This window comes from Thermophagus sp. OGC60D27 (assembly GCF_052400625.1).
Taxonomy (GTDB): domain Bacteria; phylum Bacteroidota; class Bacteroidia; order Bacteroidales; family Marinilabiliaceae; genus Thermophagus.
The window spans coordinates 139,033-180,442 of the sequence record NZ_JBQTGH010000011.1; the positions used below are offsets into that span (position 1 = coordinate 139,033).

Sequence of the window (41,410 nt, forward strand, 5' to 3'; positions counted from 1 at the left end):
AAATGTTGGAGTCGTATCCGAAAGTGAGTGGCGGTGAGGCCTACCTGAGTAGGGATGCCAACAACTCATTACAACAGGCCATTCATTTTACCAACGAGATGGGCGATCAATTTACGGGCATCGAACATCTGATCATGGGAATTTTGAGAAGTGGCGGTCAGGTTTCAACAATGTTGAAAGATGCCGGTATTTCAGAAAAAGGGTTGAAACAAGCAATTCTGGAATTACGAAAAGGTCGAAAAGTAGAAAGTCAGACGGCCGAAGAATCCTACAACTCTTTGGGACGTTTCGCCATCGATCTTAATGAAATGGCCCGGACAGGAAAATTAGATCCTGTGATAGGGCGGGACGAGGAAATTAGAAGGATTTTGCAAATTCTGTCGCGGCGAACCAAAAACAATCCGATATTGATAGGAGAACCTGGTGTTGGTAAGACGGCCATTGCAGAAGGGTTGGCTCATCGAATTATCAATGGAGATGTTCCCGAAAATTTGAAAAGCAAGCGTATCTACTCTCTTGATATGGGGGCTTTGATTGCCGGTGCCAAATATAAAGGAGAGTTTGAAGAACGTTTGAAATCGGTGGTGAAAGAGGTGGTGGATAGTGACGGTGAAGTTATTCTGTTTATCGATGAGATTCATACGCTTGTGGGGGCCGGAAAGAGTGAGGGGGCGATGGATGCCGCCAATATTCTTAAGCCTGCACTGGCGCGTGGGGAATTAAGAGCCATTGGTGCGACCACATTGGCAGAGTATCAGAAATATTTTGAAAAGGATAAAGCCCTGGAACGTCGTTTCCAAATTGTAATGGTTGACGAACCTGATGTCGCCTCCGCCATTTCAATTCTTCGAGGATTGAAGGAACGGTATGAAAACCATCATAAAGTACGGATTCGGGATGAAGCCATTCTTGGCGCAGTGGAGTTATCTAAACGATATATCACGGATCGTTTTTTGCCGGATAAAGCCATTGATTTAATTGATGAGGCAGCTTCCAAGCTGCGCCTGGAAATGAATTCGGTGCCGGAAGAAATTGACGAAATAGAACGTAAAATAAAACAGTTAGAGATAGAACGAGAAGCCATCCGTCGCGAAGGTGATCAGAAGAAGGTCGACGATTTAAGTAAAGAAATATCTGACCTGAAAGGGGAAAGAAATTCTTTGCGTGCTCGATGGGAGGAAGAAAGGGGGATTATCGAACAGATTCAAAAAAATAAAGAGCAAATTGAGCAATATAGCTTAGAGGCTAAGCAGGCTGAACGCGAAGGGCTGTATGAAAAGGTCGCAGAGTTGCGTTATGGCAGGATAAAAGAAGCCAATGCATCGATCGAAGCACTTAAGAAAAAGCTGGCAGACCGCCAGGGCGAAAATCCTATGATTAAGCAGGAAGTTGATGCAGAGGATGTCGCTCAAGTTGTAAGCCGATGGACCGGTATTCCTGTGACCCGCATGTTGCAAAGTGAACGCCAGAAATTGTTGAGACTGGAAGATGAATTGCATAAACGGGTGATTGGACAGGAAGAAGCCATCGCTGCAGTGGCAGATGCTGTTCGGAGAAGTAGAGCTGGATTGCAGGATGCCAAACGGCCAATCGGTTCGTTTATTTTTCTGGGGATGACCGGTGTGGGTAAAACTGAGCTGGCACGTGCCTTGGCAGAGTTCCTCTTTAATGATGAGGATTTAATGACGCGGATCGATATGTCTGAATATCAGGAACGACATTCTGTTTCCCGATTGATTGGGGCGCCTCCCGGATATGTGGGATATGATGAGGGTGGCCAATTAACAGAAGCGGTTCGCAGGAAGCCTTACTCTGTGGTTCTGCTTGATGAAATCGAGAAAGCCCATCCCGATGTTTTCAATATTTTGCTGCAGGTGTTGGATGAAGGACGGTTGACCGACAACAAGGGACGTCACGCCGATTTTAAAAATACGATTATTATTATGACCTCCAATGTGGGCTCGCAACTGATACAAAAAAGTTTTGAGCAATCAGGTGCCGAAGGATTTAGTGAAAAAGTTGCCGAAAAAACACGCAATGATGTGATGACACTGTTAAAGCAAACAATCCGTCCTGAATTCTTAAATCGTATTGATGATATAATAATGTTTAAACCGTTGACTCGCGATGAGATTAGTGAGATCGTTAAGTTGCAGTTCGCATTAATTGCAAAACAATTAAAAATGCAGGGAATAAAAATTGAAATGAGTGATTTGGCTGTGAAATTTTTGGCTGATGTTGGTTTTGATCCTTTGTTTGGGGCCAGACCTATTAAGAGGGCCATGCAAAGGTTGGTCCTGAATCATCTGGCAAAAAAAATACTGGCCAACGAGGTGAACCGTGAGAAACCGATATTAGTTGACTTTGACGGCAAACAACTGTTCTTTAAAAATTAATTTATGAGATGAATGGTTTGACGGAAACAGGAATTAAATGGGTGCTTATACTTTTGATAGGACTATCTCCCGGTAATCGTAACGGATCGCGGTAGCCCCATAAAAATAGTAAAGGGATAGACTCCAACCATTTTGGATCTATCCCTTTGCCATGAAATAAAACTTTGTCTGTTAATGAGACAGTGAAATTGGCCAAAAAGACAGTGAATAAAGTGACTGTCTATTCTTTATAGAAATCAAAAACTTTATCCAACTTCATTAACGTTAAAAGGTCCATGACCTCTTTTTGAATATTTGAGAGATAAAAATTGCGATTGTTCTGTCGTGCTGTTTTAAGGGCAGAGATTAAAACTCCAAAGCCCGTACTGTCAATGAATTTAATATTTGAGAGATCCAGAACAAAATTCAAATCTGTTTGGTTAAGTTGTTTGTTTAAAAGTGATTTAACATCCGGGGCAATGGTTGCATTCAAACGATCAGAATGCTGTATGGTGCCAATGAGAATGTTCGCTTTTCGGGTTACTGCAAGTTTTGTCTCCATTATTTCCCAATTTCTAATTTAAGTTCTTCTTCAGCTTTTATTAGTACGTCCTTGAATGTGTTAATGATGACAGCCACGGTGTCAGTGGTTGCATGCGATTTTACCCACAGTTGTCGTTCTTCCTCGTATTCCTGAAGATTTTTTTTTAGTTGATTGGCTGTCTCAACTTCTTTTGTGGTCGGGTTGCTTTTATTTTCAATGTCTCTGACAAATAGTTCTTTGGCAACTAACTCAAGGTTTTTTAGATCACGATTTCCTAATTCTTCCATGCCTAAAGAGAGGACGGATGACTTGGCTTTATGAGCAAGTGCTGCAACATCGAGCCATCGTTTTTCTGAAAATGCCTGATCAAACCCTTTCGTAAATTCAGGTATCTGATCCAAAAAAATAGTTATTAGTTCTGTTATGATGCTTCTGTCACCTTCGGCAATGCTGTCAAGGTAGCTTAAGTTAATACATTCATATTGCTTATGCATAAAAAAATCTTTTTCGGGCTTGAACGGTCAAATTTAATAAAAAAATGAATGAGAATGGAAAATGATAATTACCGTAAATAGGGTAAAATTACAAATAATTATCATTTTTTTGCCTTCTTTTTTATCCTTTATTTGCATAGATGCTGATTCAACAGGAAGCAGGAAGTCTGTTTTTTTGATTTTAGGGCAATGGGATTAACTTTGTGAAAAAAATTTTAAAAAAATGCAGAAAACAGTTTTGAATGAAATACATAAGCAGTTAGGTGCCAGAATGGTGCCTTTTGCCGGCTTTGAAATGCCAGTGGAATACTCAGGAATAACCCATGAACACATGGCTGTTCGGGAAGCAGCCGGTCTGTTCGATGTCTCTCACATGGGGGAGTTTTTAGTTGCGGGGCCTCATGCTTTTGATTTTGTTCAATTCGTTACTTCCAACAATGTGGCGGATCTGCCCGTTGGAAAAGCCCAGTATTCATGTATGCCCAATAATGATGGCGGCATTGTGGATGATCTGATTGTTTATCACCTGGAAGAAGATAAGTATATGTTGGTTGTTAATGCCGCAAATATGGACAAAGACTGGGATTGGTGTATGAAGAACAATCACGTGGGGGCGGAATTGGAAAATAGGAGTCATCAAATTTCTTTATTGGCGGTTCAGGGGCCTAAAGCACTTGAAATCATGCAGCCACTGACCTCCGTCGATCTTTCCCGGATTGCCTTTTATTCCTTTACAACGGGGGATTTTGCCGGCGTTGATAATGTCATCATTTCCAATACAGGCTATACCGGTTCCGGAGGATTCGAGCTTTATATCAGCAATGATGCTGCTGTTAAAGTGTGGGAAATCTTGATGAAAGAAGGAGGTGACAAAGGACTGGTACCGGCCGGACTGGGGGCTAGGGATACCCTGCGATTAGAAGCCGGCTTTGCTTTGTATGGAAATGATCTTAATGATAGGACCACGCCAATAGAAGCCGGTTTGAGTTGGATTACTAAGCTGGTGGAGGGAAACGATTTTATTTCCCGACCAATTTTGGAGAAGCAAAAAAATGAAGGGGTCGAAAAAAGATTGAAAGGATTTGTGCTTGAAGATCGGGGAATCCCTCGTAAGGGCTATGAAATAGTGGATGCTTCCGGTAACCTTATTGGAGAAGTAACTTCCGGAACGATGTCGCCCATTTTGAAAAAAGGAATTGGAATGGGATATTTGAACAAAGGATTTTGGGCCATTGATACAGAAATCTTTATCAGGATTCGGAATCGTGATTTGAAAGCCAGAGTCGTTAAGCCTCCTTTTGTTAAATTGAAATAGCTTTCTCACACCTTGTTGATTTTTGAGTTGGCGGCCTAAGTGAATTCCTGAATTCAGAAAATCTTTTAGGTCGCTGAAGGACTCATGTATGTGCTTATTTTCAGGTTTATATCACACTTAAATTGATGCCCGAATCGTAGATTGAGTGGCAGTATCTCAAATAATTTTAAGGATGAAGTGTAATTTGGAAGTTTGTTTTTCTCCCGCCTTATATGATTTATACCACCATCCCCGATCAATAGTTGTTGTTATCGATGTATTGAGGGCAACCTCCGCCATTTGTACGGCGTTTATGAATGGGGCCCAGCATGTTATTCCGGTTGGGGATTTGGAAGAAGCCAAAGAATGGAAAGCCAAAGGCCATTTAGTGGCTGCCGAACGCGATGGTTTGGTGCTCGATTTCGCAGATTTCGGAAATTCACCTTTTAATTTCACCCCGGAACGGGTTCAACACCATGATATCGTATACAGTACCACGAATGGTACACGTGCCATTCATAAAGCGGCCGGGGCAGATGCGGTTGCCATCGGATCTTATCTGAATTTGTCCGCTCTTTCTTACTGGTTGCAAAAGCAGAACAAAGATGTAGTTTTGTTGTGTGCGGCATGGAAAAATAAATTCAGTCTGGAAGATGCCCTCTTTGCAGGGGCTTTATCGAAGAAATTGCTGGATTCCGGTTTGTTTACGACCATTTGTGATTCGGTACATGCCGCTTTGGATCTCTGGAGTTCTGCCCAACCGGATATTTATAAATATATTATGAAGGCTGCTCAGAAACAGAGACTCGCCAAAAATGGATTGGATGATGTTATTGAGTTTTGTCATACCCCCGATCAGACGACCATTGTGCCTGTTCTAAAAGGCGACCGTTTGATCGGCGAAACTGTCGGGAAGATTTGTTATCTTTGACAAAAACAATCAACAATGCCATTCATTTCTTTTGTTATACCAGTGTATAATCGTCCCCAAGAGATTGACGAATTGCTGGAATCATTTTCTCATCAAACATCCAAAGATTTTGAAATTATCGTTGTTGAAGATGGTTCCTCTTTGTCGTCACAGGATATCGTGGACGAATGGGCAAAGTCTTTATCTGTCCGTTACATTTTTCAAAAGAATGCCGGCCCGGGGCCAGCCAGAAATTACGGTGCCAGCGAAGCCGTAGGCCAATGGCTGATTTTTCTGGATTCCGATTGTTTATTGCCGCACGATTATACGGAAAAAGTCATGGCTCTGATTAAAGAGGCGGCTTTTGATTGCTTTGGAGGTCCTGACCGGCCGCATGAAGATTTTAATGCCACTCAAAAAGCGATCGGACATACCATGAGTAGCTTCCTTACAACGGGTGGAATTCGTGGCGGTAAGGAAAAAGCCGATCGATTCTATCCACGAAGCTTTAATCTTGGGGTCAAAAATAATGTCTTTCATGCCGTCAACGGGTTTACCACTATGCGGTTTGGTGAAGATATTGACTTTAGCATGCGACTTTTGGAAGCAGGTTATAAAACGATGTTGCTTTCTGATGCATGGATCTGGCATAAGCGACGCAATAATTTTCGCTCATTTTTTAAACAGGTATTTAATTCCGGAGTGGCGCGCATTAATCTGGAAACACGCCATCCGGGAACCACCAAGATGGTTCATCTGCTGCCCAGTTGCTTCGCGGTGGCTTATCCTTTGGCAATTATTCTCGCCTTTTTCTTTCCTGTCTTTTTTGTTTTTTTGGTGATTCCGCCGTTAGTTGTTTTTTTTGATGCACTGATTACTCTTAAACAATTAAAACCGGCCATACTAGCCATCCCCGCATTTTTTACTCAAATGTTCGGATATGGGACGGGCTATTTGTATGCATGGGTTAAACGGAAGATCTTTAAAGAACGAGAATTTAATGCCTTTGAGGATAGTTTTTATAAATAATTGATCGGGTGTGGTGGCCCATTGACAAGGGCAGGGAGTGTTCATCAAACTGTGTCCTGATTCTTTTTTTTCTAAAGACACAGTTCCGTGAATATTCTCAATATTCTCCTTCTGGAAGCCATTACATCGCTGCATGAAGGTTTCAAATCGTTCTGGAAGCCATTACAACGCTGCATGAAGGTTTCAAATCGTTCTGGAAGCCATTACAACGCTGCATGAAGGTTTCCAATCGTTCTGGAAGCCATTACATCGCTGCATGAAGGTTTCAAATCGTTCTGGAAGCCATTACATCGCTGCATGAAGGTTTCAAATCACTCTGGAAGCCATTGCAACGCTGCATGAAGGTTTCAAATCGTTCTGGAAGCCATTGCATCGCTGCATGAAGGTTTCCAATCGTTCTGGAAGCCATTACATCGCTGCATGAAGGTTTCGAATCGGTGCGGAAGCCATTACATCACTGCATGAAGGTTTCGGCAGATGCCTGACCATTTCGGTTCTACAATAAAACTTTTTTGAACTTCAGCATGCTTTCCCGGTGTGGTACTTTTGGATTGGAAATGGCTTTAACAGCCTGGCCGAAGCAGATGCGCGCCATTCATGCATATGTTTTTCTGATTTATTAAAGAACTTTTTATTTTTTAATGGGTATTGATATTCAGCGAGATAAGGGGTGGTGGCATCACGTTGCCATCGCGTGTTTCTCCATAATTTTTGTATTTTTACGTCCAATTAAACATTGGCTTGAATGATAAGTTTGTTTTTTTTATATGCCTCGAAAAAAACTCTTTTCGGGGCATTTTTAAAGCTTTAATGTTTAATTGTCAGAGGAATAAACGGATATTTAACGATTAAAGTAAACTTAAAAAAATGTTACACACTTGGTTTGAGTGCAAGGTCAAATATGTCAAAGTGGATGAAAATTCAGGTAAGGAAAAGAAAGTGACGGAGCCATATCTGGTGGATGCTGTGTCGTTTACTGAGGCAGAGAAGAGGATCTATGAAGAGATGCAAACAATGATACGAGGCGACTTTCAGGTTACCAATATACGGAAATCCGATTATGCGGATTTATTTCCAAATTTTCCGGGTGACAGATGGTATAAGTGCAAGGTGAGCCATTTGTCCATCGATGAGAGCGCTCAAAAAGAAAAAAAAGTTACCAGCCACATGTTGGTGATGGCCGACAATGTGCGAGATGCTTATGATCATCTGATGGAAGGTCTGTCGGATATGGTTGTCGACTTTCAGGTGGTGAGTATAACAGAGAGTCCGCTGATGGATGTTTTTCCTTATGAGGCGGATGGCGCCTTCGTGGAAAAGAATGATGCCGAAAAGGAAGATGCCGAGCTTTGATCATCGGCCTTTATGCCGTACCTTTTGATGTGGGAGGGTTGTGCTTCAACGGTTACAGACATTTGGCCTTGGGTTGAATATTATAATTGTCTTTAGAAATTGCCACATTGGACAAACTTCTTTTTGTTTATTTTGTTAAATATGTTGTGCTGATTCAAAAGAAGCTTTATTCATCCGTATATGATCAAACGAAAACAAAAAGAACTCTTTCCGGTTAAAGTTGTAAGCAACAGTGAAATAGCGCTCGGTTTTTTTTCCTTGGAGACAGAGCGGAAATTTGATTTTGTTCCCGGGCAGGTGGTGGCAGTGGCCTTAAATAATCATGAAGAGCCACGGTTGTATAGTATTGCCAGTGGCAACGGAAAAGAATACCTCAGGCTGCTGTTCGACGTCAATCCTGAGGGGTTGTTAACGCCCAGGATGGCTCGCCTTTCAAAGGGAGATGAATTATTCATGTCTGAGCCTTTTGGGCGTTTTCTGGGTTCCAGTGATCCTGCCTGGTGGATAGCCACCGGCACCGGCATAGCACCTTTTATCAGCATGGCCGAGTCGGGTATGGCGATTAATAAAAAACTCATCCATGGTGCCAAGACACCCGGTGAATTTTTGTTCGCAGATATGTTTATCCGGAAAATGGGAGATAATTATCTTCGGTTTGCCACTCGGGAAAGCGGTCCGGGGATCTATCGTGGCCGCTTGACTCATTGGTTGAAGGAAGCAACCAATTTACCGAAAGAGATTAAATATTTCCTTTGTGGGAATGCGAATATGGTGGTTGAAGTTCGGGATATTTTGGTCAGAAAGGGTGTTGAAATAGACCATGTGATCGCCGAAATCTATTTTTGAGTTTTTCTGATGAACCGGATAGGAATTTCATATTCAACGTGAACAATGATGGGGGGTGTGAGCTTTTGTGCGAGGGCGCGTTGTCGGAGGTTGGCGTTTGGGAAATTATAAATTAAATTATTTTAATTTTGAGGAGGTGGCAAGTATTGAATTATTTCCCGCAAAGCCTTATATTTTCGAAGATAAAAAAACAAAATAACAATGTTATGGATCTGAAAAAATCATTCGGAATTTCGGACAGCGGGACCAATGTGACGCCTAAGCCCAAACGACTCATCGAATATATCAACCTCAAACTGGCTGCAATGGGGCAGCCCGGTTATCGTTCCGACTCCAAAATGGGGTTTCTGGAACTGGCCAATGATCTGATAAAAAATTATAAAGAGAAGAGCCGATTATTAACCTCCTATCTTTGTCCTGCCGATCAACGCATTCAGGATTTTTTAGATCAATATCTGGCGGAATATAAGAACGATTTAAATTTCCGCTTACCCGTTGATACTTTTATTGTGGATTACCATGGTGTGGCGCGAGCGTTGTCTCTGCCGCCGGATCAACCTTCTTTTAAGTCAGATATTATCCAAAGTTATCGTCTGAAACAGGGGATCCTTAATAATCCGAAGAGCGACAGAAGAACGACCAAAGGGGTTTTTCATGTGGTAGAGGGGGGGTTGCCTATCCCGTATGATAAAAAGGCAGTGCCCAAAATCACTTTTGCAAAGCTATTACAAGAGGCTCTGAACCCGCCACACGAATTGATGCAGCTACCTTTTACCGCCACGCAGCCGGAGAAAGCGGCTGCTTTTGTTTCCCTTCTTCTAAAACCAGTGGTGGAACCGTGTATCGGCGGGTGTAAAGAACGAAGAATGGAAATCCGTTTCTTTGCGCCCGGAAACCTGGTGAGTAATTTGGATTTTGTTGAGTCGATCTTTGGGAATGCGGGAGATCCTTATTTGCCGGAAAATGATTCTGCTTTGGATGTCGATGGATGGACCGGCCATACCGGTTGTGTAATCCTGGCGCCTCATCTTACTTCTTTGAAAAAGAAAGATCTGGGGCTTCTTCATATCAGCCAGGCAACCGAAAAACAAAAGAGTGATGGCATGTGCTGGGAAGATGAAAATGAATTGTATAATGATGGTGGCGCCTTTAAAGTAACTGCCCGTACCTCTGATGGGGTTATCGTAACCCTGATAGCAGACAATTATTACGGTTATTCAAAGAAAGAAGTAAAGACTCAGATCAGCTATGCGGCCAATCTTCTTGGCAATGTAGAGGAAGAACATGCCGGAGGGGCAATAGCTTTTCCAGCCTATAATCTGGGCGATGAGTTCTCTGATCGCAGTCAGTTTGAAGGCAATGATCTTTCCTTTGATGAAATGGTAAAGACCTACCGTGAGATCATGGAGGTTAAGCCGGAAGGGTATGCCATCGATAAAAAATATCCTGATATTATTTATGTTCCTGAAAATGCCGCTTTCAGCCTTATTGATCAGAGAGTAACATGGATTAAAGATAATAAGGAACAGAGCATTCGGCTCAATCCGAAATATACCTATATGCTTCCGGCCGGATACAAAGTGAGGATGAATAAAAATCCGTATGTGCCTTCCTGGCGACTGATAGGCTCGGTGGCCGAAGGGACTTTTTGTCATAAACCCTGCACCGTATCGGGTGGTGGAAAATCGGAGATCTCCAAATCCATTGAAGATGCCATCATTTATGGTCCTTTCTTTACCGCGGATTTTGAAAATGATTTCAAAAAAGTGGAAGAGATTATCAATAAGGATTATTCCGGCGTTTATCTGGAGCATATAAAAACCGATCGTAACAGACCACTATTAAGTCCCAAACGCTCATTAGGTTCTGTTATTAAGCTGTTGACGCCGGCCGAAAATCGCTATCAACCCGAGTATAATGAATGGTTGAGACAAATCCCTCATCATATTAAGGGGTTGGTCTACATCGTGAAACGGTTTTATAAGCCGGAATGGGGGAATAACTGGAAGAAATTTTTCTCGGTAGATATTATTGATGGGCGGTACGGGAATGAACTGAAATTCAAAAACCGAAAACTTGTGGCCAGTTACCTTAGAGTGGGTCTCACCGGCGACGGCGCCTGGAGAACCTTTAAACTAAGGCAGGACTTTATTGCTTCCGATAAATTACAAATGGAAGATGACATAACGACGTCAACAGTCATTCCAAGATCAAAATTGCAGTATCTTTCACCCAACTTCTTTCACCCGGCCGCCAAGTTCACTTATAATTGTGAATATCGTTTTTTCCAGAGGCCGGATGAGGCGATTCATAGAGGATATGATAAACAGGCGGAAAAGGATCTGGCGACCCCATTTACCTTTATTTCCAATTTTGAACCGCTAACGATTGAGGATGCTAAGGAGATAATGGATAATGCCATTGAATTTGACAGGTATACCAATCCGATGAAAGATTTAATCCGGGAGGTGGTCAAAGAGAAAGACTTTACCTATTTTGTATCCTCATCGCATCCCCGTATTGTAGATGGAAAACCGTCGGCCAATGTTCGCTATCTCCAAAATCGACCCGATCTCACCAAACAGCGGGAAAAGTATATTGCGGAAATGGGAACCCGATTGTATCGGAAAATTCCGCTTGAGAAGCCGGTATTGTACCCGGTAAATGCCGTTTTGGCCGGAAGAAGAAATAACCCCTCTCAACCGGGGATTCGTCCTCTGGCGGTGTATAATCCCATTCATTATCAGGAATTGCCGGAATTGTTCATGGATTTTATTTGCAGTCTTACCGGTAAATCACCGTCTACGACAGGTGCCGGATCGGAAGGTGCCCTTACAAAAGCGCCATTTAATGCGTTGAGTCCCATCACCGATCTAAATAATGCGTTGGTCTCATTTATTCTGACGGGATATCCGGGTTTTACCACCGCCGCCGGTTATATCGGCCCGAAATATCGGGTCGACCATGACATAAGTCTTTTGGTGCCGGAAATTTGGAGTCGTCTGTATCCGGAAGAGGCACAACCGGATTTCCTTTTGGAGCATGGATATCTGGAGAAGATGGAGGATTTTCAACATAAAGGACAGCAGGTGCTTGCTTCCCGACTGGGCTATCGAATTACCGCCAAATTTGCCAGAACCTTTTTAGGCCGTATCTTTGAAAATCCCGATTCGGTTTTTAATGAGGAATTGTTGAAGCCTGAAATACAGGATTTGGATGCCTTTGTTGATGGGGTTAATAATATTGTAGAAGCGCATCAACGAATTGCTGAAAGTTATTTTAAGGATGGTAGTATAGAAGGGGCTGTTCCGCCTCTGAAGGCTATCCTGCATATTATGGCTCATGGAAACTATAACGGAAAAGGGATTAATGATCCCGAAATCCGCAAAATGTTTGATCGGGACCATATGATGAGCAGTGATTGGTATCATGCACGTTTAAAAAATAAACAACAAGGAGATGTGGAATTGTGGAAGAGACATTTAAAATATTTGAAGGCATATCTGATCCAAAGACCCAATATTGAGCCGCCGGTCCTTGAGAAGGTTAAAGCCAGTATCCATCTGGCAGAAAAAAATATGGCCAAATTTAAAACTGCGGATTATCTGAAATCGCTGGAAGGTTATATTGGACTCGATTCTTTTGTGAAATAGATCCTCTTTTTTGTAAGTGCTGACTTACAGCTATTAAAGGAAAATAGCCAAACGTGCTGTTTGGATGGTGTTGGTCGTCAGAATAGACCATAACCTTTCCGGAACATGGCACGCGATTTTTAAAATTATCATTTGGAGAAGGATGAACCCAAGACGATTGAGTTTATTCGTTGTCCATATAAAAATAGATTGATGGAAGCATTATTGGGAAAGACATTAGGCGAATTAAAAGTGGTGGCAGCGGAGAACAAAATGCCCGGTTTTACGGCCAAGGAAATGGCACGATGGTTATATCAGAAAAAGATTACCGATATAGACCAGATGACCAATATTTCTAAGGAGGCGAGAAATAGGTTGAAGGAAAAATATGAAATAGGAAGGTTTGAACCTTCCAAAGTACAAGTTTCCAAAGATGGTACTAAGAAATATCTGTTCCCGGCCTCCGGAGGTTTATTTATTGAAGCCGCCTATATCCCCGAAAAGGATCGTCACACCCTTTGCATCTCGTCGCAGGTAGGGTGCAAAATGGGATGTCTTTTTTGCATGACCGGTAAGCAAGGTTTTCAGGGCCAGTTGTCGGCACGAGAAATTGTCAATCAGGTGTTGAGTTTGCCCGAAAGTGATTCGTTGACCAATGTGGTATTCATGGGCATGGGAGAACCCATGGATAATATTGATAATGTTTTGAAAAGTCTGGAAATTTTCACCTCGGAGTGGGGAATGGGCTGGAGTCCACGAAGAATAAATGTTTCAACCATTGGCGTTGAGCCTGCTATGCGTCGATTTATTGATGAAAGCGACGCTCATTTGGCCATCAGTCTTCACTCTCCATTCAACGAGGAGCGGCGCCGGTTGATGCCCATTGAGCAGGTGTATCCGGTGGAAACCGTCATTGAGGCTTTGCGGGAATATGATTTCGGGCGACAACGTCGTATTTCATTTGAATATATTATGTTTCAAGGGGTGAATGATACGATGGCCCATGTTAAAGGTTTGACGAAACTTCTCAATGGCCTTCGATGTCGCATTAATCTTATTCGTTTTCATCCCATACCCGAAACACCACTGCGAGGTACATCCGAGGATAAAATGAGATGGTTTGCCGATGAATTGAATAAGAAAGGATTGATCATCACCATCCGAAGGTCAAGGGGCGAGGATATTTTCGCCGCCTGTGGCTTGCTTTCCACTAAAAATATGATAAAAGAGAAAGAGAACATCGATTTGGATTTCTAAGCGAAAAAAAAACAGATTATCCAAATCGTGGAGGAGGCGATCAAACGGTGATGGATGCTATTCTTGCTCACATTTCTGGTGGAGGAGCGACTTTAATTTTTTCAGGAATTCTTCGTTGGGCCCGGTCAATGTCTCCCTAAGTTTGGATTCAGGAATTTTTAATAGCAGATTTTGAATGAATAAGCTCTTCAAAATAATATAATCTAAATCGGTTGGCGTAAAATTGTTCATGCGATAATGTTTTTGATTCCTGAATAATTATCGGTCTGTCGGGGGCTTTTGAGGGTTAATGGGGATGTAAGGGAAGGTTTTTGTTTAATATGGCGAATAAGTTAAATTTTCCTCTTGTTGGCTTTTCATGGTTTTCGGTTGAATGTTTATAATGTGTTGTAAGACTGCTTTGTGTTGTTGTTTGTTATGTAATTAGCAGTGTTTCAACGTTGTGTGTGTTCAGATCCCCTTTGTCGAAATGATGAAAAACCGCTTATTTGCCCGGTCAAAGGTGTCTAATCATAAGTAAAACGATAGAGAAACGAAAAAATTATATTCGTACAATTCAAATTAAATTAAAAACAACAAGAGATTAGTTCCTGAAATTTTCCCATTTTTGTAGGGTCAAAGAATCTGATCAGATGTTGTATGCTTAAAAATAAATTATCGCTTTTTAAGTCGAATGGCTCCATCAGTCAGAAAGTACTTGGCGGATACCTAATCAATCTTATTTTGTTGATATTCGTTGCAGGTGCAAGTTTGCTGGGGACATACCATTTGAAAGTTTGGGTGAAGAGTACCGAAAAGGTAGATCAACTTCTTGATCAGATCTATATTTCCCGTATTCAGGCTGAACGGTTGACATTGAAAAATGATACCACCACCAAATTGGTGGTTGACAGCCTTACCCGGCAAATCGAACTGCTTCTTCAGGACGCTCGTCGAAGTCCAATAAATCTAAAAAGTCGCGAGGAACTTTCATCCATATACAGCTGGTTGGAGAAATACAAGCAATATTGGCTGTTGGTAATTGAACTTAAAAGGCAACGCAGGGATGCGGAGCACCAAATGGATTCTCTTTTTCAGGATGTTTTTGCTGCAGCAAGGGAACCTTTTCCACGAAGGTTAAGCTGGGACGACAATACTTCTCTTAATGCCAGAGAAGAATCAGAACTTTATAATGACTTGATTTTTCAGTTGCTTCATCTCAAGGAGATTGAAAAGCAGCTTTGGAATTATCCCTCTGAAAAGGTGACCAGTGAATCTGTCGATGCCGTTTTTCGAAGAATTTTAAGTCTTATTCCTCCGGAAGGGGTTGTCCCTCCCGCATCCTCTTCCTACAAACCACTCATGAGGATGCGTCGCGGATTGGCGGCCTATCAGAGTCGAATGTTGGAATTGGTTCAGGCAATTGATGATATCGACAAGGGGCAGAAACTGATGGAGGAGAGTTCCAGAAGCATCCAATATTCCGGAGAGCAGGCCAACTATTTTCAGAATCTGGCCATGGAAAGATGGTTGTTGACAAGTTTTGTGGTGCTTTCTGTTTTTATGTCTTTGGCCATCATACTGGGGATTTGGTTGGCGGTTATTTTTTATCGTAAAATCAGGCGGGATGAAGAGAATCGGGAGCATGCCAGAAGGCAATTACAGATTAATCGCCAATTGCTCAATGATATTATTAATAATAGTTCATCGCTGATCTATGTCAAGGATTTGGAAGGACGATATACCTTGATCAATCAGCCAATGGAAGAAACCCTTGGCCTGGAAGCCCACCGGATTATAGGCCGGACCGACTATGAAATATTCCCCCATGATGTGGCAAGCCTGCATAAACAAAATGATGATCAGGTGATAAAAGTGGGGCGATCGATTCAAAAGGAAGAGTTTTTCCCGGCAGGAAAAGTTAAAAGGGTGTTCCTTTCCAATAAATTTCCCATTAAAGATCGGGATGGGAAGATAACTTCCGTATGTGGGGTTTCGACCGATATCACGCAATTGCGTCAGGCATTGCATGACCTGGAGCGAAGTCGTGAGAACTACCGTAATATTGTTACCAATGTTCCGGGAATCGTTTACCATTGCCGTAATGACAATAAGCGCACCATGTTGTTTATTAGTGGTGGCGTGGAAAAGGTCATCGGGCTCGGTATTAATGCGTTTATTCAGGAGGGACAGTCCATTGTTCCCTTCGTGGAGAAAGAGGATCTTCCCAAAGTCATGAAGACGATGGAAAAAGCCCTTCGCAGACAACGGCCCTTTGAAATGGAATACCGAATTCGGGATTTGTTTGGAAATCGCAAATGGCTTTATGAGAAGGGATTGCCGGTAAAAGACAGAGTGACCGGAGAGACTACTTTTCAGGGGGTAATTATTGACACCACAGCACAAAAGGAGGCCATGAATGAGATCATGGTTCGGGATCGTTTGTTGGAAGGTGTGTCGGAAGCATTGAAAGAATTAATTGCCAGTGCCAATTTTAAGGAAGCCCTCCAGAGAGCCCTCCGTGTATTAGGCGAAGGGGCAGGAGTAGGATGTGCCTTTGCGTTCAGAAATTATAGAAATGAACCGGGCAAACTATTGTTTAAGCACTTTGTGGAGTGGGAACAATCGTCGGTAGAACCAGTTCGTCGGAAAGACATGGTTGATCTCTCCTATGAAAATATTAATCCTGCCTGGTATTTCCGATTAAGTGATCAAAAAGAACTGGTTATTAATATCAATACCGCCACGGTTCGGGAGCAATCCTTCCTTCGCAAAATGGGGGCGGTCTCAATGCTGATTGTGCCTGTTTTTGTTCACGATTCATTTTGGGGATTTATCGGTTTTGCGAAAGAGTATAAAGCCGATGAATGGAGTGAGTCACAGAAGACGCTTTTTAAGGCCTTTGCCGTAACCATGGGGCTGATGATTGCCAGATATGAAAGTGGACGGGAACTGCAAAAAGCAAAAGAAGCCGCAGAAGCGGCTACCCGTGCCAAAGGTGATTTTCTGGCACGGATGAGCCACGAAATTCGGACGCCCCTAAATGCCATCATCGGATGGACGCATCTGGCGCTGGAAAAGCCGGCCATACAGGGACAAAATGATTATTTGAAGCGTATTCAATCCTCATCCCGCTCTCTGTTGGGGATTATCAACGACATTCTGGATTTTTCCAAAATTGAAGCCGGTCGTCTGGAATTGGAATACATTGATTTCGATCTTGAGCAGGTTCTTCAAAACCTGGCAGATATGGTGCTCTTTAGGGCCAATGAAAAAAAACTCGAGCTGGTTTTTGATATTGCCGCGGATGTACCTTTAAGTTTGGTTGGAGATCCTTTGCGCCTAGAACAGATCCTGGTTAACCTGGTGAATAATGCTGTTAAATTCACCGACAAGGGTTTTGTTAATGTAAAAATCAGGGTCAAGTCTGTGAACAATGAAAAAACGGAACTGTTATTCGCCGTCGAGGATACCGGTATCGGACTGAAAGAGGAACAGAAGAATAATCTCTTCAAAGCCTTTTCGCAGGCCGATGTTTCTACAACGCGTAAATATGGCGGTTCAGGTCTGGGATTGGCCATTTGCAAACGGCTTACCCATATGATGGACGGTGAAATTTGGGTGGATAGCGAGTATGGCAAAGGAAGTACCTTTTTCTTTACCGTTTCTATCGACAGGCAACTTATCCAAAAAAAGGATCAAATGCGTCATGCCTTTGAAGTGGCAGGCGATGATGCTATGATTGCTTGCCATAATGAAAAAACGGCCTTGAGTGTCAAAGGCATGCTCAGTGATTTTGGCTTTAAAGTGATTCGAACCTGTTCTTATCAAACGCTAATAGACCGGCTTCGGGAGATCAACCCCGATGGGCCCTTGTGGCTTCTTTTTGTGGATTGGCTGCTTGTGGCGCATAATAGAGAACAGGCACTTGAAGATCTTAAAAAATATAGTGATCGTTTTGATCATTTGGTGATTATGTCGTCACCGTTTCATGAATCTGACTTTCGGCAACGATGGAAGGAGGCCGGTCTTTCGTTTGTGGTGATGCACAAACCGGTTAATTATTCGATTCTTTTTGATGGGTTAATGGATGCGATGGGAGGTAGTGAAACATTAGATCTGGAATCTCAACAAAAAGGAAAAAATTACCGCGACTATTTGACTCAGCAGCGGCCATTGAAGCTGTTGATGGTGGAAGATAATGAGACCAATCGTCAGTTGACGGTGGAGTTGCTGGCTATGGCCAATATCTCTACCGATTTGGCGGTTAACGGTCAAGAGGCCCTTGAATTGGCGAACCAGCATAAAAGTAAATGTCCATATGATTTAATATTAATGGATATTCATATGCCGGGGATGAATGGCTATACGGCAACCCGAAGGATAAAGAGAATTGAAGGATGGAAAGAGGTGCCGGTGGTGGCTATGACCGCTGAAGCATTAGGCGATGTGGAAGCACAATGTTTGCAGGCAGGAATGGCCGGATTAGTAGGTAAACCGATCGATCCGGATGATCTGTTCAGGGTGATCTATCGATTGGTTTTTGGTGAGCCGGACAATTTTGGGAAGGCCTTAAACCATTCGGAAAAAGGGAGGGAATACAAATTTCCTAAAATAGAAGGGATCGATGTTCAAGCCGGGATCCGGCGTATGGGAGGCCGGTCGGATTTGTACAGCAGGTTGCTGAAAGGCTTCTGTCATGATTATGCTGATTTCCGGGAAAGAATTCATCAATTGACGGAAAAGAATGAGCAAGAGGAATTGGCTCGGGTATTCCATTCTCTTAAAGGGATCGTGGGCACGATGGAAGCTTCCGGCTTGTATGAGCTGGCCAAAAAAACCGAAAAAGCCTTTAAAGAACAAGAGGAAAACTACAATCAACTAAAGGAAAAGCTCATAAAAGAGATTGGCAGACAAATCAAACATATCAACAAAAGAATCAATCAAAATTAGAGTTTGAAATATCTTGAGGAGCTCCGTTAAAACGCTGCTTTTACCTTAGTTTTGAAGAGCCAAGGCATTTTGAAAAAATGATTGAGGTTTGGAGAATTGTTTATTTTTTTGTTATTTCGTTTCGATTTAAGTGAAAAATTATTTATTAACCTTCAAATTAAAAGCCTATTGAACATTTTTACAAGCTAATTCTAAACTATTGATTATGACAGATCTGAAATTGCTGTCTGATGAAGAGCTTGTAAAAAAGTTTATCTCAGGCGATGCCAGATGTATTGATTTACTGATTGAGCGTCACCATCAGCAAATATATTCATTTATTTTTTTGATGGTTCGACAACGTGATCTGGCAGAGGATATTTTCCAGGATGTTTTTGTTAAGGTGATTCATTCCCTCCGATCGGGCAAATATGCTGAAAACGGACGGTTTTTATCTTGGGTTATGCGCATAGCGCACAATCTTGTGATCGATTATTTCCGAAAGAAGAAAAGCCAGAAAGTAGTATCGAATGATCAGTATTCATTTGATATTTTCAACAATCCTATGTTTTCGGATTATACTATTGAAGACAAACTGGTCTACGAGCAGATGCTTTCGGAAGTGGCTTCACTGGTGGAAATGCTTCCTAATTCCCAAAAGGAAGTGGTAAAACTACGACATTACTTTGGCCTTTCTTTTAAAGAAATTGCTGAAGAAACAAATGTTAGTATTAATACTGCCTTGGGACGAATGCGTTATGCTTTGATTAACATTCGTAAGATGATGGAAGAGCGCAACATGAGTTTGTCTGTTTAAAAAAAGTTGAGGTTTTTATACGTGTATCCTTCTTTTGCATTGTCATATAGATAAACCATCTTAAAATGAGTGTAGGATTATGAATGCAAAAGAAATAAGACGTAACCTTTACAAGGTTTTCAGGCAAACTGGTATTCCTCGTGAAGTCATTGACGAGAAGGCTTCTTTAAAAGAAGATTTGTTTATGGATGAGATTGATATGACCTGCTTCCTGTTCTATCTGGAAACACGTTTTAAGGTTGAGGTTAAAAATGAAGAACTGCCCAAGTTGGATTCTGTGGGGTCAACGATCAACTATCTGCAGCAACATTGTGCCTGAATAGATAATTTGGTTTTAAAACAACAATCGTCGAAACTGGCCGGTAAACTTTTATTCAAGAGTTTTCCGGCTGGGTTTGTTATTTGTTGGCATTGATATCGTCAGCGTTTTCTTGAAATATTTTTTTGATGGATTCATCCGGACGGATGATGTTGTACTTTGACCAGAAGTTGGGATCGTAGATTTCGATTTGGTCAGATAAAATATAATTCTCCTTGAAAGACTCGGACCACCTGAGGTCTTTTTTTTGTCCGGGTTGCAGGTCGGTAATCAACATTTCCGATACCGTATTAAAAACGGTTTTTACTCGCTTTTTTCGATCAATAATCTTCATGCTCAGTTCCCCTCTGATACTGTTCAAAATCCATTTGTCTTTCCAGGGTCTGTAGTCGATATGGTAGCGCGCGAAGTAGGGTCTTGCTCTGTATCTCCGGCTGTCCTTGCGGATTAAGTACTCTCTGCTTTTACGAATGGTTTTTCGGGTCATTTCAAAGTTGGCACTTATGACTGCGAAAGTTTTTTCATCTATCCTTATTTCCCCCTGGTATAGTAATTCTCCATTATCATTAATCGGTTCAAAAGCTACGACAAAGACATTGCGACCCTGTTCATAATCCATGCCTTGGAAAAAATATCGATATTTGGAATTGCCTTCCTGATGTGGCAAAAAACCTCCCTGACGGACGATATCCACTCTGCTGAAGAGGTAAGGGCCCCCCTGTAGTTTAAAGTCAATCATTTTCATAAGGCTTTCCGATTCTCCTTTTCGGCCTTTAATAAATCGTACCCGTTCCAGATCAAAGTCGTGGTCGTAAGGGGGTTTGTAGATCTCTATTACTGCTTCTGTAACATCTACATAGGCGTTGTCTTGCTGTATGCTTTCGCGGAAAAAGGCCGATAGCAGTAGTGGCGTTGTGGGGTAATTGACCTTTTTTTGTCGGGAAACCTCTTCCATGATCCGGTCCGGATTAATAAATCTCACCAGCACCTCAGGAAGACGAATCGAAGTTTCGTGAAGGGTAATTTGTACCAGAGTATCACCGGCTGGTATGGGGATGGACTTTTGAAGATATCCCAGATTCGAAAAGACAAGTTTTTCTCCGATGTATTGGCGGGGGAGGCGCACGCTGAAACGTCCTTCACGGTTGGTGGCCGTACCTATAGTTTTTCCTTGTATACCAATGTTGACCATTTCCATGGGGTGGTTATGTCGTCCATCCCTCACGGTGCCTTCGATGTGAATCGTCTCGTCCGGCAGTCTAAAAGGATCATAGGAGAGTATCACTTGACGTTCTCGAAGATGTAGACGGATCTGATCATTTTTCAGGCAGTTCAACAGCCATTCATCCAAACGTACGGATTTGGCGTCGGCAAAAATAAGACTGTCGCCTTTTATGACTGAGGCATCATAGGAAAAGGATAGGCCAAAATTGACAGAAAGAGAGTCAAAAAATGCGGATACGGGTATCGTGCCATAGGAGAAGGAATACCTTCGGTCCAGAACATTTTCTTTCTCCTGGGAATAGCTATAATATTTCCCGCCCACCAATATTAAAAATAATGAAAAAAAGGTTCTAAACAGAATCGACCTGTATGAATTGGCGGTATGTACGGAATGGTATTTAATCATATTATTACCATCTTCGTAAAAAACTGAGTCCATTAACCGGGGGATAAAAGATCCTCCGGCTGGTTTTGTTTTTTGCAGGTTGCATTCTTTATAATTCCATTTTAGGAATGAATCCGATTAATTATTGTTAGAATTCCTTCTCGGATAAAAATATGGTATTTCCTTCTTTTTTAAAGTTTAGATTAAATGTAACACAAACCACATCAAGAACAAAATCCAGTGAATTGTTGCTGAAGCGTGCCGTAAGTTTCTCATCATATAGTGTGGTATCCGAGATTTGGATGGTGACGTTATAAATTCGTTCCAATGTTTTAGCAACTTCCGACAATGGGGTTTCATAAAAACTTATTTTGCCGGTCAACCATGCCAGTATATTGGGATCGGTGGTTGACTCAATTTTTAATTCCCCGGTAATTTTATCGAAGAGTGCCGTTTGTCCGGCCTTTAATTGTTGGGCGGGGGTGTCCCTGTCCGCTGAAACTTCTACGGTTCCTGCTATTACAGCCACTTCCGTGATGTTCAGGTTGGGATAAGCCCGTACATTAAATCGGGTTCCCGTAACTTTAATTGTGACTTCGCCGGCGTGGATTATGAATGGCCATTCCCTATTGCCTTTAATTTGGAAATAACCTTCGCCATCCAACTCAACCACCCTTTGATCTTTCTTAAACGGTTGATCACAGATGAATTTAGAACCGGTATTTAGTGTGACCCTACTGCCATCATTTAAGATCATCTCTTCACGAGGACTGTTGGACACGATGAGTGAAGACGTTGTCTTATGATCCGGCAGCCACCACCAGATAAGCCCCAAAAGCAATGCTATCGACGCAGCAATGGGGAGCCATTTTTTTGCGGAGACTGCTGAGTGGTGTTTGGGGGAAGTTGGTGTCTTGAGGGTAAAGCCTTGAACACGATGCCAGGCGGTGGATGTGTCAATGGATTTTAGGATCAATGATTCATTGCCCAATTTCCAGCTGTCCTTTATTTTACGCCATTCTTCACGGTTGGCTGACGATTCATTTAGCCATTTTTCAAACAAGCCATGATCAATTTCATCCGCTTCCCCGCCAAGGATCTTTGCCGCCAATTCCCAGTCAATATTTTGTCTGTTTTCTGTCATTATTTCCGTCTGTTTTTCTTTTGTTTGGTTAAATCTTGACAATCACTCTAAACAAAATCTATTCCCGATCCAATAGCTTGGTTGTTGGTTTAAACGCTTCACGAAGCGTTTTTAGTGCTTTCCCCATTTGGGCTTCCACCGTTTTATGGGAGATACCCAGGGTTTCTGCTATTTCTTTGTATTTCATGCCTTCGAGTCGACTCATTTTGAATATTTTTTGACGTTGAGGCGGCATGGCATTTATGGTCGTATAGATTTTCTCCAGCAACTCTTCGTCTCTTTCTGCTTCATGATCATCAATGATAGGTAATTGAAAAAGATCATCCACCGATAAATGATTTCGGAATCTTCTTAGTTCATTCAGACACTGGTTACGAACGACCATCATTAAATAAGCGTTGAGCGACTCAATTTTTAGTTCTTTTCGTTTTTCCCATAACTTGATAAACACCATTTGAACGATGTTTTCTGCTTCCATCCGATCAGGAATGAACCGCATGGCAAACACAACCAAACGGGCATACTGCGAACGAAACAGCTGTTCGAAAACCTGTTCGTCACCTCTTGCGATGCGCCTGAAAATTTCTTTTCCCGTTGGTGCTTTTTTCATGCAATTCAAGATTTCTGTCTAAAGCGTTCTTCCTCTTTCCTTAAAGTTACTATCAATCATTAATATGACACATTTATTTCAATAAACCCCTATTCCCGCTCTTAATTTATGTGGTTTTGTTGATAAATTCCAATAGACCTATAACATGCAAAGAATTCTGAAGCTGAAAGATATATTGAAATATTGAGGCATGGACAAAAGCGGCTGAGAATGCGAAACTTCTGCCGGCCTAAGTATAATCGTTCAAAAATGGTTAATTTTGCTTCAACTTTCAAAACTAAGAATCCGATGACATTTAATATTAGAGCATGGATCGTTTCATTGCGATTGAGAACCTTGCCCTTGGCATTATCCACTATCTTTATGGGCTCTCTCCTGGCGTCAGGACAGGGATGTTTTAAACTGTCTGTGTTGGTGTGGGCTTCCCTAACCACTCTATTTCTTCAAATTCTCTCCAATTTGGCCAACGATTACGGGGATGCCGTGTCGGGTGCCGATAACGCCGAAAGACAAGGGCCGCAACGGATGATTCAACAAGGCGTAATTACCCTTAGGCAAATGAAACGGGCGATTATTTTCACGTCTGTTTTGGCACTCATTTCCGGTGTGACGCTTATCTTTAATGCTTTGAAGGATCAGCTGATGGTTTTATTGCTTTTCTTTTTCTTGGGGATATCGGCCTTGGTTGCAGCGATAAGATACACGGTAGGAAAAAACCCTTATGGATATCGGGGCTTAGGTGATTTTTTTGTTTTTGTTTTTTTCGGACTGTTGGGAGTCGGCGGGACCTATTATTTGCATGCCGGGATCTGGAATTGGTCTGTCTTGCTACCTGCCTTTTCTATTGGTGCTTTTAGTACGGGGGTGCTTAACCTCAACAATATTCGGGATATTCAAAGTGATGACAAGTCAGGGAAAAAGACATTGCCGGTGATGATGGGCCGAAAAATGGCTGCCTTTTATCATTTAGCGCTGTTGCTGTTGGGATGGGGCGCATTTATTGTGTGGCTTCTCAATTATGAACAGGCCAATACGGGTGCTTGGTTGGTCATTTTAGCGTTTCCCTTGTTCGTTTTTAATGCCATTGCAGTTTTTCGTTTTAAAGCACCTTTGGCCGGTCTGGATAAGCAGTTGCGTAATCTCTCTTTGGGTACTCTGCTTATGGTAGTTCTTTATGGGATAGGGTCTTTTCTTATTTAAATAGTTATGCTAAAAGCTGAGTTGAAACCCTATAAGTTGATTTTCAAAAAGCCGGGAGGGACCTCCCGAGGTGTTCTTACCGAAAAACCTAGCTGGTTTATTACGGTTTATGATAGTTCTTTGCCGGCGGTGAAAGGGGTTGGTGAATGTTCTCTTATCCCTAATCTTAGTCCCGATGACTTACCGGGGATCGAAGAGAAAATAGCTTTTGTTTGCGAAAATATTGACACTTTACAAGAAGATTATCATGAGACGTTAATCCGCTGGCCTGCACTGAGATTTTCTGTTGAAACCGCCCTGATGGATCTGAAGACCGGAGGCAAGCGTCTGCTCTACCCCTCATCCTTCACGCGGGGAGAGGTCGGCATTCCGATCAATGGCCTAATTTGGATGGGTGGGGTTGAGGATATGTTGCGTCAAATAGAGGATAAATTGAGTTCTGGTTTTTCCTGTCTGAAGCTGAAAATAGGTGCATTGGATTTTGAAGCGGAGTTTACCGTTCTTCAACAACTTAGAAATCGTTTTTCAAAAGATTATTTGGAATTGCGTGTCGATGCCAATGGGGCATTTTCGCCGTCGCAGGCCCCAAATGTTTTGGAACGGTTGGCACGGCTGGATGTTCATTCCATTGAACAACCCATAAAGGCTGGGCAATGGCAGGAGATGGCTCGTTTATGTGAGTCGACACCAATACCCATTGCGCTTGATGAGGAACTTATTGGAGTTAATACCCTTGAGGAAAAGAAAAAACTTGCGGCGACCATTAGGCCTCAGTATTTAATTCTTAAGCCCAGTCTGACAGGTGGGTTTAAAGCCTCCCGGGAGTGGATCGAGGTGGCTGAGAAAAATAATATCGGGTGGTGGGTCACCTCTGCGCTTGAAAGTAATATTGGTCTGAATGCTATTGCACAGTGGACCTTTACCCTCAACAATCCCATGCCGCAAGGGTTGGGGACCGGCCAGGTTTTTTCCAACAATGTCTCAGCTCCTTTATTTATTAAAAACGGGTATTTGTGGAGGTCGGCAAGATGAGGTCTTTAAATTTCCGAAAATTCAGGCAACTTACATTGAATGGCCAGACCTATGAGGCCGAGCAATTGATGCTGTTGTGTCGGGAAAAGCTGATTGACAGCCATATTGAACATTGGGAGAGAGCCATGTATCAATTTATTATAGAATGGCTGAATGACCAAGATTCGGTCATTGTTCAAACATCGGGTTCCACCGGGACTCCCAAACAGATGCGGGTCAAAAAGAACGCTATGCTGCAATCGGCATTTAATACCATTGAGTTTTTCGGACTGCACAACGGAATGTCGGCACTACTTTGTCTGCCTGCCGAATTCATTGCAGGCAAAATGATGATTGTACGTGCTTTTGCCGGGAGGTTAAATCTGTTACCCATTCCTGTTTGTGGTAAACCCTTGGTTCACCTCACAAAATCAGCCGATTTTTCAGCTATGACCCCCATGCAAATGATGAATGAACTTTCTGATGATAAGTCACCGCTGCATTTGCTGAAAAAGGTCATCCTGGGGGGGAGTGGAGTCGGACAGGATCTGGTTCGGAGGCTGAAACATCAACCTTTTAGGGCTTGGGAAACCTATGGAATGACCGAAACATTATCGCACATAGCCTTAAAGCTTTTGAATGGGACTGTGGTAGAAGACTTTTTTACACCGCTCAAAAATGTTGCAGTATCAACGGATGAGCGCAACTGTTTGGTGGTCAATGTCAGAGGGATTACCCGTAGACCTCTTGTAACCAATGATCTTGCGGAAGTGAGAGCGGATGGTACGTTTAGAATTATTGGGAGAATAGATAATTTGATTAACACCGGAGGTATAAAAGTCTCTCCGGAAGAGATAGAAAAACGTCTTTCGGAAATAATTGATCGGCCATTTTATATCTCTTCCCGTCCACATCCATCGTTAGGGCAGGAAATAATTCTGGTGGTTGAAAAAAAACCGGATAATATTCCTGATCTATTAAATCGCATCAAATCGGTTCTGCCCCCTTATCATGCCCCCAGAGACATTGTTGCAAAAGGACCTTTTGCAATGACCGGTAGTGGGAAAATCAGAAGAGAATAATGTAATTACTCTCATCTTTTGGTATCTTTGCTGGTCAATTTTGATCGAAAGACAATGGGTAAAACAAAAGTCAATACTTCCAAATATATCTCTATAAAAGGAGCTCGTGTTCACAATTTAAAAAACATATCTCTTGATATTCCGCGCAATAAATTTGTTATCATAACAGGTGTTTCAGGCTCAGGAAAAAGTTCACTTGCTTTTGACACTTTGTATGCCGAAGGGCAGCGACGCTATGTTGAGAGTCTGAGTTCCTATGCTCGTCAGTTTCTTGGGCGACTCGACAAACCGGAAGTGGATTACATTAAGGGTATTCCACCGGCCATCGCCATTGAGCAAAAGGTGAATACCAGAAATCCCAGGTCCACAGTAGGGACCTCTACAGAGATTTATGACTACCTTAAACTCTTATTCGCAAGGATTGGTAAGACCTTTTCTCCTGTTTCCGGTAAGGAAGTAAAGAAACATCATACCGGTGATGTCCTTGATTTTATAAATAGTTATGAGGATGGGACTAAGATGGCGATTATGGCACGTGTCGCATTGCCGGAAAGCCGAACCTGCCGGGAACATCTGCAAGTATTGTTGCAGCAAGGATTTAGTAGAGTCGAGTCGGACGGTCAGTTTATTCGTATTGAAGACCTTTTAAAGGATGATGACGCACTGGATCATTGTAAGGAGCTTAACTTGGTGATTGACCGGGTTAGTGTCAATAAAAAGGATGAGGATACCAATTCCAGGGTAGCGGATTCCGTTCAAACAGCCTTTTATGAGGGAAGAGGTGAGTGTTTAATAAAAGTCTTTGAAGGAAGTGAGATTAAGGCATTTTCATTTTCCAACCGCTTTGAGGCAGATGGAATAACCTTTGAAGAACCTACCGAACATACTTTTTCGTTCAACAATCCCATGGGGGCCTGTCCAACCTGTGAAGGCTTTGGCAATGTAATAGGCATTGATGAAGACCTGGTTATCCCGAATAAGAACCTATCGGTTTACGATGACGCCATCGCGTGCTGGCGAGGTGAAAAAATGGGTGAATGGAAAAAATTATTGATACGAAATGCTCATAAATTCGACTTTCCCGTTCACAAACCCTACTACCAGCTGACGCCGGAGCAGAGACGGCTGTTATGGACAGGGAATCCCTATTTTCATGGTTTGGATGAGTTTTTTAAGCATCTTGAATCCAAGCAATATAAGATTCAGTACCGAGTGATGCTTTCCCGATATCGTGGAAAAACGGTTTGTAGGGATTGTAATGGCACACGGTTGAAAAAGGAAGCAATGTATGTTAAGGTTGGAGGAAAAAGCATTCACGAGCTGGTATTGATGCCGGTTACAGAGCTTGCGGAGTTTTTTGAGAATCTTACATTAAACAACCATGAAAAGAAGGTGGCACAAAGGCTCCTGACAGAAATTAATTCACGATTACATTTTCTGAATAATGTCGGGCTGGGGTATCTTACCTTGAACCGACTCTCATCTACTCTATCGGGCGGAGAAAGCCAGCGAATCAACCTGGCAACATCGTTGGGGAGTAGTTTGGTGGGATCCTTATATATATTGGATGAGCCCAGTATCGGCCTTCATCCCCGGGATACCAATCTTCTGATAAATGTGCTTAAACATCTGAAAGCCCTTGGCAACACTGTTGTGGTGGTAGAACATGATGAAGAACTTATTCGGGCAGGAGATGAGATTATAGATATAGGTCCCGGTGCCGGGCAACATGGGGGAGAAGTGGTTTTTCAAGGCGATTTCAGAGCGTTGAAGCAGTCGCCGGATAGTTTAACCACGCAATACCTCACAGGGATACGAAAGATAGAGGTACCCACCTCCAGGCGGTCATGGAACCTGTCGCTTGAGGTTTTGGGGGCACGGGAAAACAATCTCAAAAATATTAATGTCAAATTTCCGCTTAATGTTTTGCATGTTATCACAGGAGTCAGTGGCTCAGGTAAGTCTTCTTTGGTCCGGAAAATCTTGTATCCTGCCTTGAAAAAAATTAAAGGCGGATATGCTGACAAAACGGGTGATTTTGATCTGCTGACAGGGGATACCCAAGCTATTGCCGACGTGGAATTTGTGGATCAAAATCCTATAGGCAAGTCTTCAAGGTCGAATCCTGCCACTTATCTGAAAGCATATGATGAAATCCGAAAGCTCATGGCCGATCAGCAGGCAGCCAAGATTAACGGTTTTAAACCTGCTCATTTTTCGTTTAATGTGGATGGCGGACGATGTGAAGAGTGCCAGGGAGAAGGTACCATCAAAATAGAGATGCAGTTTATGGCAGATATTGTTCTTTCTTGTGAAAGTTGCCATGGTAAACGTTTCAAGCCGGAAATTCTTGAGGTTACCTATCGGGGTAAAAATATATACGACATTCTGGAGATGACCGTTGATCAAAGTATCAAATTCTTTTCGGAAGGAGCCGGAAACACCGAAAAAAGAATTGTCCATAAGCTCCAACCATTATCGGATGTGGGACTTGGGTATGTTCGTTTAGGCCAGTCGTCGAGTACGTTGAGTGGGGGAGAAAGTCAACGAGTTAAGCTTGCGTCATTTTTGGCACTGGAGAAAACAGAACCAACACTGTTTATTTTTGACGAGCCCACCACCGGGCTTCACTTTCATGACATAAAGAAACTTTTGAAAGCATTTCAGGCATTAATAGAAAAGGGACATTCCATTATTGTGGTGGAACACAACATGGATATTATTAAATCAGCCGATTGGATTACAGATCTTGGCCCGGAAGGCGGCAACAATGGTGGAAACATTGTTTTTGCGGGTAAGCCGGAAGAAATGGTGAAAAATGACGATGGATACACCGCCCGATACCTTGCGCCCTACTTGTCAGTTGGGGTCGATGCCAATTAATACTGCCACGCAGCCACCTTTTAATGTATCCGGATCATCATCTTCCTGAATGGTTACCTCAACAGAAATGGTGCGGGTTACTTCTGCTGTAAAGTCCCATTTCGAGGCAAAATCATGGTTTGCATTATCAAACAATTCCTGGTCTAGATATAGGACTCTGAATCTAATTGGAGGCAAATCAGGAACGCCTTTTACTAGCAGCCGGTATTTTTGTCCTTTAAAGACGGTTTTTCTTAAAATGATGGTTTCTCCCTCTCCCAGAATGGTTGCGTTTAAATTACCGTCGTGAATATATGGCGACAATTCAGGTTTGGAAACGGCACGAGCAAAACCGGAGCATTGGGCGTTGGCAATAGACGGAAACAACAAAATGAACCCAATCGCTATGACTATTGCGCCCCGACAGATGCGTGGCGATACTTTTTGGCATGGTTTGTAAGTCGTTTTTCCGGACATTTTCAGGATACAAAATCGGATCTCATTTCTTCAATTTTCTTACATAGAAGCGCAAAATCATTGGGATTAATATCGATTTCGCTGCCGGCGCGGATGATGGTCATTCTGCGTAATGTATCGGTCTCTGCTTCTATCGGAGAGGTATTCACAATGGTTACTTTGTTGAATACCTCTTTCAGATCTTCGAATTGAGCTATTAATTTCGCCACATCGGGGTGTGTAGCGTAGGTGTCCAGCATGCTTAGCAACGTTTCCAGTGAGAGTTTTTGGTAAAGGATGCGTTCTACCAGGTTTTTGTTTTCTTCCACGGAACCATTGGTGAGGGAAGTCGCCAGATAGAGTCCCTCAATCCATCCACCGGCAAGGACCATCACCGAGACTGCTGCTCTGTTGTTGTCCGAGAGGTAGGCATTAGCATTCATATAAGATTCGGAAATAATATCCATGACAACTTCCCGGTTGTTCATATTCTCCTCCAGCTTCTTAATGGTTTCCTCATCAACTGCGCCTAAAATGCCTAATTCGTCGGCCAATTTTCGAGCAACACCCATATATTCGATGGTGGTTTCAGATTGGTCAAACAGCGTGGCATAACTAAGGTCGGCACTATAAATACCCAGATTTAGGGCCATTTTATAATTGGTTTGGTATTTCGAAAGGTTTTCCGGTGGGTTCAATAGTGTTACATTAAAATCGGCTCCGGCTTTTTTGATAAGCATGGAGGTTTCTAACGGAGAGGGCAGAGAATAAAAAATAAGTTTGGATTTTTGGAAACCATCTTCCAGCTGTTTTTGAATGGCAGCTGTTTCAATGATTTCCTTCTCTGAATTATTGGATTCTTTTTTCTCTTTTCCCGAATGACAAGCAAAGGAGAATATTAAAAGTATCAGTGTTAGTATTCTGCTACTTAACGACCATCTAAATTGGTAATAATGCTTCATGTGTATGAAATTATCTTAATTTGGCATCCGAACATCAGTGATTGCATGCTGTTGTTTAATGGGTCAGTTTAAACAAACGGGATGCATTTTTATTCCCTTATATTTCGGACTTTTTTGACAATTATTCCTGTGCCCAATGGGAAGATTTTCTATTGCAGAAGACGATTTCGCCCTAAGCAATTCTTTTATTCCTTGCGGCAGTCAGGATGTTACAATATAAAACAAATAACTCTGAATTTCAAACCTTAATGGCTCATCAGATGTGTAATGTCCGGAAAATGCCCTAAGATAACCTTCTCGGTTGCATGTTCAAAAAAGGAACTTCATTCAAAGTTTGAAAAATACTTCATGAATTGTGCGCGTTCATACAAGACAGGATTCTTTATGTTGCCATAGTTCATTTTGCCTCTGAAAGCATCAATGGTGTCAAAATTTTTGTCATTCATCCATTTCTCCACAAATTCGATGATTCGGCTAATTACCGATGGGCCGTTTTTGTATATGGCCGAACAAACCTGAACGGCTTGCGCACCAGCCAATATCTGTTTAATGGCGGCGGACCCGTCGTGGATGCCTGTTGATGCTGCAATGTCTATATTTTTGATTTTGGAACTGGTGATGGCAACCCATCTCAACGATTGGCGAATGTCGGCAGGCGTGCTAAATACTTCGGCCGATTTGAGTTGTAGGGTATTGATGTCTATATCCGGTTCGTAAAAGCGGTTAAAAAGAACTACTCCTTTTATTCCTGAAACGGATATTCGGTTGACGACCCCAACCAGATTGGAAAAATAGGGTCCAATTTTCATGGCTACAGGGATGGTTACTACCTTGCTGACGTTTTCAGCGATATGGTAATAAAGCTGTTCGTAGTCGGCCGACTCGCTGTTTTTATCCGTATTGATACGAAATACATTCAATTCCAGGGCATCTGCACCGGCATTTTGGATCTCTTGCGCAAAATTAACCCATTCATCGGCTGAAAAACAATTGATGCTGGCAATAACGGGAATCTTAACAGCCGCCTTTGCATCCCTGATCAGTTGCAAATAGGCGCTTACGGAATGTTCCCGACTGTACTCCCGAATGTAATCCATGGCTTCGGGATAGTCAAAACCATGGCCACTGCTGATCTGGTGATTGATTTCATGATTGATTTGCTCTTCAAACAATGATTTCAATACCACTGCACCGGCACCTGCTTCCTCCAAGTGTTTTATTTTTTCAATACTATTGGTTAGTCCTGAACTACTGACAATAATCGGGTTTTTTAGTTCCAAGCCCAGATAAGTGGTCTTTAAATTTGCCATGGAATTAATGTTATTTATTTTATGAATAATCGTTTTATCTTTATGTCGTTATATTCTTTTATCAACCGTTTTCCTCGCACTGAGGCAGGGGAATAGGTCATAAATTATGTGTCAATTGGAACAGCGGTTTTTTGCCCAATTACCCATTTTGAGGGTGGTTGCCGGAAACCGTTGTAATGCTTCCATTCTGTTTTTGTTGAGAAACAAATATAATTAAAAGCTTGGAAGTTTCAATGCTGAGAGCCATTTAGTGATAATTCCGTTGGCCAAAAATGGCGCTTCCAATTCTTACCATATTACTTCCTTCTTCTACCGCAATTCGGTAATCGCCGGACATTCCCATACTTAAAATGCTGAACTGATCATTTTCCTTGAAATATCCATTTTTTAATTTGTCGAACAGCCTTTTCAAGGCGCGAAATTCGGACCGTACTTTTTCCCTGTCATCGGTGTTGGTTGCCATTCCCATAAGGCCCCGAATGGAGATGTTTTTAAGGTCTTTCAACGTGTTGCCATCAACGATATCAAGAAGCTCTTCTTTTCCCAGTCCGTATTTGGTTTCTTCTTTGGCAATGTGAATTTGTAACAGGCAGGGAATGATGCGGTTGTTTTTTTGTCCCTCCTTATTGATTGTTTTCAACAGTTTGATGCTGTCTACTCCATGTATGAGGGAAACAAAAGGAGCAATATATTTGACTTTATTACGCTGAAGATGACCAATCATATGCCAGGATATATCTTTAGGCAGCTGATCGAATTTCCGGGTCATCTCCTGCACTTTGTTTTCACCAAATATGCGATGGCCGGCGTCGTATGCTTCCAAGATCATTTCCGAGGGTTTGGTCTTGGAAACCGCAACTAATGCGACATGCGGTGGTAATTCTTCTTTAAATTTTGTCAGGTTTTGACGCACTGAAGACATGTTTGTTGTGTTAGAAGTTAACCAATGTCAAACCGGCGATTCAATATTTATAAAAGTGAAGCAAGAATTGCCGATCATTGCAATGGCACAAATTTACGAAAAATATTGTTCGTGCTATCGTCTAATCTACGGTATGGACCAACTATGGCTTTAATTGCATTGAGGCAAAAAGTGTTTTTTCAAATGTCGGTCAATTTTTGCTTCCATAACCTGATCACAGTTCGTGAATGACCAATCCTGATCGCAATTTTGGTTCAAACCAGGTGGTTTTGGGCGGCATAATATTTCCTGTATCTGCAATATTAATTAGTTGTTGCATGGATACCGGATAGAGGGCAAAGGCCACTTTCATCTCGCCCGAATCAACTCTGTCTTGAAGCTCTTTTAAGCCCCGTATTCCGCCTACGAAGTCGATTCGTTTGGAAGTTCTCAGGTCTTTTATCCCCAAGATGTTGTCAAGAACATGATGCGACAAAATACTCACGTCCAGAACACCAATAGGGTCCTGATCATCAAAGGTACCCTCCTTTGCCTTCAGTTTGTACCATTTACCATCAAGATACATGCTGAATTCATGCAGCTGGGTAGGTTTATATACCTGTGATCCCGTTTCCGACACGTCAAAAACCTTGGTGAGCTCTTCCAAGAAGGCCTTTTCCGACAGCCCGTTCAGGTCCTTTACGACTCTGTTGTAGTCAATTATCTGAAGTTGGTTGTCGGGGAAATGGACGGCCATGAAGAAATTATATTCTTCATTTCCGGTATGATGGGGATTGTTGGCTTTTTTTTCTATGCCGACACGTGCAGCGGCAGCCGTGCGGTGATGACCGTCGGCCACATAGGTGCAGGGAACTTTGGTGGCAAACAGTTTCTCAAGCTTTTGGTTGGTCTCGGCATCGCGGACCACCCAGAAATGGTGACCAAAACCATCTTCTTCGGAAGTGAAATCATATTCCGGTTTCTGGTTCTCAACGATGTTTTCAACGATTGCATCGATTTCCGGCACAGCTTTATAACTGAAAAATACCGGCTCCAGATTGGCATTGTTGGTGCGAATGTGTACCATGCGGTCTTCTTCCTTGTCGGGGCGGGTCAGCTCATGTTTTTTGATAATGCCATCTTCATAATCGGAACAGGCAGCACAGCCTACAATCCCGTATTGGGTATGGCCATTCATCGTCTGGGCATAGATATAATAGCGGGGTTCTTCATCCTGCACCAACCAACCCTCTTGCTTAAATTTGCGGTAGTTCTGCGCCGATTTTTGATATACCGTTTCGGAATGGATATCCACATCGGGAGGACAGTCAATTTCTGCGCGGGTAATATGCAATAAAGAATGCTCTTTTCCTTTGGCCATTTCGGAAGCTTCTCGCCGATTCATGACATCATAGGGAAGACAGGAAAGTTCGGCCGCAATTGCTTTGGGGGGACGAAGACCCTTGAACGGTTTTACAATGGTCATATGGATAAGTTTTATTTGTTAAGTCTGAACGTTTCGTCTCCGTTCTTAAAGTACTTAATAATTTGCGTGGCAGCAGCTACCCCTGCGTTGATGTTGGCTTCTGCGGTTTGAGCGCCCATTTTTTTAGGGGTAAAGAAGCAGCGATTGCTGAATTTTTCTTCAAAGACAGACCTGATATCGGGTGCGATGTCTGAAATATAGGCCAAGTCGTCCCGTTTCTCCATGAGTTGTGCCAGACTCTCTTCATCTATAACTTCCTTGCGGGCAGTATTCACCAAAACAGCACCCTTTGGCATTTGTTCCAGCAGAGTGGCGTTGATCGATTTTTTGGTTTGATCATTGGCCGGAATATGCAATGATACATATTGACAAGTACGGTATAATTCTTCGACGGAAGTCACGGGGGTAATGCCATCCGCCTTAATTTTTTCGGCCGACACAAAGGGATCGAAAGCATAGACTTCCATACCAAACCCTTTAGCAATTTTAGCGACATACATTCCCACATTTCCATAAGCATGGATACCCAATTTTTTTCCGCGCAGTTCGGTTCCTGCGGTACCATTGAATTTGTTCCGGGCCTGGAAAATCATCATGCCAAAGGCCAATTCGGCAACAGCATTGGAATTTTGTCCGGGGGTGTTCATGGCGACAACGCCTTTGGCGCTGCAGGCGGCCAAATCAAGATTGTCATATCCGGCGCCGGCACGTACTACTATTTTGAGCTCTTTGGCAGCTTCAACCACTTCTGCGGTTACCTTGTCCGAACGAACGATAAGGGCGTCCACATCGGCTACGGCCGTTTTTAATTCTTCCGTTGAGTTGTATTTTTCCAATAGTCTAAGTTCAAAGCCTTCACGGTCGGTGATTTCTTTTATTTTATTTATGGCCGCCGGGGCAAATGGCTTTTGTGTGGCAATAAGTATTTTCTTCATTCCTAAATGGTTTAGTTAATTCAATAGGATATGCCTATTTTCCGGGTTAAAATCTCCGCGTATTTACGTTTGATTGTTCCAAGTCAGGGATTAAACTTCCTTGCCTTATTTTTCACGTTGGAAAAATGAAGACAAGGAAGATTTATCATTCTATTCGGTGCGTGACAGTTAATGTTTTTTCTCAAATTCTTGCATGGTTTCAACCAAGGCTTTAACGCTCTCTATAGGCAGTGCATTATAGGTCGATGCTCTGAACCCACCCACACTTCTGTGGCCTTTGATGCCGATCATGCCACGTTGCGTGGCGAAGTCCAGAAACTCTTTTTCCAAGGCAGCATATTCCTCATTCATGACAAAGCATATATTCATTAGAGATCGATCTTCTGCATTGGTCACCGTTGCTTTGAACAGTTTATTGCGATCAATTTCATCGTAAAGCAATGCCGCTTTTTCAAGGTTGCGTTTTTGCATGGCAGCTACCCCCCCTTGCTGTTTCAGCCATTTTAAGGTTTGAAGAGCTGCAAATACAGGCAATACCGGCGGCGTGTTGAACATGGATCCTTTTTCCACATGGGTGCGATAGTCCAGCATGGTAGGAATGGCACGGTCTACTTTCCCCAGAATATCCGTCTTAACAATTACAAAGGCAACACCGGCCGGTGCCAGATTTTTCTGTGCGCCTCCATAAATTAAGGCATATTTGGAAACATCTACCGGGCGGGAAAAAATATCGGACGACATATCTGCCACCAAAGGAACCTTAACATTCAGGTCTTCTTTGATTTCGGTTCCGTAAATGGTGTTGTTGGTAGTAATGTGAAGATAATCGGCATCTTCCGGAACCTCATAACCTTTAGGAATGTAGTTGTAGTTGGCATCCTTGGATGAAGCCACTTCCACAACTTCGCCAAATAGTTTGGCTTCTTTTTGCGCCTTAGCGGCCCAAGATCCGGTGTTGAGATATGCGGCTTTCTTGTTTAACAGGTTGTATGGTACCATACAGAATTGAGTGCTGGCACCACCACCCAAAAATAGAACTTCGTAACCTTGAGGGATGTCCAGAATCTCTTTGAAAAGAGCCTGCGCCTCATCCATGACAGCCACAAATTCTTTTCCTCGGTGAGAAACTTCCATGACCGACAGGCCGCTCCCTGCAAAATTGAGTACAGCTTCGGCTGTGTTTTTGATGGTATACTCAGGCAATATGGATGGCCCTGCGTAAAAGTTGTGTTTCTTCATTCCCTGATAATTTAAATAATGATATAAATCCGTTAATTATTGTTTCTTTTGAGTTTAAAAAAGTAAGCTGTAGATGGTGATATAATAAAAATTAAAAGCTTCATCGTTAATCAAATGCATAAAATTTTGCTGTGGATGAATAATATCTGAAAACCTAAAGTTGCAAAAATGCAAACTTTTGAAATATGATTTTGATCAGCCCAAAGTTAGTGAAATATGGGGTTTGATGTGGCTCTTTTGCTGATTTTTTTCATTAATCAGGATAGCGGCAGGACAGAGGACAGAGGTCTGAATTCACTAGGCCACTAGGCGGTTAGGCCAATAGGCTATCAGACAAGGAGTCCGAAGAACTCCCATGTTTATAGCTTAGATGGGACAATAAAACCAACGACGACGAAGGTGTCGAATAATCATTGTTCATAAAAAGTAGGGATAAATGATAATAATGAAAATAATGGTGAAACGGTGGAAAGGCGGAATGGTGGACGGGTAGCCCCAACTTGACAGCCGAACGTTAAATCAGAAATAATAAAAGGATATAGATAGAAATAAAATAGATATAAATTGTTTAGTGCAATATCAGCCTAACATCCTATCGACCTATTGGCCTATTAGCCTATTAGCCTATTGGCCTAATAACCTAATAACCTATTGGCCTAACGGCCTATTAGCCTATTGGCCTAATAACCTAATAACCTATCGGCCTAACGGCCTATTAGCCTAATAACCTAACGGCCTAATACTCCCCCCCCCTTATTACCGTTGGAAGGGATTGTCTTCAAAATTATTCTGCTTTAAAGTATTTTCTTCAGAAGAGGAACCATCGGTAGAAGAAGATTCACTGGATGTTTTGAACATGTCATCACCCGGCTGGGGAAATGGTTTATCGGAATCCGCCTGCAATGCGATGACTCGATCCAGTTTAATTTGTTGAATGTCAGGAGAATTGTATGTCTTTTTGCGCTTTATTTTCATTCTAAACAAATGTCAATTTGTTTAGAAAACAGTCTTAAACTCAAGTTTTTCGTTGTCGGATTCGACGACCAGGATTACCATACCTTTCCTTGAGACTTTAATCCTGTTTTCTGATTCTGATTTCAGGGGGCCGTTATCAATTAAACGTCCCTTCACATCAAACAATTTATACTTTGGGTTGTTCAAAGAGCCAATATACGCAATAATTTCAAAATTGTTTGTGTAGAATGCAGATTTTTTGTCTTTCCCAATTTCGGAAATAGCTTCAACTCCGGTTGGTATGTTTTGAGTTTCTGATAGATATAGTACAAATCGATTATTGATAACTCCCGTGTTTTCTGCAAGAAATTGGTAGGATTTTTCCTGCGAAAGATCAATGATTTGATCCTTAACTTTATCTTCAAGCAACACCTTCGCGTTGGCAGGAAGGGTATTATCTTTAACTCTTATTTCGACGTTTCCCGATTTATCTATTTTATAGCCCAGCGGAACGGTAACTTCAGATTGAGAAGGTAGTAATCCGTTAATCGCTAAAGATTGTGATTCTTGAAGCGTGTAGATCTGACAAAACTTTTTGCTGGAGGTAAACATTTTATCTGTATCATAGGCATCTCCGATTTCATTGATCGCATCCTCGGAAAAGACCAGTGCGGTTTCATCGGTCTTGCCTTCCAGTAGCGATTCCAACTTAAGAGTCGGATATTTGGTATTGGATGTTGATTTCAGATACGATGTAGAATTGTCTTTTAAGGCGCTGGTTCTAAATCCAATTGAAACAGTGCTATTCCCGGGCAGTACTTTCATCCAGAACGCCTGATGGGATGGGATGTCGGGAGTGTTGTTGGGGATCCCGATTCCGATGCCTGAACTGGCATTGTAGGTATTGTATTTTTCATTGATATTGTCCCAAATCCAGAATGAGTAGGCAACCTCCTCGAGATCCATCTCTAACTTTGTGAAATCGAGGGTCGCGCTGTAAGGATTGGAGACCAAGTTCCACCCCAAGCCGGCCTTGGTTCTTACCAGAGATTGATTAAAGTCCCAGGTTACTGGCGTGCCCGAAAATATCATATTTTGGTCGCTTCGGCAAATATAGCCCTTACCGGGAATTAATGTTTCATCAGCGCCTTTAAGAATGTAACTACCAGAACTATTTTGAAATTCGTACAATAAATTGGTTATGCCAATGTTATTTTTGTTGGTACCAATTACGGGCACCCCGAAATTATAGTTACGGGTTGGAGAGGCAACCTTTTGATAAAACATAACGTTTTCGGGATTTACAATGAGCGTATCTCCCTGCGGAATAAAGGAGGCGTTGACGTCGGCAGTGGAATGAAGAATAAATGTTCCGTTAATGGTTAGGCTGCCAGCGCTTTGGGTCAAGGATGCGCCAGCTTCGATGTAGAGATTATTAACGGACATGTCTGAAGTGAGGGTGGGGTAAGTGCTCAAACCCGAAGGTATAAGGACATTGTGTCCGTTGGGGTAAAATGTATCATCCCAATTCTGGGCGTTGCTCCAGTCGGTGCCACCCGCTCCGGTCCAGATGATTAAATCTTCCGTTGTAAACTGTTTGGTGCTCGATAATTCCGTTTGTATGTTACCCGATTGGTCTTCAAATTTTTTCAGAAAAATCAGAGAAAAGGTGGTGTTGTCTTCCAGAGCATCGTTTGGCCGGAGGGTAATTGTTTTTCCGTTTCCGCTGATGGAAAAGGTGTAAGGCACTTCATTTTCACCATTTAACAATTGGATGTAATCAGTGATGTTGGATTGATTCAGAGGGGTACCTTCTCTGCCCAGAATTTTTTCGGAGTAGGTTAAGGAAATAGTGGTATAGATTGAAACATCATTGGCATTGTTTTCCGGGGAAACAATGTTTAAGATGGGGGGAATAAGGTCAATGGAACATGTTTTTATGTCGCTGTCGTCGGTTGCGTTCGAAGCAACGATGTGAATAAAATAGATGTTTCCGTATGATAGGGAGTTGATGTCAATTTCTTCTCTGAAAGGAGTGTCACCGATCATCGTTCCGTTTCCTGCGATATCAGCCGGATTGTCGTATTGGTTATTACCAGCTTTTATCTGTGCTTCGGAAGGAGGAGTGAAATCATCGGTAACTACATAATAGTAGGTACCCTCTTTATTGGTCTGCCCATTGAGTGTGATACTTGTCGGACTTTGGTCAGACAAATTAGGATAGCCGGCATACCAAGAAGGTGAACCGCCGGTAGTGGAAAAGGTCCAATAGGGATAGTCTGGGTTGCCATAATATAAATCGTTCCAGTAGCTGCCGTTGATTAAGATGGTATTTTCATCGGTCGCGATGTAGTATTCTATTTCTTCATCCAGAGTATAGTCGGATAGATCAATGGTCAGTATGTTATCCGTGATGGATAGTTCTTCGTCTCTCCCGAAAAATGAGCCTGTTGAAAAACGGATGGGATTGGTTGGATCACTGGATTTAATTATGTAGATGTTTTTATTTGAGGCAAATTCAATTTCTGTTCCCGGTTCGAAGGAGATAGTAAGGAGAGGAGAGGTGGAAACATTGTTTGCACCAATTTCGGGCGAAAAGGTTTGTCCTGAAAGAAGATTGGGTGAGAGGATTACTAAAATTCCAATCAGAGCCGTGTTTAGTAAAATTTTCCTCATATGGCAATAATCATTTAACCGTTGTGACCCCTGTGTTCAATAAGTTTGATTTCGACGATGAACAAAATTATTAGTTTATACGGATTTGCAGGGGCTAAATATGATATTATGAGGCGGTTAATTGATGAATGCAGGTAAAATTTTGATGAATGAATATAGCAGGATGGGGCGGTGAAGCGGTTAGCCTTCGGCTCTTTCTTTTGGCTTCAATTTTTTCACAGCGTCAACCTGGCCAAGTAGTCAAAGTGGTTTCCTTCTTCAAGCCGTTCCATTCTGAAACCGTGTTTTTGTGCGTAATAATCCAGCAGTTGGTCGTCAATAAAGAGCCAGGGGAAACGTCGTCCTTTTTCACCTTTGTAGCTCATACGATATTCCACTTCCCCGTAATATTTGTTGTTAAGCTGAATGAGTAATGAGCCGTCATCTTCCATGAAAAGATAACGCAAGTCGGAACTATCTACCAGTATTTGTCCGTCCGGTGCCATTAAACGTCGTGCTACGGAAAAGAATTCACCCAGACGGTCCAGACTACCTGTGATGCCAATGCCGTTCATCATCATCAATAAGGTGTCGTATTGGCGGTTTGTCGGTATTTGAAAAAAGTCCCCTTCCACAATGTCGCGGACGCCCCGCATCTTCATTACCTCACATGCACCGGGTGAACTTTCCAGGGCGGTGACTCGATATCCCTCTTGTTGAAGATACAAAGTATGAGGGCCGGCACAGGCGCCTATGTCCAGCACATGTCCCCGGCAATGGTGCAGTGCCGTTTGTTCCAATGTCGGCATTTGGGGATACGACCGAAACAGATAGTTCACGGGGATAATGTCTGTCTCCGCTACGTTACACCACACTTCAATGCTCAAATGGTCATCGTGTGTTTCGTAGTAATCCCGGCAGGCATGGCCTATTACATCGAAGGAGTAACTTTCTTGGTCCTTTATATTTGTTTCTTCCACTGGATATATTTGGGTATTTCTGCAAAGATAAGGATTTAAAAAGATTCAGAGCCGATAGAAGGGTAGGCCAATGGGTTATTAGGCCAATAGGCCAATAGGCCGATAGGTTGTTAGGCTAATAGGCCAGTAGGCCGTTAGATTGTTAAGGCCAATAGGCAATGTCGTTTAGTTAAGGACAAAAAGCCTACTATTTAATTGTATAGTAATATTGTATATAATTTATTTTGTCGTTT

The 41,410-nt window shown here is 42.4% G+C and carries 30 protein-coding genes (1 of these 30 cut by a window edge); 15 read left to right on the forward strand and 15 right to left on the reverse strand.

The window, feature by feature from the left end:
• Nucleotides 1-2,396 carry the 3' portion of an ATP-dependent chaperone ClpB gene (gene clpB, locus ACT29H_RS14035; protein ID WP_444822273.1) on the forward strand. 190 nt of this gene lie to the left of the window's left edge, so only the last 2,396 of its 2,586 coding nucleotides appear in the window; its start codon lies beyond the left edge, outside the window; its stop codon occupies nucleotides 2,394-2,396.
• Between the two features lie 220 nt (nucleotides 2,397-2,616).
• On the opposite strand, the gene ACT29H_RS14040 is transcribed toward clpB, so the two are convergent.
• Complete coding sequence (locus tag ACT29H_RS14040; RefSeq protein WP_444822274.1) at nucleotides 2,617-2,937, reverse strand: STAS domain-containing protein; 321 nt, start codon at nucleotides 2,935-2,937, stop codon at nucleotides 2,617-2,619.
• Nucleotides 2,937-3,413, reverse strand: coding sequence for an Hpt domain-containing protein (locus tag ACT29H_RS14045; RefSeq protein ID WP_444822275.1), 477 nt, complete (start codon nucleotides 3,411-3,413; stop codon nucleotides 2,937-2,939). The genes ACT29H_RS14040 and ACT29H_RS14045 overlap by 1 nt, the downstream gene beginning before the upstream one ends.
• A gap of 223 nt (nucleotides 3,414-3,636) precedes the next feature.
• Here ACT29H_RS14045 and gcvT point away from each other — a divergent pair, with 223 nt between their 5' ends.
• The 10 genes from gcvT (at nucleotide 3,637) to ACT29H_RS14095 (ending at nucleotide 19,781) form a co-directional block, all read left to right on the forward strand.
• The gene (gene gcvT / locus ACT29H_RS14050) at nucleotides 3,637-4,728 is read left to right on the forward strand and encodes a glycine cleavage system aminomethyltransferase GcvT (protein ID WP_444822276.1); all 1,092 of its coding nucleotides are present in this window, start codon (nucleotides 3,637-3,639) and stop codon (nucleotides 4,726-4,728) included.
• A gap of 172 nt (nucleotides 4,729-4,900) precedes the next feature.
• The gene (locus tag ACT29H_RS14055; RefSeq protein WP_444822277.1) at nucleotides 4,901-5,638 is read left to right on the forward strand and encodes a 2-phosphosulfolactate phosphatase; all 738 of its coding nucleotides are present in this window, start codon (nucleotides 4,901-4,903) and stop codon (nucleotides 5,636-5,638) included.
• Nucleotides 5,639-5,653: 15 nt separating this feature from the next.
• On the forward strand, nucleotides 5,654-6,646 hold the full coding sequence (locus tag ACT29H_RS14060; RefSeq protein ID WP_444822278.1) for a glycosyltransferase: 993 nt from the start codon (nucleotides 5,654-5,656) through the stop codon (nucleotides 6,644-6,646).
• Nucleotides 6,647-7,513: 867 nt separating this feature from the next.
• Nucleotides 7,514-7,999 carry a DUF4494 domain-containing protein gene (locus ACT29H_RS14065; RefSeq protein ID WP_444822279.1) on the forward strand — a complete coding sequence of 162 codons (486 nt, stop codon included), beginning with the start codon at nucleotides 7,514-7,516 and terminating at the stop codon, nucleotides 7,997-7,999.
• A 180-nt stretch (nucleotides 8,000-8,179) separates the two neighbouring features.
• Nucleotides 8,180-8,845: a ferredoxin--NADP reductase gene (locus tag ACT29H_RS14070; RefSeq protein ID WP_444822280.1), complete on the forward strand. Its 666-nt coding sequence runs from the start codon at nucleotides 8,180-8,182 to the stop codon at nucleotides 8,843-8,845.
• A gap of 206 nt (nucleotides 8,846-9,051) precedes the next feature.
• The gene (locus ACT29H_RS14075) at nucleotides 9,052-12,498 is read left to right on the forward strand and encodes a hypothetical protein (RefSeq protein WP_444822281.1); all 3,447 of its coding nucleotides are present in this window, start codon (nucleotides 9,052-9,054) and stop codon (nucleotides 12,496-12,498) included.
• Between the two features lie 192 nt (nucleotides 12,499-12,690).
• The gene (gene rlmN, locus ACT29H_RS14080; protein WP_444822282.1) at nucleotides 12,691-13,734 is read left to right on the forward strand and encodes a 23S rRNA (adenine(2503)-C(2))-methyltransferase RlmN; all 1,044 of its coding nucleotides are present in this window, start codon (nucleotides 12,691-12,693) and stop codon (nucleotides 13,732-13,734) included.
• Nucleotides 13,735-14,373: 639 nt separating this feature from the next.
• On the forward strand, nucleotides 14,374-18,666 hold the full coding sequence (locus ACT29H_RS14085) for an ATP-binding protein (RefSeq protein WP_444822283.1): 4,293 nt from the start codon (nucleotides 14,374-14,376) through the stop codon (nucleotides 18,664-18,666).
• A 205-nt stretch (nucleotides 18,667-18,871) separates the two neighbouring features.
• Nucleotides 18,872-19,462 (forward strand): RNA polymerase sigma factor, encoded by a 591-nt coding sequence (locus ACT29H_RS14090; RefSeq protein WP_444822284.1) that lies wholly within the window; start codon nucleotides 18,872-18,874, stop codon nucleotides 19,460-19,462.
• A 79-nt stretch (nucleotides 19,463-19,541) separates the two neighbouring features.
• Nucleotides 19,542-19,781 (forward strand): acyl carrier protein, encoded by a 240-nt coding sequence (locus ACT29H_RS14095; RefSeq protein WP_444822285.1) that lies wholly within the window; start codon nucleotides 19,542-19,544, stop codon nucleotides 19,779-19,781.
• Between the two features lie 79 nt (nucleotides 19,782-19,860).
• Here the strand turns inward: ACT29H_RS14095 and ACT29H_RS14100 are convergent, their stop codons facing one another.
• From ACT29H_RS14100 to ACT29H_RS14110, 3 genes are all read right to left on the reverse strand, one after another.
• Nucleotides 19,861-21,444, reverse strand: coding sequence for a carboxypeptidase-like regulatory domain-containing protein (locus ACT29H_RS14100; RefSeq protein WP_444822286.1), 1,584 nt, complete (start codon nucleotides 21,442-21,444; stop codon nucleotides 19,861-19,863).
• Between the two features lie 94 nt (nucleotides 21,445-21,538).
• Nucleotides 21,539-22,534: a FecR family protein gene (locus ACT29H_RS14105; RefSeq protein WP_444822287.1), complete on the reverse strand. Its 996-nt coding sequence runs from the start codon at nucleotides 22,532-22,534 to the stop codon at nucleotides 21,539-21,541.
• A gap of 58 nt (nucleotides 22,535-22,592) precedes the next feature.
• On the reverse strand, nucleotides 22,593-23,144 hold the full coding sequence (locus ACT29H_RS14110) for an RNA polymerase sigma-70 factor (RefSeq protein ID WP_444822288.1): 552 nt from the start codon (nucleotides 23,142-23,144) through the stop codon (nucleotides 22,593-22,595).
• Between the two features lie 288 nt (nucleotides 23,145-23,432).
• Between ACT29H_RS14110 and ACT29H_RS14115 the strand changes: the two genes are divergently transcribed.
• Genes ACT29H_RS14115 through uvrA form a run of 4 tightly spaced genes read left to right on the forward strand, consistent with a single transcriptional unit; the run spans nucleotide 23,433 to nucleotide 29,320 of the window.
• Nucleotides 23,433-24,344 (forward strand): 1,4-dihydroxy-2-naphthoate polyprenyltransferase, encoded by a 912-nt coding sequence (locus tag ACT29H_RS14115; RefSeq protein ID WP_444822289.1) that lies wholly within the window; start codon nucleotides 23,433-23,435, stop codon nucleotides 24,342-24,344.
• Between the two features lie 6 nt (nucleotides 24,345-24,350).
• On the forward strand, nucleotides 24,351-25,376 hold the full coding sequence (locus ACT29H_RS14120) for an o-succinylbenzoate synthase (protein ID WP_444822290.1): 1,026 nt from the start codon (nucleotides 24,351-24,353) through the stop codon (nucleotides 25,374-25,376).
• Nucleotides 25,373-26,437: an AMP-binding protein gene (locus tag ACT29H_RS14125; RefSeq protein WP_444822291.1), complete on the forward strand. Its 1,065-nt coding sequence runs from the start codon at nucleotides 25,373-25,375 to the stop codon at nucleotides 26,435-26,437. The genes ACT29H_RS14120 and ACT29H_RS14125 overlap by 4 nt, the downstream gene beginning before the upstream one ends.
• Before the next feature lie 54 nt (nucleotides 26,438-26,491).
• Nucleotides 26,492-29,320, forward strand: coding sequence for an excinuclease ABC subunit UvrA (uvrA, locus tag ACT29H_RS14130; protein ID WP_444822292.1), 2,829 nt, complete (start codon nucleotides 26,492-26,494; stop codon nucleotides 29,318-29,320).
• Here the strand turns inward: uvrA and ACT29H_RS14135 are convergent.
• From ACT29H_RS14135 to ACT29H_RS14180, 10 genes are all read right to left on the reverse strand, one after another.
• Nucleotides 29,297-29,776 carry a hypothetical protein gene (locus ACT29H_RS14135; protein ID WP_444822293.1) on the reverse strand — a complete coding sequence of 160 codons (480 nt, stop codon included), beginning with the start codon at nucleotides 29,774-29,776 and terminating at the stop codon, nucleotides 29,297-29,299. The genes uvrA and ACT29H_RS14135 overlap by 24 nt on opposite strands.
• Nucleotides 29,777-29,778: 2 nt before the next feature.
• The gene (locus tag ACT29H_RS14140) at nucleotides 29,779-30,717 is read right to left on the reverse strand and encodes a hypothetical protein (RefSeq protein ID WP_444822294.1); all 939 of its coding nucleotides are present in this window, start codon (nucleotides 30,715-30,717) and stop codon (nucleotides 29,779-29,781) included.
• A 323-nt stretch (nucleotides 30,718-31,040) separates the two neighbouring features.
• A complete protein-coding gene (locus ACT29H_RS14145; RefSeq protein ID WP_444822295.1) occupies nucleotides 31,041-32,027 on the reverse strand; it encodes a dihydroorotate dehydrogenase-like protein in 987 nt (328 codons plus the stop codon).
• A 247-nt stretch (nucleotides 32,028-32,274) separates the two neighbouring features.
• Entirely contained in the window at nucleotides 32,275-32,949 is a 675-nt protein-coding gene (locus tag ACT29H_RS14150; protein WP_444822296.1) for a YggS family pyridoxal phosphate-dependent enzyme, read from the reverse strand.
• A gap of 214 nt (nucleotides 32,950-33,163) precedes the next feature.
• Nucleotides 33,164-34,414 (reverse strand): DUF1015 domain-containing protein, encoded by a 1,251-nt coding sequence (locus ACT29H_RS14155; protein WP_444822297.1) that lies wholly within the window; start codon nucleotides 34,412-34,414, stop codon nucleotides 33,164-33,166.
• A gap of 11 nt (nucleotides 34,415-34,425) precedes the next feature.
• Entirely contained in the window at nucleotides 34,426-35,349 is a 924-nt protein-coding gene (locus ACT29H_RS14160) for a 3-phosphoglycerate dehydrogenase (RefSeq protein ID WP_444822298.1), read from the reverse strand.
• Nucleotides 35,350-35,517: 168 nt separating this feature from the next.
• Nucleotides 35,518-36,588: a 3-phosphoserine/phosphohydroxythreonine transaminase gene (gene serC, locus ACT29H_RS14165; protein WP_444822299.1), complete on the reverse strand. Its 1,071-nt coding sequence runs from the start codon at nucleotides 36,586-36,588 to the stop codon at nucleotides 35,518-35,520.
• Nucleotides 36,589-37,344: 756 nt separating this feature from the next.
• Nucleotides 37,345-37,563 (reverse strand): hypothetical protein, encoded by a 219-nt coding sequence (locus ACT29H_RS14170; RefSeq protein WP_444822300.1) that lies wholly within the window; start codon nucleotides 37,561-37,563, stop codon nucleotides 37,345-37,347.
• Nucleotides 37,564-37,584: 21 nt separating this feature from the next.
• Entirely contained in the window at nucleotides 37,585-40,218 is a 2,634-nt protein-coding gene (locus tag ACT29H_RS14175; RefSeq protein ID WP_444822301.1) for an Ig-like domain-containing protein, read from the reverse strand.
• A 215-nt stretch (nucleotides 40,219-40,433) separates the two neighbouring features.
• Nucleotides 40,434-41,177, reverse strand: a complete 744-nt coding sequence (locus ACT29H_RS14180) for a class I SAM-dependent methyltransferase (RefSeq protein ID WP_444822302.1) — start codon at nucleotides 41,175-41,177, stop codon at nucleotides 40,434-40,436.
• Nucleotides 41,178-41,410: the final 233 nt, after the last annotated feature.

What these genes read in the sequence shown, in the direction of transcription:
- ACT29H_RS14070 (WP_444822280.1), top strand. Translation starts at nt 8,180, where the DNA reads ATGATCAAACGAAAACAAAAAGAACTCTTTCCGGTTAAAGTTGTAAGC.
- ACT29H_RS14160 (WP_444822298.1), bottom strand. Translation starts at nt 35,349, where the DNA reads ATGAAGAAAATACTTATTGCCACACAAAAGCCATTTGCCCCGGCGGCC.
- ACT29H_RS14145 (WP_444822295.1), bottom strand. Translation starts at nt 32,027, where the DNA reads ATGGCAAATTTAAAGACCACTTATCTGGGCTTGGAACTAAAAAACCCG.
- ACT29H_RS14125 (WP_444822291.1), top strand. Translation starts at nt 25,373, where the DNA reads ATGAGGTCTTTAAATTTCCGAAAATTCAGGCAACTTACATTGAATGGC.
- ACT29H_RS14040 (WP_444822274.1), bottom strand. Translation starts at nt 2,937, where the DNA reads ATGGAGACAAAACTTGCAGTAACCCGAAAAGCGAACATTCTCATTGGC.
- ACT29H_RS14090 (WP_444822284.1), top strand. Translation starts at nt 18,872, where the DNA reads ATGACAGATCTGAAATTGCTGTCTGATGAAGAGCTTGTAAAAAAGTTT.
- ACT29H_RS14105 (WP_444822287.1), bottom strand. Translation starts at nt 22,534, where the DNA reads ATGACAGAAAACAGACAAAATATTGACTGGGAATTGGCGGCAAAGATC.
- ACT29H_RS14055 (WP_444822277.1), top strand. Translation starts at nt 4,901, where the DNA reads ATGAAGTGTAATTTGGAAGTTTGTTTTTCTCCCGCCTTATATGATTTA.
- ACT29H_RS14150 (WP_444822296.1), bottom strand. Translation starts at nt 32,949, where the DNA reads ATGTCTTCAGTGCGTCAAAACCTGACAAAATTTAAAGAAGAATTACCA.
- gcvT (WP_444822276.1), top strand. Translation starts at nt 3,637, where the DNA reads ATGCAGAAAACAGTTTTGAATGAAATACATAAGCAGTTAGGTGCCAGA.
- ACT29H_RS14060 (WP_444822278.1), top strand. Translation starts at nt 5,654, where the DNA reads ATGCCATTCATTTCTTTTGTTATACCAGTGTATAATCGTCCCCAAGAG.
- ACT29H_RS14140 (WP_444822294.1), bottom strand. Translation starts at nt 30,717, where the DNA reads ATGAAGCATTATTACCAATTTAGATGGTCGTTAAGTAGCAGAATACTA.
- ACT29H_RS14075 (WP_444822281.1), top strand. Translation starts at nt 9,052, where the DNA reads ATGGATCTGAAAAAATCATTCGGAATTTCGGACAGCGGGACCAATGTG.
- ACT29H_RS14095 (WP_444822285.1), top strand. Translation starts at nt 19,542, where the DNA reads ATGAATGCAAAAGAAATAAGACGTAACCTTTACAAGGTTTTCAGGCAA.
- ACT29H_RS14110 (WP_444822288.1), bottom strand. Translation starts at nt 23,144, where the DNA reads ATGAAAAAAGCACCAACGGGAAAAGAAATTTTCAGGCGCATCGCAAGA.
- serC (WP_444822299.1), bottom strand. Translation starts at nt 36,588, where the DNA reads ATGAAGAAACACAACTTTTACGCAGGGCCATCCATATTGCCTGAGTAT.
- ACT29H_RS14115 (WP_444822289.1), top strand. Translation starts at nt 23,433, where the DNA reads ATGACATTTAATATTAGAGCATGGATCGTTTCATTGCGATTGAGAACC.
- ACT29H_RS14175 (WP_444822301.1), bottom strand. Translation starts at nt 40,218, where the DNA reads ATGAGGAAAATTTTACTAAACACGGCTCTGATTGGAATTTTAGTAATC.
- uvrA (WP_444822292.1), top strand. Translation starts at nt 26,492, where the DNA reads ATGGGTAAAACAAAAGTCAATACTTCCAAATATATCTCTATAAAAGGA.
- ACT29H_RS14065 (WP_444822279.1), top strand. Translation starts at nt 7,514, where the DNA reads ATGTTACACACTTGGTTTGAGTGCAAGGTCAAATATGTCAAAGTGGAT.
- ACT29H_RS14100 (WP_444822286.1), bottom strand. Translation starts at nt 21,444, where the DNA reads ATGGACTCAGTTTTTTACGAAGATGGTAATAATATGATTAAATACCAT.
- rlmN (WP_444822282.1), top strand. Translation starts at nt 12,691, where the DNA reads ATGGAAGCATTATTGGGAAAGACATTAGGCGAATTAAAAGTGGTGGCA.
- ACT29H_RS14045 (WP_444822275.1), bottom strand. Translation starts at nt 3,413, where the DNA reads ATGCATAAGCAATATGAATGTATTAACTTAAGCTACCTTGACAGCATT.
- ACT29H_RS14170 (WP_444822300.1), bottom strand. Translation starts at nt 37,563, where the DNA reads ATGAAAATAAAGCGCAAAAAGACATACAATTCTCCTGACATTCAACAA.
- ACT29H_RS14155 (WP_444822297.1), bottom strand. Translation starts at nt 34,414, where the DNA reads ATGACCATTGTAAAACCGTTCAAGGGTCTTCGTCCCCCCAAAGCAATT.
- ACT29H_RS14135 (WP_444822293.1), bottom strand. Translation starts at nt 29,776, where the DNA reads ATGTCCGGAAAAACGACTTACAAACCATGCCAAAAAGTATCGCCACGC.
- ACT29H_RS14085 (WP_444822283.1), top strand. Translation starts at nt 14,374, where the DNA reads ATGCTTAAAAATAAATTATCGCTTTTTAAGTCGAATGGCTCCATCAGT.
- ACT29H_RS14120 (WP_444822290.1), top strand. Translation starts at nt 24,351, where the DNA reads ATGCTAAAAGCTGAGTTGAAACCCTATAAGTTGATTTTCAAAAAGCCG.